At 28.4% G+C, this 57,671-nt stretch carries 50 protein-coding genes, 1 pseudogene and 2 riboswitches (2 of these 53 cut by a window edge); of the genes and pseudogenes, 43 read left to right on the top strand and 8 right to left on the bottom strand.

Features of this window, described 5'->3' with window-relative positions:
* The 7 genes from ABFX13_RS08875 to fabZ form a co-directional block, all read left to right on the top strand.
* On the top strand, positions 1–180 hold the 3' portion of the coding sequence (locus ABFX13_RS08875; RefSeq protein WP_346045079.1) for a YwmB family TATA-box binding protein. 567 nt of this gene lie to the left of the window's left edge; the window shows 180 of its 747 coding nt (coding positions 568–747); its start codon lies off the left edge, out of view; it ends in the stop codon at positions 178–180.
* A gap of 24 nt (positions 181–204) precedes the next feature.
* Positions 205–1,458, top strand: coding sequence for a UDP-N-acetylglucosamine 1-carboxyvinyltransferase (gene murA, locus ABFX13_RS08870; RefSeq protein WP_346045077.1), 1,254 nt, complete (start codon positions 205–207; stop codon positions 1,456–1,458).
* 74 nt (positions 1,459–1,532) lie between these two features.
* A complete protein-coding gene (gene spoIID, locus ABFX13_RS08865; RefSeq protein ID WP_346045075.1) occupies positions 1,533–2,555 on the top strand; it encodes a stage II sporulation protein D in 1,023 nt (340 codons plus the stop codon).
* Positions 2,556–2,697: 142 nt separating this feature from the next.
* Positions 2,698–3,378 carry a peptidoglycan DD-metalloendopeptidase family protein gene (locus tag ABFX13_RS08860; protein WP_346045073.1) on the top strand — a complete coding sequence of 227 codons (681 nt, stop codon included), beginning with the start codon at positions 2,698–2,700 and terminating at the stop codon, positions 3,376–3,378.
* Between the two features lie 97 nt (positions 3,379–3,475).
* Positions 3,476–3,742, top strand: a complete 267-nt coding sequence (gene spoIIID, locus ABFX13_RS08855; RefSeq protein WP_021122079.1) for a sporulation transcriptional regulator SpoIIID — start codon at positions 3,476–3,478, stop codon at positions 3,740–3,742.
* 104 nt (positions 3,743–3,846) lie between these two features.
* Positions 3,847–4,887 carry a rod shape-determining protein gene (mreB, locus tag ABFX13_RS08850; protein ID WP_346045070.1) on the top strand — a complete coding sequence of 347 codons (1,041 nt, stop codon included), beginning with the start codon at positions 3,847–3,849 and terminating at the stop codon, positions 4,885–4,887.
* A 7-nt stretch (positions 4,888–4,894) separates the two neighbouring features.
* On the top strand, positions 4,895–5,323 hold the full coding sequence (gene fabZ, locus ABFX13_RS08845) for a 3-hydroxyacyl-ACP dehydratase FabZ (protein WP_346045068.1): 429 nt from the start codon (positions 4,895–4,897) through the stop codon (positions 5,321–5,323).
* A 51-nt stretch (positions 5,324–5,374) separates the two neighbouring features.
* Here the strand turns inward: fabZ and yyaC are convergent, their stop codons facing one another.
* Positions 5,375–5,884 carry a spore protease YyaC gene (gene yyaC, locus ABFX13_RS08840; RefSeq protein WP_346045066.1) on the bottom strand — a complete coding sequence of 170 codons (510 nt, stop codon included), beginning with the start codon at positions 5,882–5,884 and terminating at the stop codon, positions 5,375–5,377.
* Positions 5,885–6,023: 139 nt separating this feature from the next.
* A riboswitch (SAM riboswitch) is annotated at positions 6,024–6,129 on the top strand.
* A gap of 135 nt (positions 6,130–6,264) precedes the next feature.
* On the opposite strand from yyaC, the gene metK reads away from it, so the two are divergent.
* The 10 genes and pseudogenes from metK (at position 6,265) to ABFX13_RS08790 (ending at position 19,942) form a co-directional block, all read left to right on the top strand.
* Entirely contained in the window at positions 6,265–7,458 is a 1,194-nt protein-coding gene (gene metK / locus ABFX13_RS08835) for a methionine adenosyltransferase (RefSeq protein WP_187006559.1), read from the top strand.
* Between the two features lie 132 nt (positions 7,459–7,590).
* Positions 7,591–9,819, top strand: a complete 2,229-nt coding sequence (recD2, locus tag ABFX13_RS08830) for an SF1B family DNA helicase RecD2 (RefSeq protein WP_346045063.1) — start codon at positions 7,591–7,593, stop codon at positions 9,817–9,819.
* A pseudogene (locus ABFX13_RS08825) lies at positions 9,815–9,976 on the top strand (double zinc ribbon domain-containing protein); the annotation flags it as partial. The gene recD2 and the pseudogene ABFX13_RS08825, both read left to right, overlap by 5 nt.
* Before the next feature lie 168 nt (positions 9,977–10,144).
* The gene (locus ABFX13_RS08820) at positions 10,145–10,564 is read left to right on the top strand and encodes a ComF family protein (protein ID WP_346045061.1); all 420 of its coding nucleotides are present in this window, start codon (positions 10,145–10,147) and stop codon (positions 10,562–10,564) included.
* Positions 10,565–11,182: 618 nt separating this feature from the next.
* Positions 11,183–11,734 (top strand): ribosome hibernation-promoting factor, HPF/YfiA family, encoded by a 552-nt coding sequence (gene hpf, locus ABFX13_RS08815; RefSeq protein ID WP_346045059.1) that lies wholly within the window; start codon positions 11,183–11,185, stop codon positions 11,732–11,734.
* A gap of 123 nt (positions 11,735–11,857) precedes the next feature.
* Positions 11,858–14,530, top strand: a complete 2,673-nt coding sequence (gene secA, locus ABFX13_RS08810) for a preprotein translocase subunit SecA (protein WP_346045056.1) — start codon at positions 11,858–11,860, stop codon at positions 14,528–14,530.
* A 13-nt stretch (positions 14,531–14,543) separates the two neighbouring features.
* A protein-coding gene (gene prfB, locus ABFX13_RS08805) for a peptide chain release factor 2 (RefSeq protein ID WP_346045054.1) occupies positions 14,544–15,651 on the top strand; the annotation gives its coding sequence in 2 pieces (ribosomal slippage) (positions 14,544–14,618 and positions 14,620–15,651; 1,107 coding nt in all).
* Positions 15,652–15,710: 59 nt separating this feature from the next.
* Positions 15,711–17,861 carry a Tex family protein gene (locus ABFX13_RS08800; protein ID WP_346045052.1) on the top strand — a complete coding sequence of 717 codons (2,151 nt, stop codon included), beginning with the start codon at positions 15,711–15,713 and terminating at the stop codon, positions 17,859–17,861.
* A gap of 9 nt (positions 17,862–17,870) precedes the next feature.
* Complete coding sequence (locus ABFX13_RS08795; RefSeq protein ID WP_346045049.1) at positions 17,871–19,028, top strand: amidohydrolase; 1,158 nt, start codon at positions 17,871–17,873, stop codon at positions 19,026–19,028.
* 71 nt (positions 19,029–19,099) lie between these two features.
* Positions 19,100–19,218: riboswitch (FMN riboswitch) on the top strand.
* A 118-nt stretch (positions 19,219–19,336) separates the two neighbouring features.
* Complete coding sequence (locus tag ABFX13_RS08790; RefSeq protein ID WP_346045047.1) at positions 19,337–19,942, top strand: ECF transporter S component; 606 nt, start codon at positions 19,337–19,339, stop codon at positions 19,940–19,942.
* A 95-nt stretch (positions 19,943–20,037) separates the two neighbouring features.
* Here the strand turns inward: ABFX13_RS08790 and ABFX13_RS08785 are convergent, their stop codons facing one another.
* A complete protein-coding gene (locus tag ABFX13_RS08785) occupies positions 20,038–20,883 on the bottom strand; it encodes a GNAT family N-acetyltransferase (protein ID WP_346045045.1) in 846 nt (281 codons plus the stop codon).
* 168 nt (positions 20,884–21,051) lie between these two features.
* On the opposite strand from ABFX13_RS08785, the gene tsaE reads away from it, so the two are divergent.
* The 10 genes from tsaE (at position 21,052) to ABFX13_RS08735 (ending at position 33,841) form a co-directional block, all read left to right on the top strand.
* Positions 21,052–21,504 carry a tRNA (adenosine(37)-N6)-threonylcarbamoyltransferase complex ATPase subunit type 1 TsaE gene (tsaE, locus tag ABFX13_RS08780; protein ID WP_346045042.1) on the top strand — a complete coding sequence of 151 codons (453 nt, stop codon included), beginning with the start codon at positions 21,052–21,054 and terminating at the stop codon, positions 21,502–21,504.
* On the top strand, positions 21,504–22,220 hold the full coding sequence (tsaB, locus tag ABFX13_RS08775; RefSeq protein WP_346045040.1) for a tRNA (adenosine(37)-N6)-threonylcarbamoyltransferase complex dimerization subunit type 1 TsaB: 717 nt from the start codon (positions 21,504–21,506) through the stop codon (positions 22,218–22,220). Before tsaE ends, tsaB begins: the two co-directional genes overlap by 1 nt.
* On the top strand, positions 22,210–22,668 hold the full coding sequence (rimI, locus tag ABFX13_RS08770; RefSeq protein WP_346045038.1) for a ribosomal protein S18-alanine N-acetyltransferase: 459 nt from the start codon (positions 22,210–22,212) through the stop codon (positions 22,666–22,668). Before tsaB ends, rimI begins: the two co-directional genes overlap by 11 nt.
* A 2-nt stretch (positions 22,669–22,670) precedes the next feature.
* Complete coding sequence (gene tsaD, locus ABFX13_RS08765; RefSeq protein ID WP_346045035.1) at positions 22,671–23,684, top strand: tRNA (adenosine(37)-N6)-threonylcarbamoyltransferase complex transferase subunit TsaD; 1,014 nt, start codon at positions 22,671–22,673, stop codon at positions 23,682–23,684.
* A 251-nt stretch (positions 23,685–23,935) separates the two neighbouring features.
* Positions 23,936–25,837: a 1,4-alpha-glucan branching protein GlgB gene (glgB, locus tag ABFX13_RS08760; protein WP_346045033.1), complete on the top strand. Its 1,902-nt coding sequence runs from the start codon at positions 23,936–23,938 to the stop codon at positions 25,835–25,837.
* Positions 25,838–25,875: 38 nt separating this feature from the next.
* Positions 25,876–27,003 (top strand): glucose-1-phosphate adenylyltransferase, encoded by a 1,128-nt coding sequence (locus ABFX13_RS08755; RefSeq protein ID WP_346045107.1) that lies wholly within the window; start codon positions 25,876–25,878, stop codon positions 27,001–27,003.
* Positions 27,004–27,017: 14 nt separating this feature from the next.
* Positions 27,018–28,145 (top strand): glucose-1-phosphate adenylyltransferase subunit GlgD, encoded by a 1,128-nt coding sequence (gene glgD, locus ABFX13_RS08750; RefSeq protein ID WP_346045031.1) that lies wholly within the window; start codon positions 27,018–27,020, stop codon positions 28,143–28,145.
* Positions 28,146–28,158: 13 nt separating this feature from the next.
* On the top strand, positions 28,159–29,616 hold the full coding sequence (glgA, locus tag ABFX13_RS08745) for a glycogen synthase GlgA (RefSeq protein WP_346045029.1): 1,458 nt from the start codon (positions 28,159–28,161) through the stop codon (positions 29,614–29,616).
* Positions 29,617–29,618: 2 nt separating this feature from the next.
* Complete coding sequence (locus ABFX13_RS08740) at positions 29,619–32,039, top strand: glycogen/starch/alpha-glucan phosphorylase (RefSeq protein ID WP_346045027.1); 2,421 nt, start codon at positions 29,619–29,621, stop codon at positions 32,037–32,039.
* 35 nt (positions 32,040–32,074) lie between these two features.
* Positions 32,075–33,841: a glycoside hydrolase family 13 protein gene (locus tag ABFX13_RS08735; protein ID WP_346045025.1), complete on the top strand. Its 1,767-nt coding sequence runs from the start codon at positions 32,075–32,077 to the stop codon at positions 33,839–33,841.
* A 27-nt stretch (positions 33,842–33,868) separates the two neighbouring features.
* Here ABFX13_RS08735 and ABFX13_RS08730 read toward each other — a convergent pair whose 3' ends face one another.
* Entirely contained in the window at positions 33,869–35,245 is a 1,377-nt protein-coding gene (locus tag ABFX13_RS08730; RefSeq protein WP_346045022.1) for an MATE family efflux transporter, read from the bottom strand.
* A gap of 108 nt (positions 35,246–35,353) precedes the next feature.
* Positions 35,354–37,267: an ABC-F family ATP-binding cassette domain-containing protein gene (locus ABFX13_RS08725; RefSeq protein WP_346045020.1), complete on the bottom strand. Its 1,914-nt coding sequence runs from the start codon at positions 37,265–37,267 to the stop codon at positions 35,354–35,356.
* A 133-nt stretch (positions 37,268–37,400) separates the two neighbouring features.
* Here ABFX13_RS08725 and ABFX13_RS08720 point away from each other — a divergent pair, with 133 nt between their 5' ends.
* Positions 37,401–38,030, top strand: a complete 630-nt coding sequence (locus ABFX13_RS08720) for a redox-sensing transcriptional repressor Rex (protein WP_147547409.1) — start codon at positions 37,401–37,403, stop codon at positions 38,028–38,030.
* Positions 38,031–38,076: 46 nt separating this feature from the next.
* On the opposite strand, the gene ABFX13_RS08715 is transcribed toward ABFX13_RS08720, so the two are convergent.
* Positions 38,077–38,247 carry a DUF362 domain-containing protein gene (locus ABFX13_RS08715; protein ID WP_346045017.1) on the bottom strand — a complete coding sequence of 57 codons (171 nt, stop codon included), beginning with the start codon at positions 38,245–38,247 and terminating at the stop codon, positions 38,077–38,079.
* A gap of 177 nt (positions 38,248–38,424) precedes the next feature.
* Here ABFX13_RS08715 and ABFX13_RS08710 point away from each other — a divergent pair, with 177 nt between their 5' ends.
* The 12 genes from ABFX13_RS08710 (at position 38,425) to pyrE (ending at position 51,822) form a co-directional block, all read left to right on the top strand.
* Positions 38,425–39,507 (top strand): CapA family protein, encoded by a 1,083-nt coding sequence (locus tag ABFX13_RS08710; protein WP_346045015.1) that lies wholly within the window; start codon positions 38,425–38,427, stop codon positions 39,505–39,507.
* Positions 39,508–39,670: 163 nt separating this feature from the next.
* Positions 39,671–41,572 carry an anaerobic carbon-monoxide dehydrogenase catalytic subunit gene (gene cooS, locus ABFX13_RS08705; protein ID WP_346045013.1) on the top strand — a complete coding sequence of 634 codons (1,902 nt, stop codon included), beginning with the start codon at positions 39,671–39,673 and terminating at the stop codon, positions 41,570–41,572.
* The gene (locus tag ABFX13_RS08700) at positions 41,565–42,035 is read left to right on the top strand and encodes a 4Fe-4S dicluster domain-containing protein (RefSeq protein WP_346045010.1); all 471 of its coding nucleotides are present in this window, start codon (positions 41,565–41,567) and stop codon (positions 42,033–42,035) included. Before cooS ends, ABFX13_RS08700 begins: the two co-directional genes overlap by 8 nt.
* Entirely contained in the window at positions 42,010–43,242 is a 1,233-nt protein-coding gene (locus tag ABFX13_RS08695) for an NAD(P)/FAD-dependent oxidoreductase (RefSeq protein ID WP_346045008.1), read from the top strand. The genes ABFX13_RS08700 and ABFX13_RS08695 overlap by 26 nt, the downstream gene beginning before the upstream one ends.
* A gap of 60 nt (positions 43,243–43,302) precedes the next feature.
* Positions 43,303–44,112 carry an ATP-binding protein gene (locus ABFX13_RS08690; RefSeq protein ID WP_346045006.1) on the top strand — a complete coding sequence of 270 codons (810 nt, stop codon included), beginning with the start codon at positions 43,303–43,305 and terminating at the stop codon, positions 44,110–44,112.
* A 131-nt stretch (positions 44,113–44,243) separates the two neighbouring features.
* Positions 44,244–45,530 (top strand): Glu/Leu/Phe/Val family dehydrogenase, encoded by a 1,287-nt coding sequence (locus ABFX13_RS08685; protein WP_346045004.1) that lies wholly within the window; start codon positions 44,244–44,246, stop codon positions 45,528–45,530.
* A gap of 462 nt (positions 45,531–45,992) precedes the next feature.
* On the top strand, positions 45,993–47,252 hold the full coding sequence (locus tag ABFX13_RS08680; RefSeq protein ID WP_346045002.1) for a C40 family peptidase: 1,260 nt from the start codon (positions 45,993–45,995) through the stop codon (positions 47,250–47,252).
* Positions 47,253–47,491: 239 nt separating this feature from the next.
* Complete coding sequence (gene pyrB, locus ABFX13_RS08675; RefSeq protein ID WP_346045000.1) at positions 47,492–48,418, top strand: aspartate carbamoyltransferase; 927 nt, start codon at positions 47,492–47,494, stop codon at positions 48,416–48,418.
* Positions 48,411–49,574 carry a dihydroorotase gene (locus ABFX13_RS08670; protein ID WP_346044998.1) on the top strand — a complete coding sequence of 388 codons (1,164 nt, stop codon included), beginning with the start codon at positions 48,411–48,413 and terminating at the stop codon, positions 49,572–49,574. The genes pyrB and ABFX13_RS08670 overlap by 8 nt, the downstream gene beginning before the upstream one ends.
* On the top strand, positions 49,574–50,266 hold the full coding sequence (locus ABFX13_RS08665; protein ID WP_346044996.1) for a dihydroorotate dehydrogenase electron transfer subunit: 693 nt from the start codon (positions 49,574–49,576) through the stop codon (positions 50,264–50,266). The genes ABFX13_RS08670 and ABFX13_RS08665 overlap by 1 nt, the downstream gene beginning before the upstream one ends.
* Positions 50,259–51,161 carry a dihydroorotate dehydrogenase gene (locus tag ABFX13_RS08660; RefSeq protein WP_346044994.1) on the top strand — a complete coding sequence of 301 codons (903 nt, stop codon included), beginning with the start codon at positions 50,259–50,261 and terminating at the stop codon, positions 51,159–51,161. The genes ABFX13_RS08665 and ABFX13_RS08660 overlap by 8 nt, the downstream gene beginning before the upstream one ends.
* 76 nt (positions 51,162–51,237) lie before the next feature.
* A complete protein-coding gene (gene pyrE / locus ABFX13_RS08655) occupies positions 51,238–51,822 on the top strand; it encodes an orotate phosphoribosyltransferase (protein WP_187006578.1) in 585 nt (194 codons plus the stop codon).
* 43 nt (positions 51,823–51,865) lie between these two features.
* Here the strand turns inward: pyrE and ABFX13_RS08650 are convergent, their stop codons facing one another.
* Complete coding sequence (locus ABFX13_RS08650) at positions 51,866–52,750, bottom strand: LysR substrate-binding domain-containing protein (RefSeq protein ID WP_346044991.1); 885 nt, start codon at positions 52,748–52,750, stop codon at positions 51,866–51,868.
* Positions 52,751–52,885: 135 nt separating this feature from the next.
* Here ABFX13_RS08650 and ABFX13_RS08645 point away from each other — a divergent pair, with 135 nt between their 5' ends.
* Positions 52,886–53,890: a YeiH family protein gene (locus ABFX13_RS08645; RefSeq protein ID WP_346044988.1), complete on the top strand. Its 1,005-nt coding sequence runs from the start codon at positions 52,886–52,888 to the stop codon at positions 53,888–53,890.
* Positions 53,891–53,919: 29 nt separating this feature from the next.
* Here ABFX13_RS08645 and ABFX13_RS08640 read toward each other — a convergent pair whose 3' ends face one another.
* Together ABFX13_RS08640 and ABFX13_RS08635 are read right to left on the bottom strand one after the other, a co-directional pair.
* A complete protein-coding gene (locus ABFX13_RS08640; protein ID WP_346044986.1) occupies positions 53,920–54,573 on the bottom strand; it encodes a deoxynucleoside kinase in 654 nt (217 codons plus the stop codon).
* Entirely contained in the window at positions 54,566–55,228 is a 663-nt protein-coding gene (locus ABFX13_RS08635) for a deoxynucleoside kinase (RefSeq protein ID WP_346044984.1), read from the bottom strand. Before ABFX13_RS08635 ends, ABFX13_RS08640 begins: the two co-directional genes overlap by 8 nt.
* 167 nt (positions 55,229–55,395) lie before the next feature.
* Here ABFX13_RS08635 and ABFX13_RS08630 point away from each other — a divergent pair, with 167 nt between their 5' ends.
* Entirely contained in the window at positions 55,396–56,271 is an 876-nt protein-coding gene (locus tag ABFX13_RS08630; RefSeq protein WP_346044982.1) for a DNA-3-methyladenine glycosylase family protein, read from the top strand.
* Between the two features lie 14 nt (positions 56,272–56,285).
* A protein-coding gene (cls, locus tag ABFX13_RS08625; protein WP_346044980.1) for a cardiolipin synthase crosses the window boundary here: on the top strand, positions 56,286–57,671 show its 5' portion. 105 nt of this gene lie beyond the right edge of the window; only the first 1,386 of its 1,491 coding nucleotides appear in the window; the start codon lies at positions 56,286–56,288; its stop codon lies off the right edge, out of view.

The following is a 57,671-nucleotide window of genomic DNA, read 5'->3' as shown; positions in this document are numbered from 1 at the left end:
ATAGATAGGGTAGAAGAGGAAAATTTTATGTCAGTTACAGCTTTTAGTAAAGCTATAAAAACTGATTACTTAGATTATTTGGGAAATAAGGTAAATTTAAATATAGGAATTAGGTATAGTGAAAATGAAGAAAAAACAATGATTTATATCGCTACGCCTATAATAAAATTAGATTATTAATAAGATTATGAGGAGAAAAGTAAAATGGCAAAAATTTTAGTGAAAAAGAGTAATCCACTTGTAGGAAATGTTAAAATAGACGGGGCGAAAAATGCAGTACTACCAATAATAGCAGCAACTTTATTAGCAGATGGAAAATCTGTATTAAAAGGGGTTCCTAACTTAAAAGATGTTCATGTAATATCTGATTTATTAAGACATTTAGGGGCAAAAGTTGAATATAAGGATTGTACACTAACGGTAGATGCAAGTGAAATAAAAACTTGTGAAGCTCCATATGAACTTGTAAGAAAAATGAGAGCATCATTCCTAGTGATGGGACCACTATTAGCAAGATTTAATCATACTAAAATATCTATGCCAGGGGGATGTGCAATAGGTACGAGACCAATTGATTTACATTTAAAAGGATTTAAAGCATTAGGGGCAAATGTAATAATAGATCATGGGTTTGTAGAAGCAAATACTGAAAAATTAGTAGGAAGTAAGTTATACTTAGATTTTCCATCAGTAGGAGCTACAGAAAATATAATAATGGCAGCTGCATTAGCAGAAGGTACTACTATAATAGAAAATGCAGCAGAAGAGCCAGAAATAGTTGACTTAGCTAATTTCTTAAATGAAATGGGAGCTAATGTTAAAGGTGCAGGAACTAACACAATCAGAATAAAAGGAGTTAAGTCATTAAAAGGAGCAGAACATACTGTTATACCAGATAGAATAGAAGCTGCAACATATATGGTAGCAGCAGCTATGACAAAAGGAGATATAACTATAGAAAATGTAATGATGGAACACTTAAAGCCTGTTGTAGCTAAATTAAAGGAAGCTGGTTGTGAAGTAATAGATATGGAAAATGCAGTTAGAGTAAAAGGTCCTGAGGTATTAAAACCAATAGATATAAAAACTTTACCTCATCCAGGATTCCCAACAGATGTTCAAGCGCAATTTATGGCTATGGCTACAATTGCCAACGGTACAGGTGTAGTTATAGAAACTGTATTTGAAAATAGATTTATGCATGTAGCAGAATTTAATAGAATGGGAGCTAACATAAAGATAGAAGGCAGAAGTGCTATAGTTACAGGAGTAGATAAATTATATGGATCTAAAGTAAAAGCTACAGATTTAAGAGCAGGAGCAGCTTTAATATTATGTGGACTTATAGCAGAAGGTGAAACTGAAGTAGGAGATATATATCACATACAAAGAGGATATGTGGATATAGATAAGAAAATCCAAGCATTAGGTGGAAACATAGAAATAATTGAAGATTAATATTTAGTAATAATTACATAGGGTTGTTCATAAAATTTATTGATTAGAAGTATTTATCTAAGGAGGAAAATTTTATGAAGAACCCTTTATTAGTTTTAGCTAGTACAGTGCTAGTTACAGTAGCGATACCAGTTTTTATATCTGTATTTACTTATGATTCAGATTTAAAACAAAATGATAACTCTATAAATCAATTTAACATTAAATCTAAAGGAACTAAAAAAATAATAAATTATGAAACTGTAAATAAAGAATCGCCTAATATAAAAGTTTATAACCATAAAAAAGGACAAGTTGAAAATATAGATATAGAAGATTATCTATGTAGTGTACTTGCAGGAGAGATGTCACCTGAATTTAATATAGAAGCATTAAAATCACAAGCTGTAGCAGCAAGAACATTTACGATATATAATAAAAATACTAATAAGCACAAAAATGCAGATGTATGTACAGATTATAAACATTGTCAGGAATATAAAAGTAAAGAAGAATTATTAAATAAAAATGGACAAGAATGGATGGATAAATATTATAAAAAAATACAGCAAGCTGTTAAAGAAACAAAAGGACATATAATTGTTTATAATGATCAACCAATACTACCACTTTATTTTTCTACATCTTCTGGGAATACGGAAAATAGTGAAGAAGTGTTTAGTACTAAGTATCCGTACTTAAGATCTGTAAATAGTCCGTATGATAAAAGCGCACCTAAATATGCATCTAATATTAAGATAAACAACTCAGATTTTGTAAATATTATAAAAAAGAGTTATCCTAATATAAATATATCAGAAAGTAATTTATCTAAGAAAATTCGAATTAAAAATAGAAGCAAAGGTGGGTCGGTAAATCAAATTAAAGTTGGAAATAAAAATTTAACAGGTCGTGATATAAGGAATTTATTCGATTTAAATTCTGCTAATTTTGATTTGAAGTTTAATAAAGATTATGTAGACATTGTAGTAAAAGGATATGGTCATGGTGTAGGAATGAGTCAATGGGGAGCACAAGGAATGGCTAGTGAAGGGTATGCTTATTATGAGATTTTAAATCATTATTACTCAGGAACACAAATTAAAGATATATACTAAAACTCTAAACCAATCTAATTTTAGATTGGTTTAGAGTTTTTTTATTGTATAGCATATAAACATATAAAAACTGTATAAAAATAACAAAATAGGTACAAAATACAAATGTATGAAGATATATGAATATATTTGGAGGTGTGTCATGAAAAAGAAAAAACTATTAGAAAAAGATGGTTTTTATTTAGCTTTATTTGTATGTGTTTGTTTAGTAGCTATTGGAGGTGTTTGGTTTACAAAAAATAGTGTAGATAATTTAGCAACTAAAAGTGGTTTTTTAAATAATAAAGATAAAGTTGCAAAAGGTGATGAAGATGAAGAAATACATTTAATAGAAGAAGAGAAAAAAGTTGTACCTACTACTACTAACTCAAAAGAGAATTTAGAAAAAGCAAAGGAAAAAGAAGTTAGCAAACAAAGTGAAAGTAAACTTAATTATCTAGGTGAGAAAGTTATAAGAGAATATTCAGAAAAGGAACCAAGCTACTCAAGTACATTAGATGTTTGGGAAATACATAAAGGATTAGATGTACAAGCAAAGAAAGGAAGTAAAGTAAAAGCTTTAGTAAGTGGAAAAGTTACAGATATCTTTGAAGACCAGCAACATGGAGTATCAGTAAAAATAGAAGCAAAAGATAAAGTATCTGTTGTATATTCTAATTTAGATGAAAAAGTATATGTAAAAAAAGGACAAGAAATTAAAGATGGAGATGTTATAGGGAAAGTAGGAAATACTACAAGTGTTGAGAGTTTAGATGCTCCACATATTCATTTGACTGCAACAAAACATGGTAAATCTATAGATCCTATGACATTGATTAAATAAAAAATATAACAAGCTCAATCTAATTTGATTGGGCTTGTTATATTTTTTATTTAATTTACATATATATCACTAAGGCCAGATTTAAGGGGGGGAAGTTTTGAGATCTCACATAGAAGAAAGAGCTATAGTTGTTGCAAAGTATATATTAGAAAAGAAAACAACAGTTAGACAAACAGCTAAAACATTTGGTGTAAGTAAAAGTACTATACACAAAGATGTAACAGAACGATTGGAGGAAATTAACCCATCTCTTGCCAAAGAGGTTAAAATGGTTTTAGAAAAAAATAAATCAGAAAGACATATCAGAGGTGGAATGGCAACGAAACAAAAATATGAAATTAAATGTGACAAAAATGTAGGTTAATATACCTACATTTTTTCTTGACTTAAAAGTAGTTTTTGTATATTTTGTATGTAGAGTATTTAAATTAACGAATAGTTTATAGAAATAAAAAGGAGTTGAAATAGATGGCTAAAGGAGCTGACATTGGCATAGACTTAGGGACGGCGAATGTTTTTGTATATGTCAACGGTAAGGGGATAGTTTTAGAAGAACCTTCTGTTGTTGCTATAGAAAAAAGATCAAAGAATGTTTTGGCTGTAGGATCTGAGGCTAGAAGAATGATAGGAAGAACACCTGGAAATATAGTAGCTATAAGACCTTTAAAAGATGGAGTAATATCTGATTATAATATAGCTGAAAAAATGTTAAGTTATTATGTGAACAAAGTTGTAGAAAAAAAGGGATTTTCTAGATTTTTTATGCCGAGAATAATGGTATGTGTTCCAAGTGGAGTAACAGAAGTAGAAAAAAGGGCTGTAGAAGAAGCGACTAGACAAGCTGGAGCTAGAGATGTATATATAATTGAAGAAACCATAGCAGCAGCCATAGGCGCTGGAATAGACATATCTAGAGCTGATGGAAATATGATTATCGATATAGGCGGAGGAACAGTAGATATGGCTGTAATATCTTTAGGTGGAGCTGTAGTGAGTGAATCTATAAAAATGGGTGGAGACAGATTTGATGAATATATAGTTTCGTATATTAGAAAACATCATAACTTACTTATAGGAGATAGAACTGCTGAGCAAATAAAAATAAATATTGGGACAGCTTATCCTAGAGAAGAAGACGTAACTATGGATGTTAGAGGTAGAAACTTAATAACTGGGCTTCCACAAAAAATATCTATAAATTCATCTGAAATATTAGAAGCTTTAGAAGATGGTGTCAATCAAATTGTTTCTACGGTTTGTGCTGTACTTGAAAAAACACCACCAGAGTTAGCTGCAGATATAAGTGATTCAGGAATTATAATGACGGGTGGAGGATCTTTAATATATGGTTTAGATAAAAAGATAGAAGAAAAAACTGGAATAAAGGTAAAAATAGCAGAGGATCCTTTGACATGTGTAGCTAAAGGAACAGGACAAGCACTTTCAACATTAGATTTATTAGAGATAGGTGGAACAGTACCATTTAAAAGAAAAATAAATAAAGGATGATTTTAATATGTTAAATATAGATCAAATAAAAGAATTAATACCTCATAGATATCCATTTTTACTTGTAGATAAAATCTTAGAATTAGAAGTTGGGAAAAAAGCTATAGGTATAAAAAATGTAAGTGCAAATGAACCATTTTTCCAAGGTCATTTTCCAGAATATCCTATAATGCCAGGTGTTTTAATAGTAGAAGCTATGGCACAAGTTGGAGCGATTGCTATGATGTCAGTAGAAGAAAATAAAGGTAAATTAGGTGTGTTTGCGGGAATAGATAAAGTTAGATTTAAAAAAGAAGTTAGACCTGGAGATACTTTAAAAATGGAAGTAGAAATGATTTCAATAAAAAGAAGTATAGGAAAAGCAAAAGCTAGTGCATATGTAGATGAAGAATTAGTATGTAGTGGGGAATTAATGTTTGCATTAGTTCAAAAATAAAGAAGCTATATAAGATATAGCTTCTTTATTTTTATATAATAAGGGGATAAGTTAAGTTGAAAGTATTAAAGATAATGCTATTATTTCAGACATTTCTAAAATAAAGCTTAGTCGTATGTTGTTAAAAGAAAATTTGTTATTTTCATCAACTTTATCGACGATACCGACTATAGAATAATTGCCGATTTCTGGTAGTTTTTTTCCCACTCCTTTTCCAGGAAGAATAGGGCCTTTTCTTATTTGTAGATTTCCTATATTATTTTTTGAACCTAAACAAGCGTCTATAGCTAAAAAATTACCCTTGGGATGTTTTTTCTTTATAGACTGTAGAGATTCATATATATTTAAGGCATGAATAGGTTTATCTAAAGTACCATAAACAGGATATTTATAATTGCTGTTTTTTAACATCGTTCCAACTAAAGGGCCTAAAGAATCGCCTATAGCTCTGTCGGTGCCTATACAAACTATAACCGTATTCTCATCAATTATATCTTTTAATGTATCGCTAAGAACTTGAACAACACTATCTTTTTTGTAGTTTACTTTAGCCAAATACATGGGAACATCCCCCCTTACAATAAATATATGAAAATTATAAAAAAAAATAACAAGTAAAATTTTAAGAAATATATTGATAAGAAGTTTTAATAGTAGTATAATCATACGTATAAAATAAAAGTTAATAAATTTCTTAATTACCTTATTAAGAGAGGTGGAGGGACAGGCCCTGTGAAACCCAGCAACCATTCCGAATGGAAAAGGTGCTAATTCCTACAAGATATTTATATCTTGAAAGATGAGGTTAGTTAGTTATTGATGAATATAATTAACCTCTTCTTAAAAAGAAGAGGTTTTTTTAATATCAAAAAAAACTATACAAACATAAAACTAAGGTAATGGAGATAAGTTAAAATATAAATGTATAGGAGGGTAATTAAATGGCAAAACATTTATTTACATCAGAATCAGTTACAGAAGGGCATCCAGATAAAATATGTGACCAAATATCAGATGCAATACTAGATGCGTTATTAGAAAAAGATCCACTAGCAAGAGTTGCTTGTGAAACTACAGTTACTACAGGATTAGTATTAGTTGCGGGAGAAATAAGTACTAATACATATGTTGATATACCAAAATTAGTTAGAAATACAATTAAAGAAATAGGATATACTAGAGCTAAATATGGATTTGATGGAGAGACTTGTTCTGTTATAACAGCTATAGATGAACAATCAGGAGATATAGCTATGGGAGTAGATGAAGCTTTAGAAAATAGAAGCGGAGAAATAACAGAAGATGAAATAGAAAAAATAGGAGCTGGAGACCAAGGTATAATGTTTGGTTTTGCTTGTAATGAAACTGAAGAATTAATGCCACTTCCAATATCTCTTGCTCATAAATTATCAAGAAGATTAACAGAAGTTAGAAAAAGTGGAGAATTAGAATACCTAAGACCAGATGGGAAAACTCAAGTAACTATTGAGTACGATGGAAATAAGGCTGTTAGAGTTCATACAGTTTTAATATCTACTCAACATTGTGAAACAGTAAGCAATGAAACTATAAGAAGAGACTTAATAGAAAAAGTTATAAAAGAAGTTATTCCTAGTGAATTACTAGATGATGAAACTAAGATATACATAAATCCAACAGGAAGATTCGTTATAGGAGGACCTCAAGGAGATACAGGTCTTACAGGAAGAAAAATAATAATAGATACTTATGGTGGATATTCTAGACATGGTGGAGGAGCTTTCTCAGGAAAAGACCCTACAAAAGTTGATAGATCAGCTGCATATGCAGCAAGATATGTTGCTAAAAATATAGTAGCAGCAGGACTTGCTGATAAATGTGAAATAGAATTAGCTTATGCTATAGGTGTTGCTAGACCTTTATCTGTATTTATAGACACTTTTGGAACAGGAAAAGTTAGTGAAGAAAAACTTGTTGAGTTAGTAAACAAGCATTTCGACTTAAGACCAGGAGCAATAATAAGAGATTTAGAATTAAGAAAACCAATGTATAAAAAAGTTGCAGCATATGGACACTTTGGTAGAACTGACTTAGATTTACCATGGGAAAGAACAGATAAAGCTGAAACTTTAAGAAGTGAAGCATTAGGTAAATAAAAATTTACTTTTTAATTGAAAAGATAAGAAGACTGTAATTTTACAGTCTTCTATTTTTTTTATAACTATTTACTTGTATAATAATAATAAATTATGTAAACGATAAAGTTAGTATTTTATAGGAGATTATTTATGGAAAAAATAGAAGGAATGATAAGCGATATTGTATTTAAAAATGAAGATAATGGTTATGTTATTGCACATTTGTCAAATGAAAATAATGATGTTGTAATAGTTGGATGTATGCCGACTCTAACAGTTGGAGAGAGCATAGAGGTTGAGGGCAAATGGGTAAATCATAAAACTTATGGGACTCAGTTTGAAGTTAGTAGTTTTATGCCTGTTACTCCATCTTCCATAGAAGGTATATATGTTTATTTATCTTCTGGAATGATAAAAGGGATAGGAGAAAAAATGGCTAAAAGGATAATTGATAAATTTGGGGTTGATACATTAGATATAATTCAAAATTCTCCTCAAAGATTATCTGAAGTTGAAGGTATAGGTACTAAAAAGATAGAGCAAATAGCCAAAAGTTATGAAGATGATAGAGAGCTAAGAAATATAATAATTAAATTATCTCCTTATGGAATAACTCCTAATTTTTGTTTGAAAATATATAAAAAGTATAAAAACAAGGCAATAGATGTTATAAGTAAAAATCCATATAAACTAGCAGAGGATGTTAGAGGTATTGGATTTAAAGTAGCTGACAAAATAGCAGCAAATTTAGGAATAGATAAATACTCAAAAGATAGAATAATGCAAGGAGTTTTATATACACTTAATCAATCTTTAGCTAGTGGTCATACTTATTTACCTAAAGATATATTAGTAGAAGAAACCAGTAAGCTTTTGGGAATAGATAAAGAATATATCTTAGATTCTATTTTGAATCTAGCATATGATCAAAAAATTCATATTGAAAGAAATCTTGGGAACACAGAACATATATATTTAATTCCTTATTATTTATCTGAAAATGGAGTATGTAAGCAAATTATAAAATTATCTCAGTCAGAGTTTAAAGATTTAAATATAGATATAGAAGAAGAAATAGAAAAAGTTGAAGAAGAAACGAATATAAAACTTGCTAAAAATCAAATTTTAGCTGTTAAAGAAGCTATAAATAGTGGATTAGTAGTAATAACTGGCGGGCCTGGAACAGGAAAAACTACTACTATAAATACAATAATAAAAGTATTTGAAAATAATAATCAAGAAGTGCTTTTAGCAGCTCCTACAGGTAGAGCTGCAAAAAGAATGAGTGAAACATCTAATAAAGAAGCTAAAACTATTCATAGATTATTAGAAATGGGATATGCTACGGATTCCGAAGAACTAGTATTTTTAAAAGATGAAGAAGATCCAATTAAAGCAGATGTGGTTATAGTAGATGAAGTATCTATGGTTGATGTTATTCTTATGTATAGTTTATTAAAAGCTATAAAACCAGGAACTAGATTAATATTAGTTGGAGATAGTGATCAGTTACCATCTGTAGGAGCAGGAAATGTTTTAAAGGATATAATAGATTCTGAAGTTATCAATGTTGTTAGATTAAATGAGATTTTTAGACAGGCACAAGAAAGTATGATAGTAGTTAATGCTCATAGAATTAATCAAGGGCTTCCACTACATTTAAATGTTAAAGGTAAGGACTTTTTCTTTATAAAAAAAGATACAAATGAAGAGATATTAAAAGAGATTGTGGGAATAGTAAGTGAAAGGCTTCCTAAATTTTATAAATTAGATAAATTAAAGGATATACAAGTGTTAGCACCTATGAGAAAGGGAGATTTAGGAGTATCAAATTTAAATATTGAGCTTCAAAAATATTTAAATAAAGAAGATAAGTATAAAGTAGAAGAAACTCTACAAAAGAGAATTTTTAGAGTTGGCGATAAAGTAATGCAAATAAAGAATAATTATACTAAAAAGTGGGAAACGGAAGATAAGAGTGAAAGTGGAGAAGGTATATATAATGGTGATATAGGTTATATTTATCATATAGATAAAGAGAATAAAATAATATATGTATTATTTGATCAAACAAAGATAGTGTCATATGAGTATTCAGAATTAGATGAGTTAGACCACAGTTTTTGTACTACTATTCATAAAAGCCAAGGAAGTGAATTTCCAGCTATAGTTATACCTGTAGCTTGGGCTCCTCCAATGTTATTAAATAGGAATTTGCTATACACAGCTGTAACTAGAGCTAAGAAATTAGTTGTATTAGTTGGAAATGTAAAGTATCTAGAGTATATGATTAAAAACAATAGGACTAATGATAGATACTCAAACTTAAGTAAAAAGCTAAATAGATTAAAAAAAGAAGGGCTGTTGGTAAAACATTAAATTAATAATACAAAAGCTAATAGATATTATATATCCGAGTAATATAAAATGTATTATATGTAATAAGCCAATAAGTAAAGATAATACTTATTCATTATGTAGAGATTGTTTTAAAGAACTTAATTTTATAAATGATGGATGTATAAAATGTGGAAAATCAATAATAAATCAATCGATAGAAGAGATTAGTCCAAAGGAATTACTTGATGGGTGTTTATCTTGTATAAATAAAACTTATTACTTTGATAAAGCCATAGGGTGTATTGAATATAATGAGTTTAGTAAAAAGATAGTATTTAAATTTAAATACAATGATAAAACCTTTATGGCAAAATATATAGCAAATATAATTAAAGATAAATTAGATAGTGAAAACATAAAATATGATTATATATTATATGTTCCACTACATAAAAAAAGAGAACGAAAAAGAGGTTTTAATCAATCCAAGTTAATAGCTAAGTATTTAGGGTGTCTGACAAATATAGAAGTATTAAATTGTATAAAAAGAAATAAAAATACATCTAGGTTATTTAATTTAAAAAATGAAGAAAGAATTAAAGAATTAAAAAATGCATTTACTGTGAATGATACAATAGGAGTTTGCAAGAATAAAAATATATTGTTAGTAGATGATATTTTTACGACAGGAAGTACTGTAAATGAAATATCTAAAATACTAAAAGGTAAAGAGGTAAATAATGTATATGTATGTACTTTATTAACAAAAATAAATTCTTATTGACATATACTTCTTAAGATATTAAAATAAATTAGTAATATATTAGGTCTGTGGTTGAAAGTTCATGCCAGTTGCAGGCGAAAGGACCCACGTAAGTTAATTCTAAAAATGGGATTAATGATCATGGTGCAGCTTAGAAGTAAGACCTGCCGACATTAAAGTCGAGAGAGTCAGTAGTGCGGCGAACCCAAGCGAAATCTCCAGCAGGCGAGTGTGGGGGCAAAGACCAGGTCAGCTAAAATATTACAAAAGTACCTTTATAGGTGCTTTTTTTTATCTAAAAACAAATTTCGTTAAATTTATTCGACAATATGACAGTAATAAACAAATTAATAACAAATAAACGTTAGTTCTGTGGATATAATTTTTAAAAAAAGTGTGTAAAATCAAATAATCTACTACTTATTAACAATCTTATTCACATTATCCACAGGATGTTTAATAAAATCAATCCACATATAGTTGATAATATAAAACAATTCGACAAAAAATAAATTTAATTAAATTGAATATTATAATTATAAGAAGCTAACAATAAAAATAAAGGAAATTGAATTTAATCATAGAAATATATACGTAAGTATAGTTTTATACTGGTATATTCTGAAGGGAGATGTTCTTATGAGAATAACAATATCTGGGAAACAAATGGAATTAACAGATGCTATAAAAGATGCAGTAGAAGAAAAATTAGAAAGATTAGATTACTACCTTCACCCAGAAACAGAAGTAAAAGTTACTGTAAGTGCTAAAAAAGCAAGACAAAAAGTAGAGGTAACTATAATACCTATAAGCGGACCTATAATAAGAGCAGAAGATACAGAAGAAAGTTTATATGCAGCTATGGATATTGTATATGATAAGCTTAATACACAATTAAGAAAATATAAAAAAAGAGTCCAAGATAGACATCAGTCAAATGAAAGTATAAGATTTAATCATATAGAGGATTTAAATGAGGAAGATATACAAGATGAAAATGAAAACTCTATAGATATTTCAATAGATAGACGTAAGAGATTTAGTATCAAACCAATGAGTCCGGAAGAAGCTGTGTTACAAATGGATTTATTAGGACATGATTTCTACATGTTTACAAATGCACAAACTGATGATATATCAATAGTATATAAGAGAAAAAATGGTGGATATGGAATAATAGAACAAGCATAGAATTAAATTTGATTATTAAAGCTATCGATAAAAATGAGTATCGGTAGCTTTTTAAATATAAAATATAATAGTTTTATGGTAAAATGTATATTATACATATTATGAACGAGGAGAGAATAGTATATGGGTTTATTAGATAACTTATTTAATATAGCAGATAAAAAAGAAATGAAGAAATTCAATAAAACAGTAGATGAAATAGATGCATTAGAACCTAAGTTTCAAGCCATGTCAGATAGTGAACTAAAGAATATGACAAATGTATTTAAGGAAAGACTTAAAAATGGAGAAACAGTAGATGACATATTAACTGAAGCATTTGCAGTTGCTAGAGAAGCTTCAAAAAGGGTTCTTGGAATGAGACAATATAGAGTTCAGCTTATAGGTGGAATAGTATTACACCAAGGAAGAATAGCTGAAATGAAGACTGGAGAAGGTAAAACTTTAGTTGCAACAGCTCCAGTTTATTTAAATGCATTAACTGGTAAAGGTGTACACGTAGTTACAGTAAATGATTACTTAGCAAAACGTGATAAAGAGCAGATGGGTAAAATTTATGAATTCTTAGGAATGACAGTAGGTGTTATAGTTCATGGACAAAACCCACAAGAAAGAAAGGCTCAATATGAGTGTGATATAACTTATGGTACAAATAATGAATATGGATTTGATTACCTAAAGGATAATATGGTAATACACAAAGAGCAAAAAGTACAAAGAGAATTAAATTATGCAATAGTGGATGAGGTCGACTCTATATTAGTAGATGAGGCTAGAACTCCCCTTATAATATCAGGTCCTGGAGATAAGTCGACTCATTTATATTCAGATGCAAATACATTTATACACACTTTAAAAGAAGATAATTATGAAATAGATGAAAAGCAAAAATCTGTATCTTTAACAGAAAGTGGTATACAAAAAGCAGAGGTTTATTTTGGGGTTGATAACATAACAGATATAGCTCATATAGAATTATTCCATCATATAAATCAAGCATTAAAAGCTCATAAAATAATGAAATTAGATGTAGATTATGTTGTTAGAGATGGAGAAATAGTTATAGTCGATGAATTTACAGGAAGACTTATGTTTGGTAGAAGATACTCAGAAGGATTACACCAAGCTATAGAAGCAAAAGAAGGATTAAGAATTCAAAGAGAATCTAAAACTTTAGCTACCATAACATTCCAAAACTATTTTAGAATGTATAATAAGCTATCAGGGATGACAGGTACAGCTAAAACAGAAGAAGAAGAGTTTAAAGCTATATATAAAATGGATGTTGTTCAAATACCAACTAACAAACCGATATTAAGAGAAGATTTATCTGATTCAGTTTATAAAAGTGAGTTAGGTAAGTTTAATGCAGTTGTAGAAGATATAATAGAAAGACATAAAAATAAGCAACCAGTTCTTGTTGGTACAGTATCGATTGAAAAATCAGAAGTATTATCTATGCTTTTAAAAAGAAAAGGTGTAAAACATGAAGTATTAAATGCTAAAAATCACCATAAAGAGGCAGAGATAGTAGCACAAGCTGGTAGATTAGGAGCTGTAACTATAGCAACTAATATGGCAGGGCGTGGTACTGACATTGTTTTAGGAGGTAACCCAGTATTTTTAACTAAAAAAGAAATGAAAAAAATGGGATACTCTGAGGAATTAATAAATACAGTTGACGCAGATATAGAAAGTTTAGGAATAGAATTAACAGAAGATATAGTAAAAGCTAAAGCTGATTATGATAAAATACTTAAAAAATATAAAGAGCAAACAGAACAAGAGCAAAATAAAGTTAGAGAAGCTGGTGGATTAGCTATAATAGGTACAGAAAGACATGAATCAAGAAGAATTGATAATCAGTTACGTGGTCGTGCAGGCCGTCAAGGAGATCCAGGTAGTTCAAGATTCTATATAAGTTTAGAAGATGAGCTTATGAGATTGTTCGGAAGTGAAAGAATTTCTGGAATGGTTGAAAAAATAGGATTAGATGATGAAACACCAATAGAAGCTAAAATGTTAACTAAATCTATTGAAAATGCTCAAAAGAAAGTTGAAGGTAGAAACTTTGGTATAAGAAAGCATGTACTTCAATATGATGATGTTATGAATAAACAAAGAGAAATCATATATGAGCAAAGAGGTCGTGTGTTAGAAGGTGAAAACTTACAAGAACAAATTCAAGCAATGATTCTATCGATAATAGAAGAATCATATGATATATACGTTACAGATCAAGGTTTAGATCTTCATGCATATAAAGAACATCTATATCATATGTTTATGCCTAAAGGAAGTTTAGAAGTTGAAAATTTTGAGAATATGAAAAAAGATGATCTTATAAATGCTGTATATGAAATAGCTAAAAAGATTTATAAAGAAAAAGAAGATATGGTTTCTCCTGAAAAAATGAGAGAAATAGAAAGGGTAATACTTCTTCAAGCAGTTGATTCTTATTGGATAGATCATATAGATGCTATGGATCAATTACGTCAAGGTATAGGGCTTAGAGCAATAGGTCAACAAGACCCTGTTGTAGCATACAAATTAGAAGGATTTGATATGTTTGACAATATGACAAAAGCTATAAAGGAAGATACTGTGAGATATTTATTTAACTTTACAGTGGAAGCACCTATAGAAAGAAAACAAGTAGTAGATGTGGATAAGATATCTTCAAACACTGATGAAGGACAAGGAAATAAGCCTGTAAAAAAAGGTGAAGAAATAGGAAGAAATGATGAGTGTCCTTGTGGAAGTGGAAAAAAATATAAAAAATGTTGTGGAAGATAATCTGGAGGTAAAAATGCTTAATATACAAGAGTATAGACATAAAATAGAAGATATGTCTAAAAATATACAAGAATTGAGGGCTTCTCTTTGACATAGAGGGCTTAAGTGAAAAAATAATTGAAAATGAAAAAATAATGAGTGAACAAGATTTCTGGAATGATAATGATAAAGCACAAAAGACGTTACAAGAAAATAAAAATCTAAAGAGTACTGTAGATGAATTTAATTATCTACAGTCTGCTCTAGATGATATAGAAGTTCTTATAGAATTAGCTTTAGAAGAAAATGATTCATCTTTAGAAAAAGAAGTTAATACTTCTATAAGTTCACTTGAAGAAGAAATAGACAAAGTAAAAATTAAAACATTATTAAGTGGAGAATACGACAAAAATAATGCTATATTATCTATAAATGCAGGTACTGGAGGGTTAGATGCTCAAGATTGGGCAAATATGCTTTTAAGAATGTATGATAGATGGGCAAGTTCTAAAGGATTTAAAGTTAAAACATTAGACTTAATTTATGACCCAGAAGCTGGAATAAAAAGTGCCACTATACAAATAGAAGGTCTAAATGCTTATGGATACTTAAAAAGTGAAAAAGGTGTACATAGAATTGTAAGAATATCTCCTTTTGATCCATCAGGAAAAAGACATACATCTTTTGCATCAGTAGATGTAATACCAGAATTAGACGATAGTATAACTATAGATATAAATCCTTCAGATTTAAAAATAGATACGTATAGAGCATCTGGAGCTGGAGGTCAACATATAAATACTACTGACTCAGCAGTAAGAATAACACATATACCAACAGGGGTAGTTGTTCAGTGCCAAAACCAAAGATCCCAACATAGTAATAAAGATACTGCTATGAGAATGTTAATGGCAAAACTTATAGAGCTTAAAGAGTTAGAACAAAAAGAAACAATAGAAGATTTACAAGGTAAATATTCGCAAATAACTTGGGGAAGTCAGATAAGATCTTATGTATTCCAACCATACAAGCTAGTTAAAGACCATAGAACTAATGCTGAAATTGGAAATGTTGATAGTGTTATGGATGGAAATATAGATTTATTTATAAATGAATATTTAAAAATGGCTAAATTAAAATAATTCATAAAACTTAAGGCTTAAGAAGTTAATTCTTAAGCCTTATTTTAGGAGGAATTAAATTGGATATAAATAAAATATTAAAATCAGAGTTTAATTTAAGAGATTCACAAATAGAAAATACTATAAAGCTTATAGATGAAGGTAATACTATACCATTTATAGCTAGATATAGAAAAGAAATGACGGGAGAAATGAGTGATGTAACTCTTAGAGCATTTTATGATAAATTAGTTTATCTAAGAAATTTACAAAGCAGGAAAGATGACGTAAAAAGGATTATAGAAGAACAAGGGAAGTTAACTGAAGAAATAGTTAAAAATATAGAAAAAGCTAAGACACTTCAAGAAGTGGAAGATATTTATGCACCTTTTAAACAAAAGAAAAGAACAAGAGCGATTATAGCAAAAGAAAAAGGATTAGAACCATTAGCAATGTCTATGTTAAATGAAAATATAGATTTAGAAATAGAAGCTAAAAAATATATAAACTTAGAAAAAGAAGTTAATTCAGAACTAGATGCATTAAAAGGAGCTAAAGATATAATTGCTGAAATAGTATCAGAAGATGCAAAGTTAAGAAAATATATAAGAGATTTATCTTTAAGAGAAGGAATTATTATTACTAAAAATACAAAAGATGAAAAATCTGTTTATGATATGTATTATGATTATAGTGAATCTGTAAAGACAATAGCTCCACATAGAGTACTTGCAATAAACAGGGGTGAAAAAGAAGAATTCTTAAAAGTTAAATTAGAGATAAATAACGATAAAGTAATAAATCATATAATAGATAATTATATTAATAAAAATAATAAAACTAATGAAGATGAGATAAAGCTAGCTATAGAAGATGCATATAAAAGACTTATATTCCCTTCTATAGAAAGAGAAGTAAGAAATCATTTGACAGATATAGCTCACGAAAGAGCTATAAGTGTATTTGGTCAAAATGTAAAAAGTTTACTACTTCAGCCACCAGTAAAAGATAAAGTTGTAATGGGGTTTGACCCAGCATATAGAACTGGATGTAAAATTGCAGTAGTTGATAAAAATGGTAAGCTTTTAGATTATACAACAGTATATCCTACTAAACCTCAAAATGACGTTGAAGGAGCAAAGAAAACTTTAAAACAACTTATAGAAAAGCATGATATAGATATAATTTCTATAGGTAATGGAACTGCATCAAGAGAATCGGAACAATTTGTATCTGAAATGTTGAAAGAAATAAAGAAAGAAGTTCAATATACAATAGTAAGTGAAGCAGGAGCATCAGTTTATTCAGCATCAGAACTTGCTAATGAAGAACATCCAGATATAAATGTATCTATAAGAGGTGCAATTTCAATAGCAAGAAGGTTACAAGATCCACTAGCTGAATTAGTGAAAATAGATCCAAAGAGTATAGGTGTTGGTCAATATCAGCATGATCTTAATAAAAAGAGATTAGAAGAAGTTTTAGATGGAGTTGTTGAAGACTCAGTAAACTCTGTTGGAGTTGATTTAAACACAGCATCATATTCATTACTTGAGCATATAGCAGGTATAAGTAAAACTATAGCTAAAAACATAATAGCTTATAGAGAAGAAAATGGGAATTTTACATCAAGGGCCCAGATTAAAAAAGTAAAAAGATTAGGACCTCAAGCATTTACACAATGTGCTGGGTTTATGAGAATAACAGATTCTAAAAATCCTTTAGATAATACATCTGTGCATCCTGAAAGTTATGATGTATGTAAAAAGCTTTTAGAAAGAATAGGATATTCATTAGATGATATAAAAGATAGAAGTATAAGTGATATAGATTCAAAAATTGAAGCTATATGTATAGACAAATTAAGTGAAGAATTAGAAGTAGGAGTAGTAACCTTAAAAGATATTATATCTGAAATTAAAAAAACAGGAAGAGATCCTAGAGAAGAAGGTATGAAACCAGTTCTTAGAACTGATGTATTAAAAATTGAAGATATAAAAGAAGGTATGATTTTAAAAGGAACTGTTAGAAATGTAGTAGACTTTGGAGCATTTGTTGATATAGGAATAAAAAATGATGGACTAGTTCATAAATCTCAAATGAGCAATAAATTTGTAAAAGATCCTATGACAATAGTTACAGTTGGGGATGTAATAGATGTAAAAGTTATAGGAGTAGATTTAAAAACACAAAGAGTTTCTTTAACTATGAGAGATGTTAAGGAAATATAGGAGGAGTAAATGCTTTTTATAAAAAATGGAGTTATAAATACTGTCACTAATGGAATAATTCATGGTGATATACTTATAGAAAATGGTAAGATAATAGAAATAGGAAAGAATATATCACATCCACAAGGTGTACAAGTAATAGATGCTAATGGAAATCAAGTATATCCAGGATTTATAGATGCACACACACATCTAGGATTGTGGGAAGATGGAATGGGATTTGAAGGAGCTGATGGAAATGAAGAAACAGATCCTATAACGCCACATTTAAATCCTATAGATGGAATAAATCCAATGGATAGAAGTTTTGAAGAAGCTCGAAATGGAGGAATAACTTCAGTTTGTACAACACCAGGAAGTGCTAATGTTATGGGTGGACAGTGTATAGCCATAAAAACTGTCGGTAGAAGAATTGATAAAATGGTTATAAAAAATCCAGTAGCTTCAAAGATAGCTTTTGGAGAAAATCCAAAAAGTTGCTATGGACAAGAAGAAAAAGCACCGCAAACTAGAATGGCAATAGCTGCAATGTTAAGAGAGACATTAAAAGAAGCTGAACAGTACTTAGATGCAATTCTTATGCATGAAGAAGATGATGAAAATGAAAAGCCAGATTACGATATAAAAATGGAAAGTTTACTACCTGTACTTAGAAGAGAAATTCCATTTAAAGTTCATGCACATAGAGCTGATGATATGTTCACTGCTATAAGAATAGCTAAAGAGTTCAATCTTAAATTAACTTTAGACCACTGTACAGAAGGACATTTAATAGTAGAAGATTTATTAGAAGAAGGATATCCTGTTGTAGTTGGGCCTTCTCTTTCAGAGAGATCTAAAATAGAACTTAGAAATTTAACTTTTGATACAGCTGGAATTTTATCTAATGCAGGTATGAATGTATCTTTAACAACAGACCATCCTGTTGTACCGCTGCATTATTTACCTATATGCGCAGGAATAGCAGTTAAACATGGTATGATGTATGAAAAAGCTATAGAAGCTATAACTATAAATGCAGCTAAGTTATTAGGTATAGAAGATAGAGTAGGGTCTTTAGAAATAGGAAAAGATGCAGACATAGTTATATGGGATAATGATCCATTAGAAATCCAAAGTAACGTATTATATACTATAATTGATGGAAAAGTTGTTTATAGTAAATAATTAAAGATTAAATTATTGACATAAATATGTAAAGTTTATAATATATAATTATAAGGAAAATTAAATAGCACGAAAATCTTCGGGGCAGGGTGAGATTCCCTACCGGCGGTATAGCCCGCGAGCTACATTTGTAGCATGACTTGGTGAAATTCCAAGGCCGACAGTAAAGTCTGGATGAGAGAGGATTAGTATAAATGTATAAAATTTAAAAATAAATGAATTTTATTTTTGATATACTCAAAAACTAAGCTCGAAGAGATTCTTCGGGCTTTTATTTTTCCTAATATATAAATTAGGAGGTTTTATATATGCAACAAATAATTAAAAAACAAAGATTGATGTCAACGAACACAATGACGAAGGTAGCGATACTATCAGCTATATCTTATATACTGATGTTTATATCACTGCCAATACCAGGGATATTCCCAGATTTTCTTAAAATAGACATATCAGATGTTCCTGCTATATTTGGAGGTATGTCTTTAGGTCCAGTTGCAGGACTTATAATAGTATTTATAAAAAATTTATTTCAAGCTATGACGGCTTCTACTACTGCTTGGATAGGGGAAATAGCTAACTTTTTAATTGGTGGATCATATGTAGTAATAGTATCTTTAATTTATAGACATAAGAAAGATATTAAAGGTTTATTAATAGGATTTATATTAGGAACTATAGCTATGATTATAGTGGGATGCTTAACTAATTATTACATGTTACTGCCTTTTTATGCGAAAGTAATGCCAATGGAGGCTATAATAAGTATGGGAAATATAATAAACCCAAGGATTACAGATTTAGGAAGTTTTGTTATTTGGATGATAGCCCCTTTTAACTTAGTGAAAGCAGTATTAATATCATTAATAACATTACCACTATACAAAAATATGGAATTTATACTTAAAAAATAGACTATATTAAAATAATAAGTTAGTATGCTAGATATCAAAGCAAATTATTATCTAGCATATTAATTTATTTTAATATAGTCTTTTTATTTTAAAGTCTATTCTTTATAAGTATAATAAACACAGTCTTTATCAAAATCAGACATAGATCTATAATGATTATTTTTAAGTTTATCTATTAGTTCATTACATGGATTGGTTACATAAATTTCAGCTTCTCTAGCTTTTGATTTTAATAAGTAATAGTTAGTAGCATCGTTTATACCTTCAAATGTATTATCTATACAAATTATAGAAGGGTATGTTTTCATAGTAACTATACATTTATGTCCATTAACTATTACTAAAGAATCATTCTTTACTAAATCATTATATACAGCTTCGCATATATTTAAATAAGTAAAACCAGAAGCTAATTTATTATTAAAATTTTTGAAGTAATCAAGATTTTTGAAATCTTCATATGAAATATTCCAACTTTCTATATTAAAGTCATCAATTTTAATGTCTAAATTTTTAATACTCTCATAACTTTTAAAACATACAAGACAACCTTGAATAAATTTAAAGTTTTTAGCTTTGAACATCTTTATACTAGCTTTAGTATCTTTTTGAGTACATATTCCTATATTAGTTATTTTACCATTTCTTAAATCTTCTCGAGCTATATTAAATAAAGTGTCAATAATAGCATGAGCAAGTTGTTGTCCTCTATATTCTATATGAACTCTAAGTCCTTCAATCCAACCTTGTCTATCTGGTAATACTGTATATTTTCCAAATGCTACAATCTTATTATCTTTTTCTAAACCTAAAAAACAGCCTTCTTTTGCATCTACCCATTTATGAAATATTTTAGGTATATAATCTTTTCCTTCCCAAATATTTTTTGATATATCTAATATATCATCGTAATCTTCATACGTAAGAACTTTATAATTCAAGTTAATTCCCCCCTTGCCATAGAATATATTACCATAAATTTGCAAATAAGTGTTATATAAAAAAACTTTGTCAATTTAAAACCTTTATAATAGTAATTGGTTATAATATAATAATATCTGTTACATTAAAAAAATAATAAAAAAGTCTTATTTATGGAGATGATATAGATGGTTAAAATATATTTAGAAAATGAAGAACAAACTAAAGAAATAGGTTATAAATTAGGTCAACTTTTAACACCTAAAAGTGTAGTTTGTTTAATTGGAGACTTAGGAGCTGGGAAAACAACTATGACCCAAAGTCTAGCAAAAGCTTTAGAAGTAGATGATTATATAACAAGCCCTACTTTTAATATAGTAAATGAATATGAAGGAAGAATGCCTTTATACCATTTTGATGTGTATAGAATTGGAAGTAGTGATGAAATGTATGATATAGGATTTGATGAGTATATAGATGGAGACGGAGTTTGTATAATAGAATGGGCAAACCTAATAGAGGATATACTTCCAAATGAATACTTATACATAGAAATGAACTATAAAGAAACAGGAAGAGAAATGATATTAACTCCAAAAGGAGAAAAGTACGAAGAAATAGTTAAGGAGTTGACTAAGTAATGAAAATATTAGGAATAGATACTTCTACACATTCAACTAGTGTATGTGTTATAGAAGATGAAAAATTAATTTGTGAATACACAGTAAATACTAAAAAAACACATTCTCAAAAACTTATGGTAATGATTGAATCAATGATAAAAGAAAGTGATTTAAATATAAAAGACATAGATGCAATAGCAATATGTATAGGACCAGGTTCATTTACTGGACTTAGAATTTCTATGGCTACAGCAAAAGCAATAGCTCAAGTTAGAAACTTACCAATAATAGCTGTCAATTCTCTAGAATCTCTAGCATTTAATATGAATTTATGTGATAAAACGATATGCCCTATTTTAGATGCTCAAAGAAATCAAGTTTATACAGGAAAGTATAAGTTTGAAAATGGAGAATTTAAAACAGTAGAAGATATAAAAGTTATTGAAATAGAAGCATTGATAGAAGAATTATCTAATAAAGATGAAGAGTTTATTTTAGTTGGTGAAGCTACAATTTTATACAAAGAAAAGCTTGAATCAGTTGAAAATATTTATGTAGCGTCAGCGTCTAATAATGTTAGTAAAGCTAGTAGCCTATGTGCAATAGGTGCTATTAAATATAATAAAGATATAGATGTATATAATTGCTATACTGTAAATCCAATGTATATAAGAAAATCTCAAGCAGAAGTTCAATATGAAGAAAAAATGAAGAGGTTAGAGAATGACAAATAGCAATTTAATAATAAGAGACATGAATATAGATGATGTAGAAGGCGTTTTTCAAGTAGAAAAAAATTGCTTTGAACATTACTGGTCTAAGTCTGAATTTGAAAAAGAAATGAAAAATGATGTTGCTAGATATTTAGTAGCACAAATAGATGAAAAGATTGTTGGCTATGTAGGAATTTGGTTTATAGCAGGTGAAGGACATATAACAAACGTTGCAGTACATAGTGATTATAGAGGACAAAAGATAGGCGATAAACTTATAAAGCATCTTGTTGAAAAGTGTAAAGAAAATCACATATTTGCTATGACTTTAGAGGTAAGAGTTTCTAATTTAGTAGCCCAAAATTTATATAAAAAATATGGATTTAAATTAGCTGGAATAAGAAAAGAATATTACAGTGACAATAAAGAAGATGCAATGATAATGTGGAGTCAATTAAAAGAGGTGTAGTGATGAAAGATATAATAACATTAGCTATAGAATCTAGCTGTGATGAAACAGCTTGTGCGGTTCTTAAAAATGGAAGAGAAGTTTTAAGTAATATAATATCAACTCAAATTGAATTACATAAAAAATTTGGTGGAGTTGTACCAGAGGTTGCATCTAGAAAACATATAGAAAATATACCTATGGTTGTGCAACAAGCTCTTGATGAAGCAAAAGTAACATTTGATGATATTGACCATATAGCAGTAACTTATGGACCTGGATTAGTAGGGGCAGTTTTAGTGGGATTATCTTATGCTAAAGCATTAGCATATACTTTAGATATACCATTAGTAGGTGTAAATCATATAGAAGGTCATGTAAGTGCTAATTATATACAAGATAAAGATTTAAAACCTCCATTTATAACATTAATAGTTTCAGGTGGACATACTCACTTAGTAGAAGTTAAAGATTATGGTAAATATGAAATCTTAGGAAAAACTAAGGATGATGCATCAGGAGAGGCATTTGATAAAATAGCAAGAGCTATGGGCTTAGGATATCCAGGTGGACCAATAATTGATAGATTAGCTAAAAGTGGTAACAAAAAAGCAATAGATTTTCCTAGAGCATGTATGGATGAAGGATATGACTTTAGCTTTAGTGGTTTAAAGTCAGCAGTTTTAAATTATTTAAATGCTAAAAAAATGAAAAAAGAAGAAATAGTAGTAGAAGATGTAGCAGCATCTTTCCAAGAGGCTGTAGTAGAGGTTTTATCTAAGAAAGCTATAAAGGCAGCAAAAGAAAAAGGATATGATACTATTGCTTTAGCTGGAGGAGTTGCATCAAATTCAGCTCTTAGAGAAAAACTAACAATTATGGGTGAAAAACAAAATATAAAAGTTAAGTATCCATCTCCTATTTTATGTACAGATAATGCAGCTATGATTGGATGTGCAGGATATTATAGTTTTATTAATGGAAGAAGAGATGATATGAGCTTAAATGCGGTTCCAAATTTAAAAATTGGGCAATAAAAATGAGTTAGAAGATTTAAATCTTCTAACTTTTTTTATGTTTGAATTATATTTTATAGACAGAAAAATCAAGATTCTGTAGTTTAGTGTAAGGATGTATCTTTGATTAAAGAAATAACTAAATTTAAGTCTAAATTTTTAGATGAATACTTCAAATATTAAAGTATGAATTAATATATAATTAAAAATATATGTTTAAAAAGTTCGATAAGATATTACTAAAGATATAGATTATTATGGGGGATTTTATATTGAGAAAATATGAAGATGTTATAAATAGCTACAATATAAATTTATTTAAAGAGGGAAAAAGTTTTAGAAGTTATAGTTTCATGGGAGCGCATAAAGTAGAAAAGAAAGGTATAACAGGAATTACGTTTTCAGTTTGGGCACCTAATGCTAAAAAAGTTAGCTTAGTAGGTGAATTTAATAATTGGGATGAGAGCTTAAACGTTATGAACGATATTGAAGATAGTGGAATATGGAATATATTTATACCAAATATGGAATATGGAGAAAACTATAAATTTTACATAGAAAGTAAAAGTGGAAAAAGTAAGTTAAAATCTGATCCATATGCATTTTTTTCGGAAAAAAGGCCAAACACAGCATCTATTGTATATGATTTAAAAAGCTATAAATGGAATGATGATATTTGGATAGAGAAAAAAGAAAAGTACTCATATATTGATAAGCCGATGAATATATATGAAGTTCACTTAGGTTCGTGGAAAAGAAAGTGGGATGGAGAATTTTTTACTTATGAAGAATTAGATGAGTTAATAGATTATGTAGAAGATATGGGATATACCCATATAGAATTACTTCCGATTACAGAACATCCATTAGATATGTCTTGGGGATATCAAACTATAGGGTACTATAGTGCTACTAGTAGGTATGGAGATTCAGAGCAACTGATGAGATTTATTGATAAATGTCATCAAAAAAATATAGGAGTTATATTTGATTTTGCATATAGCCATTTTTGTAAAGATGATCATGGATTATATAAGTTTGATGGAACAAATCAATTTGAATATGAAGATGAAACAAAGGCGGAAAACTTAGGTTGGGGTACTGCACATTTTGATTTAGGAAAACCAGAGGTACAAAGTTTTTTAATATCAAATGCAATTTTTTGGATGGAAAAATTTCATATTGATGGGATTAGGATGGATGCTGTATCGAGTATGCTTTATTTAGATTATGATATAGGGCATTGGAAACCTAATAAATATGGAGGAAGAGAAAATATAGAAGCAATAGAATTTTTAAGAATGTTTAATGAAATTATACATAAGGAAATTAAAAATCCTATTGTAATAGCTGAAGAATCTACGTCATGGCCAATGGTTACAGGACCAGCTTATAAAGGTGGATTGGCTTTTGATAATAAATGGAATATGGGATGGATGAATGATACTTTAAAATATATGGAAATGGATCCAATTTACCGTAAATATCATCATGAACTTATAACTTTTTCATTTATGTATGCATTTTCTGAAAACTTCATAATACCATTATCACATGATGAAGTAGTTCATGGTAAAAAATCTCTACTAAATAAAATGCCAGGAGATGAATGGCAGAAATTTGCTAATTTAAGATTGTTGTATGCATACATGATGATTCATCCAGGTAAGAAACTTTTATTTATGGGTAGTGAGTTCGCACAAGATTTGGAATGGAGATTTGAGTATGGATTAGAGTGGACCTTATTAGCCAATGAACAAAATTTTAAGATGAAAAATTATGTAAAAGATTTAAATCATCTTTATAAAGAAGAAAAATCTATGTATGAGATAGATAATCACCATTCAGGTTTTGATTTTATAGATCCACATAATATAAATCAAAGTGTAATTGTAATAATGAGAAAAGGAAAGAAAAAGGATGATTTTATAATTACAGTTTTAAATTTTACACCAGTAGTATATAACGAATATCGTATAGGGGTTCCATATAGAGGATCATATACAGAGGTTTTTAATAGTGATGATAAAAAGTATTATGGATCTGGGCAGACTATGAAAGATAAAATTTTAGAATCAGAAGATATAAATTGGCACAATAAGCAATACTCTATAAATATAAAAGTTCCACCATTAGGAGCGATTTTCATAAAGGGCATAAATTTAAATGATTAAAATATTATTTTTAGATTATGGGGGAGTAGTAATAAATGATGAAAAAAGAAATGATAGCGATGATTTTAGCAGGGGGTCAAGGTTCGAGATTAGGGGTATTTACAAAAAATATAGCAAAACCAGCAGTATCGTTTGGAGGAAAGTATAGAATAATAGATTTTGTTTTAAGCAACTGTTCCAATTCAGGAATAGATACTGTTGGCGTTTTGACTCAATATAGGCCTCTATTATTAAATTCTCATATAGGTATAGGAAGTAATTGGGATTTGAACAGAAGAAATGGAGGACTATCAATATTACAACCATATATGAATGAAAAAGAAGGTAATTGGTATAAAGGAACTGCAGATGCTATTTATCAAAATATGAACTATATAGATAGTTATGACCCTGAATATGTACTTATATTATCAGGAGATCATATATATAAGATGGACTATAGTGATATGTTAGAGTTTCATAAATCTAAAAATGCAGATGTAACAATTGCTGTTATGGAAGTTGATTGGAGTGAGGCAAATAGATTTGGAATAATGAATACTGATGAAAATAGTTCTATATATGAATTTGAAGAAAAACCTAAGAAACCAAAAAGTAACTTAGCATCTATGGGAATATATATATTTAATTGGAAAAATATAAAAAGATATTTCGAATCTGAAGAGATGTATTTAGATTTTGGTAAAAATTTAATTCCGAAGATGTTAGAAGATAATTTAAATATGATTGCTTATAAGTTTGATGGATATTGGAGAGATGTAGGAACCATAGAAAGCTTATGGCAAGCTAATATGGACTTAATAAATACAGAAAATGGATTTAATTTAAATGATCCTAATTGGAAAATATATACGGATACAATGGCTATGCCACCACAATATATAGGGGAAGATGCAAATATAAAAAATTCAATTTTAGTAGATGGATGCAGGGTTTTTGGAAGTGTTGAAAATACAGTTTTATCTCATGGTGTAACTGTGGGAGAAGGAAGTATAATAAAAGATTCGGTTATAATGTCAAATGCCAAAATAGGTAAAAACGTAATTATAGAAAAAGCTATGATAGGAGAAGGGGCTATAATAGAAGACAATTGCTATATCCACAAAGATGATGGGAGTATAAGTGTAGTGTCTGAATTTGAGGTAATAGCTATGGAATTAGTATAGGGGGATTATATTTTATGAATAAAGAATGTATGGGGATAATCAATTTAAATAAAAAAGGTGATAATTTAAGAGAGTTAAGTGATTCAAGGATAGTGGCATCAATACCTATTGGTGGAAGGTATAGAATAATAGATTTTACATTATCTAATATGGTAAATGCGGGAATGAAAAATATAGGTATATTTTCAGACCAAAAATATAGGTCACTGACAGATCATTTAGGAAATGGAAGTCATTGGGACTTATCTTTAAAAAATGATGGATTATTTGTATTTAGTCCCGAAAATACAACAAAGCAGATGCATCATACTTTTAAAAAAGGTGATCTTCAAAATATATTTTCAAATATAGATTATATTGAGAAAAGTAAGCAAGAATATGTTTTAATTTCTCCAAGTTATATGATTTGTAATATTGATTATAAAAAAGTTCTTAACTACCATAAATTATCGGGCAATGATATAACTATAGTATTTAAAAATGAATCTAATATAGATGAAGAGTTTTTAGGAACAACAATTTTAAATATTGATAGAAATAAAAAAGTTTTAAGTATGGGAACTAATATTGGAAGACAATCCACAGGAAATATATCTATGGAAATGTATATAATGAAAACAAAATTATTTATAGAAATGATATATGGAGCAGTTTCAAAAGGTGGATATGCAAATTTAGAAGATTGTATAAATGAAAGTGTAGATATATTAAATGTAGGAGGATATGAGTATAAGGGTTACTTAAGATGTATAAATTCTATTAAAACTTATTTTCAAACTAACAAGGATTTACTTAATATAGATATAGCAAATGAATTGTTTTACTCAGATAGAAAAATTTATACTAAAGAAAAAAATACTCAACCAACTTTATATACAAAAACTTCAAATGTAAATAACTCATTTATAGCTACAGGATGTATTATTGAAGGAGATGTGAAAGATAGTATTATATTTAGGAAGGTTCATATAAAAGAAGGTTCGGTTATTAGAAATTCTATAATTATGCAAAATACTACAATAGAAGAAAATGCAAAACTAGATAATGTAATTCTTGATAAAAATGTAAATATATCAAGTGAAAAAGAATTAAAAGGAGATATAAAGTTTCCTTTGGTAGTAGAAAAAAACGTAAGTATATAAAGGGGGATAAATTTTGAAGGTTCTTTTTGTTACAGCTGAATGTTGGCCGTTTGCTAAAACAGGGGGGTTAGGAGATGTATCATATGCACTTCCAAAATCATTAAAAAAAGAAGGAATTGATATAAGGGTTATAATGCCCAAATATGTTAATATTCCTAAATATTTAAAAGATAAAATGAAAAAAGTTGCCGTGTTTAATGTAAATGTGGCATGGAGAAATCAATATTGTGGATTATTAGAATTAGAATTAGACGGAGTTAAGTTTTATTTTATAGATAATGAGTTTTACTTTAAAAGAGAGGGTGAGTATGCCTATTTATATGGATATGATGATGATGTAGAGAGATTTACATTTTTCAGTAATGCAGTTTTAGAATCTTTAAAAAGGATAGATTTTTATCCAGATATAATGAATTTAAATGATTGGCATACAGGAATGATACCTTTATTTTTAAAAGAGCATTACAAAGATGATGAAAGATATTCAAATATAAAAACTATGTATACTATACATAACTTACGATATCAAGGTGTATTTTCTAACAAACACATAGAAGATACACTAGCTATTCCTAGATTTCATTTAGATGAAGGGAATATAGAATATTATGGTGGAATCAATTTTATGAAGGCTGGCATAGTATATTCAGATAAAGTAAGTACTGTTAGCCCAACATATGCTAACGAGATACAAACAAAATACTATGGAGAAGGACTAGATGGATTGATAAAAGAGAATGGATATAAATTAAAAGGAATTGTTAATGGAATAGATTATGAAATTAATAATCCGGAAGTCGATAAAAATATAGTTTGTAATTTTAATATTGAATCAATAGATAATAAAATTAAAAATAAATTAGAATTGCAAAAACTACTAGGATTAGAAATTAATGAAAATATACCAATGATAGGGATTGTGTCTAGATTAGTGTCTCAAAAAGGATTAGACTTAATTTCATATATGATGCCTGAAATAGTTGAAGAAGATTTACAACTAGTTGTACTTGGTACTGGAGAAGAACAATATCAATCTATGTTAAATTACTATTCAGGGAAGTATCCTAATAAGGTGGCAACTATATTAACTTTTGATGCAGCATTAGCTCAACAAATTTATGCATCATCAGATATGTTTTTAATGCCGTCATTATTTGAACCTTGTGGAATAGGACAAATGATAGCTATGAGATATGGATCAATTCCTTTAGTTAGAGAAACTGGAGGACTTAAGGATACTGTTATTCCATATAATAAATACACTGGAAAAGGTAATGGATTTAGTTTTGCCAACTACAATGCACACGAGATGTATTATTGTATTAAATCGGCGATAGATATTTACAAAGAAGATAAAACCACGTGGAATAATATAGTAAGAAGTGCAATGAATACTGACAATAGTTGGAAAAAGTCGGCTAAGGAATATTTAAGGGCTTATCAAGAAATAGTTGAACAAAGGAGTTGGTAATATTGACCCTTATAAATAAAAAAGAGTTCAAATTAGAATTTAGAAATCAAATGGATTTTTTATATAAACAAACTATAGAAGAAGCTAATAGTGAGCAACTACTAAATACGCTAGTGACAGTATTAAAGTGTAAAATAGATAATATATGGAAAGAAAGTAGATTAGATAAAGAAAAAGAAGTTTATTATTTTTGTATAGAGTTTTTATTAGGACGCCAATTAGAGTCTAATCTTTTAAATTTAGGTGTTTTAGAAGATATAAAGTTAATTTTAAAAGAAATGGACATAAACTTAGAAGACTTAGTTAATGCAGAAGTGGATCCTGCGTTAGGAAATGGTGGATTAGGAAGACTAGCTGCATGTTTTTTAGATTCAATGGCATCATTAAGTATTAGTGGCCATGGTTATGGAATAAGATACGAATACGGGCTATTTGAACAAAAACTTGTGAATGGACATCAAGTAGAAGTCCCAGATAATTGGTTAAAAGAAGAATCATATATATGGGAGACCGTAAGGCCTAACAAGGCAAGTATTGTAAAATTTGGAGGTCAAGTTGATTTAGTTGAAAAAAACGGTAAATTAAAGGCTATTCATAAAAATTATATTCCAGTTATGGCCGTTCCATATGATATTCCTATAATTGGATATAAAAATGAATATATAAATACTCTTAGATTGTTTAAATCAGATGTACCTCGAAAAGATTTTGAGCCTATATTAAAAGAATCTAAAAATAGCTATGGAAGTTATCATGATGCACTACAGTATAGATATTATGCTGATGAAATTTCTCAAGTTTTATATCCTAATGATTCTAATGATGCAGGTAAAATTTTAAGGTTAAAGCAAGAATATTTCTTAGTAAGTGCAGGAATACAAGATATATTTAGAAAGTATAAAAAGAATAATCGGGATATAGGTAAAATATATGAGAAAATTTCGATTCATATAAATGACACACATCCATCTCTATGTGTACCTGAGCTAATGAGGCTACTAATGGATGAAGAAGAACTTGGATGGGATGAAGCTTGGGAGATAACTAAAAGAGTTATATCTTATACAAACCACACTATAATGGCAGAGGCTATGGAAAGATGGAATATCCAGATGATTAAAGAGTTACTGCCTAGAATTTATATGATAATTGAAGAAATAAATAAAAGATATATTCGAAAATTAAATAATAAATATGGCAATGATTTTGATAAGATAGGAACAATGGCAGTGATTTCTGCAGACAATGTAAATATGGCTAACTTAAGCATTATAGGAAGCCATAGTGTAAATGGAGTAGCAAAACTTCATACAGAGATCTTAAAAAAAGAAGTGCTTAAAAACTTTTATGAAGATGAACCTTTTAAATTTAACAACAAGACTAATGGAATAGCTCATAGAAGATGGTTAATGTTATCTAATCCTAGATTATCTAAACTTATAAATGAATTGATAGGGGAAAGTTGGCAAAAAGATACACTAGAACTTAAAAGTTTAGAAAAATATCAAGATGATAGTAGGGTTTTACAAGAATTAGAATTAATCAAACAAGAAAATAAAAGAAACTTATCTAAAATCATAACTCAAAAAAATGAAATAAATATAAATGAAAACTCAATTTTTGATGTGCAAATAAAAAGATTACACGCATACAAAAGACAACTCATGAATGCACTTCACATACTTCATATGTATCATGAATTATTAGATAATCCAAATTTAAATATGGAACCAAGAACTTTTATATTTGGAGCTAAAGCTGCACCTGGATATTATTTTGCAAAATGCGTTATAAAACTAATAAATGAATTAGCTCAAAAAATAAATAATGATGTAAGAGTAAAAGATAAGTTGAGAGTAGTTTTTTTAGAAAACTATGGAGTTTCTTTGGCAGAGAAAATAATACCTGCTACAAATGTAAGTGAGCAAATATCTACAACTACAAAAGAAGCATCTGGAACAAGCAATATGAAGTTTATGATGAATGGAGCTATAACAATAGCAACGCTAGATGGAGCAAATATAGAAATTCATGACCAAATAGGTGATGAAAATATGGTTTTATTTGGGTTAAAGGCAAATCAAGTTTTAGAGTATAGTAAATTTGGAGGTTATTCTTCTGCTGATTTATATTCAAATAATTTTTATATAAAAAGAGTGGTAGATGACTTAGTTAATGGATTTATACCAAATATATTAGAAGAGGGCAGAGAGATATACAACTCTCTAATAACATACAATGATGAATTTTTTGTACTAAGAGATTTTGAAAATTATATAGAAGCTCAGAAAAAAATTAATGACTTGTATATGGATAAAAATCATTGGAATAAGATGGCGTTGATAAATATTGCGAATTCAGGGATTTTTTCAAGTGATAGAACTATAAAAGAATATGCAAATGAAATATGGTACAAAAGATAAATATTTTTATAAGTGATAAAAATAAGGGGGAGTAAATGAGTATAATATACGATTCTTGGATGGAAAGTCACAAAAAGCCATTTGGGGCATTGGAGATAGGAGAAGTCATAAATATAAATGTAGAAGTAATTTCTGATGTTAAAGAAATATACCTTATCTTAGAAACAAATGAAGAGACAAAAAAAGAAATTAAAATGGAAAATAAATTAAATGGTATTTTTACTATAGATAAATATAAATTTGAAAAAGAAAATATTTATTTTTATTATTTTAAATCCATAGAAGGAGAAAATTTACAGGTAAAATACTATGGAAAAAGTTATGACTGTGGAGAATGTGTAGAATTTTATGATATAAATGATATAAATAAATATCAAATTACGGTTAGCAAAAAAATAGAAACTCCAACGTGGTTTAAGGAAGGCATACTATATCATATATTTGTTGACAGGTTTAATAAAACTGGAAAAATAAATAATCCTAAAAAAAATAGTTTTATATATGCAAACTGGGAAGATACACCTATGTATATAAAAAACAAAAAAAATGAAGTCATAAGATGGGATTTTCATGGTGGAAATTTAAAAGGTATAATCAGTAAATTAAACTATCTAAAAAGTTTAGGAATAAGTGTAATATATTTAAGCCCTATATTTAAATCTCAAAGTAATCATAAATATGATACGGGAGATTATAAAACTATTGACCCTATGTTTGGTGATGAAGAAATATTTAAAGAATTAATATATAAGGCGGGTAAAAAAGGGATAAACATTATTTTAGATGGAGTATTTAGTCATACTGGAGATGATAGCATTTATTTTAATAAATATGGAAATTATGATTCTTTAGGTGCATATCAATCAGAAAATTCTAAATACTACTCATGGTATAACTTTAAGGACTATCCAAATGAATACGATTGTTGGTGGGGAGTTAAATCACTACCTAATGTAAATGAAACTGAAAAATCCTATATGGATTATATTATAAGGGATAAAGATAGTGTAATAAAGAAGTGGATGAACTATGGAGTCAAAGGATGGAGACTTGATGTAGCAGATGAACTTCCATCTACATTTATAGAAGCTTTAAAAAAAGAAACCCTAAATATAGATGATGATTCTGTTATTATAGGAGAGGTATGGGAAGATGCATCTAATAAAATTAGCTATGATGAAAGGCGTAAATACTTTTTAGGAAATCAATTAGATGGAGTAACTGGATATGTATTTAAAAATATAGTAGTAGAATTTTTAAAAGGAAATATAAACTCACAGGATGTATATAAAAGTTTTATGACAATAAAGGAAAATTATCCTAGAGAGGCATTTAAATCGAATTTGAATTTATTAGGAACACATGATACAAGAAGAATTCTTACAGAGTTAAATGAAGATAAAAATCTTCTTAAATTAGCAGTCTTTATTCAGATGACCTTTGAAGGGGTACCATATATTTATTATGGGGATGAAGCGGGCTTAATAGGAGAAAAAGATCCTGACAATCGAAGAACATATCCTTGGGAAAATGAAGATAAGGATATATTAAACTTTTATAAAAATATAATTAAGGAAAGAAAAAATAATAAATTATTATCAAATGGAGAAACTAAATTTTTAAAATTATCAAATCAAAATATATTTGGGTATATTAGATATATTAAAACTAATAAAGTCTTAATATTAATAAATAGATCAGATATTAGAGAAAAAATTGAAATAGAAAGTAATGAATTAATAGATAAAAAATTAATAACTATTTTAGAACCTAAATCTTATAATTTAATAAAAATAGATTAAAAGCGATGCCATAAAAGGCATCGCTTTTTAATTAATTTCTTTAACTATGTTAGCAACCCACTTTTTAGATAATGCTCTAGGGACACCAAATATGAATTTTACTATTTCTTCAGAATAAGTAAGAAGAACAAGTACGTAAATCGGAGCTCCTTTAATAGCGAATATAAAAGTAAGAGGAAGTGAAACTAACCACATACATCCTAATTCCAAGAATAAAGAGTATTTAGTATCTCCGCCACTTCTTAATATACCTATAATTAAAAGTGTATTAAAAGACTTAAGTCCCATCAATAACCCCATAATAACAAATATCTTAATGATATCAGGTGCTAGATTATCAGAAACGCTAAACATCTTAAGTAACATAGGTATATTAATTATAAGAAGTATACCGAATATAGTTCCTACAATGAATACAATTTTAGAAAACTTTTTAGCGTATTCAATAGCAACTTCTTTATTATCTGCTCCAAGTTCATTTCCTAGCATAATAGATGCTCCGATAGCTACACAAACAGCAGTCATTATAAAGAAATTACCTGTGCTTGTTGCTATTTGACTTGCAGCAATAGCAGAAGTACCTGCCTTAGAATATGCTACAGAATATAATACAGTACCTATAGCCCAACCAGAATCATTTAATAAGATTGGTGTACTTTTAGCAAAGAATGCATTTATAAATGATTTGTCTATAGATTTTAAATTGCTTAAATTAAATCTTAAAACATAATTCTTTTTAACTACATAAACATAGATAATTAAAAGTGAAAATTCAATTAGTCTAGCTATAACAGTTGCTAAGGCTGCTCCTTTAACTCCTAATGCAGGGAGACCTAAATTACCAAAGATTAATCCATAATTTAAGATTATATTACTTATAAGAGCTATTGCACTACAAATCATTCCTAACTTAGGATTTCTTACACTTCTAGATCCCATGCTAAAAACAGTACTAACTGCAATTAAAGGATAACAAAATGCTATGATACTAAAGTAATCAATACAAAGTTTTATTACATCAGTATCATAAGAGAAGAAGTGTATTATTAGTTTAGGAAAGAAAAGTGAAGGTATAAAAAATATTAGCCCAAGTATTATGCCAAGTAAAACATTTAATCCTGTAACTTTTTTTATGTTATTAATATCATTCTTTCCATAAAATTGAGATATAAATAAACCTGCTCCACCTGTTAAGCCAGATAAGGTCATATTAAATAAGAAGAAAAACTGATTAGCAACTCCTATAGAAGCAACTGAAGTTTCTCCTAAACTACTAATCATAACTGTATCTATAACATTTACTGAAGTTGAGATAAGGTTTTGTATGATTATAGGTATACAAAGTGAAATTAATAGTTTGTAAAATCTCTTATTTTCATCGTTTAAATTTAAAATATTATTCAAATAAGCACCCCCTAAATTTTAATGTCTATACTATGGTAATATAAATAATATATATATAGCAACTAATTTATTATAGAAAAATCAGAATTATCTAATAAAAAGAACAGCTTACATTAGCTGTTCCCATTCTTCATAAAGATTATTTAATTTTTCTTCAAGATTAGATTTGTTTTGGCTAACTTCCTTAGATTTTTCAGGATTAGAATAAACTTCTTCTTGACACATAAGTAAATCTAGTTCCTCAATCTTGCCTTCAATTTCTTCAATTTCTTTTTCTATATTTTGTCTTTTAATTCTAGCTTTCTTTTCTATTTCTCTTTGTTCTCTTTCTTTTCTTTTTTCATCTTTTAATTGAGTTTTTGTTTTTTCCTCAACAACTTCTACAGTATTCATTTCTAAAGTTTGTTTTTTCTTTTCCATATAATAGTCGTAGTTTCCTAGATATTCTGTTATACCTTCAGAGTCTAGAACTAAAATTTTATCAACCACAGTATTTAAAAAATATCTATCATGAGATATTGTAAATAAAGTACCTGTATAATTTAAAAGTGCTTCTTCTAACACTTCTTTAGAATCTATATCAAGGTGATTTGTAGGTTCGTCTAGTAACAAGAAGTTAGCATTAGATAATATAAGTTTTAATATGGCAACTCTTGCTCTTTCTCCACCACTTAAAGTAGAGATTTTCTTAAATACTTCTTCATCTTCAAATAAGAAAGAACCTAACATATTTCTAAGAGTTGTTTGATTTAACTCTGGATGATCATCCCAGATTTCATCTATTATGGTATTATCTAAATTAAGAGTTTTTTGTTCTTGGTGGAAGTAATCAACATGTACATTTGTACCAAGTTTAGTACTACCCGACAGAGGTGCTATTTCATTCATAATAATTTTGAATAAAGTAGATTTACCAATACCATTAGCTCCAATTAGTGCAACTTTTTCACCTCTATATATATTAAAGTTTATATCTTTGAAAAGAATTCTTTCTCCATAACCCATAGAAATATCTTTAACTTCTAAAACATCATTACCACTAGAAACAGAAGGACTAAATTTTATACTTGCTCTTTTTCTATGAACATCAGGTCTATCTAAAACTTCAACCTTATCAAGCATTTTTTCTTTACTTCTAGCTCTTTTTAAATGTTTTTCTCTACCGTAAGCTTTTAATCTTTCTATTGATTCTTCTTGTTTTTTAATTTCTTTTTGTTGATCTTCATATTTTTTAACTTCTAATTCTTTCTCAACTTTAGATAACTCTATAAATTTAGAGTAGTTTCCATTATATGTTCTAAGTTTTTTATTATGAATTTCAAATACTCTATTAACAACTTGATCTAAGAAATATCTATCGTGTGAAATGATAATAACTGTTCCTTTGTATTGTTTTAAGAAAACTTCAAGCCATTCTATGGCATCTGAATCTAGGTGGTTAGTAGGTTCGTCTAATAATAAAAGTGAAGGGTTTTTAAGCAATAACTTTGAAAGTAAGACTCTAGTTTTTTCTCCACCTGACAATATGTTTATTGGAGTTTGCATATCGTCATCAGAAAATCCTAGACCTTTCAAAATTCCTTTAACCTCAGATTTATATCCATAACCATTTAATTCTGAAAAAAGTTCTAGCTTATGTGAATACTCGTTCATAAGCTTATCTAATTCTTTTGAATTGGGATTTGAACTTTCTTCAGAAATTCTTAGTTCTAAATTTCTTATATAGTTTTCCATTTCCATTAAATCTGAAAAAACTTCTAAAACTTCTTCGTATATGCTTTTTTCAGATTGAAAATTAGTATTTTGTTCAAGATAGCCTATTTCTACACCTTTTCCAAGATATATATCTCCACTATCATATCCGTATATTCCTGAAAGAATCTTGAATAAAGTTGTTTTACCTGTTCCATTAACGCCTATAATACCAACTTTATCTCCTTCATTTACTGTAAAGCTAATATTTTCTAGTATAGTATCTATTCCAAAACTTTTATTTAAGTTATTACATGACAAAACAATCATAAAATTATACCTCCTTAAACTATCTAAAATTATAATGTTTTGGTATAATATAATCAAGGATATATGTACTATGTTAAAAAAATAGCATAGATTAGACGAAAATAGGGATTATGACTATACAGGAGGTGATGACATGAGTAATAGAAATATTTCTATGGCTGTAATAAGAAGATTACCTAAATATCATAGATATCTTGGAGATTTATTAGATAGAGATATACAAAGAATATCATCTAAAGAGTTAAGTGATATAATAGGATTTACAGCATCTCAAATTAGACAAGATTTAAACAACTTCGGTGGTTTTGGACAGCAAGGATACGGATATAATGTTGAAGAATTATACAATGAGATAGGTAAAATACTAGGTTTATCTAGAACATATAATTCTATTATAATAGGTGCTGGTAACTTAGGACAAGCAATAGCAAACTATTCTGGATTTACAAAAGCAGGATTTAAAATAAAAGCTTTATTTGATGCAAATCCAAGAATGATAGGATTAAAGATTAGAGATTTTGAAATACTTGACTCTGAAAGTATCGAAGAATTCGTAGAAGAAAATAATATTGATATAGCAATTTTATGTATACCTAAAAATGGAGCACAAGATGTTGTAGACAGACTTGTGAAAGTTGGTATAAAAGGTATTTGGAATTTTGCTCCATTAGATTTAGAAGTTCCAAATGATGTTATCGTTGAAAATGTAAATTTAACTGAAAGTTTATTTACTCTATCATATCTTATGAACGAAAATAAATAGTATAAAAAAACTACCTACAATGTAGGTAGTTTTTTTATACTATTTATTATTCAGGTTGTGGAGCATCTACAGGACAAACTCCGTTACAAGCACCACACTCAACACAAGCGTCTGCATCTATAACGTATTTGTCATCTCCAGCAGATATACATCCAACTGGGCACTCAGCTTCGCAAGCACCACAGCTTATACAAGCATCATTAATTTTGTAAGCCATTTTTAATCTCCTCCTAATATATATAAATAATATGTTCAATAGTATTATAGCAAAAACAAATCGATATAACAATAAAGACATTGTATACAGCAGGGAATTATATTTATAATAAGTACAAATTTAGTCTATATAATGCTATATTAAATATGTACTTACTATTAAGGGGGGGTAGTATTTTTGTGTAGAAAAATTAATAAAAAGAAGTTAATACTTTTAATATCTATTTTGATTATTTTACTATCATCTATCTCTATTAAATTATTTTTTAATCAAAAATCAAATCACAAAATCACCGAAGAAAATAATAAGAAAAATGAAGTTATAGAGAATAAAGTTAAAAAAGAAAGTGTAACTATAAGTTTTGCAGGGGATGTAACTATGGGTAATTATAAAGGTGCATCATATTATGGTTCATTTGATCATGAATTTGAAAATCAAGGACAAGAATATAGTTACTTTTTAAAAAATGTATCAGATATTTTTTCAAAAGATGATTTAACTGTATTAAACTTAGAAGGACCACTTACAACATCAGATAATGCCAAGATTAAAAAATTTGCCTTCAAAGGAAATCCATCCTATGTTAATATACTTAAAAGTGGAGATGTAGAAGCTGTTAGTATAGCAAATAATCACTCAGAAGACTACAATGAAGAAGGCATGAGACAAACTAAATTTATTTTAGATGAAAATAATATAAAATATTTTGGCTTAGGTGAAAAAAGTATAATCAATGTAAAAGGAATAAAAGTTGGATTATTAGGATATAATGGATGGCCAGAAAATTATAATAAAGAGTTTTTAGATTCTATGAAAAATGATATAAAAAATATGAAAAAAGATGCAGATATAGTTTTACCATATTTTCATTGGGGAACTGAAAGAAAATATTACCCAGATAAAGAACAAATAGATTTTGCACACTTTGCAATAGATAATGGTGCAGATGCAGTTTTAGGAAGTCATCCTCATGTTATGCAGGGTATAGAAAAATATAAAGGAAAGTATATTGCTTATAGTTTAAGTAATTTTTGTTTTGGAGGAAATAAAAATCCAAAGGATAAGGACACCTTTATATATCAACAAACATTTAATTTTGAAGATAATAAGTTAGTAAGTATTGAAAATCCTAATATAATTCCATGTTCTATATCATCTACAAATATTAAAAATAATTATCAACCTACTCCAGTAAAAGGAGAAGAGGCAGATAGAATACTAAATAAATTAAAGGAAATCAGTAATAATCTAAATAGTTAAGTTTTAAATGAGTTATTTTGAAATAAAGATTTTATAAAATTTTTATGTTTTAAAATAACTTTTTTTATTTTCTGAAAATTTTTAAAAATAGTGTTTAAGGAATAACAATATATGGTATATAATAAATTGAATTAATAAAACTTTATTTTTAGGGGGATAAAATATGTCTTGTATTAGTTGTAAAATGTGTGAAAGCGCAGATAAAAAGTTAGAAAGTTTTGTTGCTTCTAAGGATGTGGAAACTGCATTTCATAGAACTGAAGATCAAAAAGTTAAATGTGGTTTTGGACTTCAAGGAGTATGTTGTAGATTATGTGCAAATGGTCCATGTAGAATAACACCTAAGTCACCAAGGGGAATATGTGGAGCTGATGCAGATACAATAGTTGCTAGAAACTTTTTAAGAGCAGTTGCTTCGGGAGCTGCATGTTATTTACACGTTGTTGAAAATACGGCTAGAAATCTTAAGAAGTTAGGGGAAAGTAAAGGAGTAATTAAGGGAGAGAAAACAATAGATGAATTAGCACAAATTTTTGAAATTGAAGCTAATGATAGACATGAGAAGTGTATAAAAGTAGCTCAAAAGGTTTTAGATGATTTATATAAAGCTAGAGATGAAAAAATGGAATTAGTAGAGAAAATAGCTTATACGCCAAGAGTTAAAAAATGGAAAGAAATAGGCATAATGCCAGGAGGAGCTAAGTCAGAGGTATTTGATGCTATAGTTAAATCATCTACAAATTTAAATAGTGACCCAGTTGATATGTTAATAAATTGTTTAAATTTAGGAATTTCTACTGGACTTTATGGATTAACACTAACAAATCTTTTAAATGATGTGATTCTAGGGGAACCAGTTATAAGAACTGCTCCAGTAGGATTTAGAGTTATAGATAAAGATTATATAAATATAATGATAACAGGACATCAACACTCAACATTTGCTCACTTCCAAGATAGATTAAAAGACGAAGAAATAGTCAATTTAGCAAAGAAAGCTGGAGCAAAAGGATTTAGATTAGTTGGATGTACTTGTGTAGGTCAAGATTTACAATTAAGAGGAGAACATTATCAAGAGGTTTTTGAAGGTCATGCTGGAAATAACTTTACGAGTGAAGCTGTTCTTTCAACAGGTGCAATAGATATGATAGCGTCAGAATTTAATTGCACGATACCGGGAATAGAACCAATAGCAGATAAATATAAAGTTAAAATGATATGTTTAGATGATGTAGCTAAAAAGGTTAATGCTGAATATGTTCCTTTTGATAGAGAAAATATAGAATTAATTACAGATAGATTAATAAATGAAGCGCTACAAAGCTACAAGTCAAGAAGAGGTGAAGTTGAAATAGATATACCAAGTGACCATGGACACGATGTTTCACTAACAGGTGTAAGTGAAAAAAATTTAAAAGCTTTCTTAGGAGATTCATGGAAACCATTAATAAATTTAATTGCAGAAGGAAAAATAAAAGGAATTGCTGCTGTTGTTGGATGTTCAAATATGACTGCAAAAGGGCATGATGTATTTACTGTAGAATTAACTAAAGAACTTATAAAAAGAGATATAATAGTTTTATCTGCAGGATGTTCAACAGGAGGACTTGAGAACGTTGGATTAATGTCACCTGGAGCAGAAGATTTAGCAGGTGAAAACTTAAGAGAAGTATGTAAATCTTTAGGGATACCACCAGTTCTAAATTTTGGACCATGTTTAGCTATAGGAAGACTTGAGATAGTTGCGACTCAAATTGCTAATGAGTTAGGAATAGACATTCCTCAATTACCACTAGTTCTTTCGGCACCACAATGGTTAGAAGAACAAGCTTTAGCTGATGGGGCATTTGGTTTAGCTTTAGGATTACCACTTCATTTAGCATTACCTCCATTTATAACAGGTGGAAAATTAGTAACAGAAATTTTAACTGAAAAGTTAAAAGATATAACAGGTGGTCAAGTAATAGTAGATTCAGATGTTATATCTTCAGCAGATACTTTAGAAAAAATAGTTATAGATAGAAGGGAAAAACTTGGTCTAAAGGAAGTGGAATGTTATGCATAGGATTCTAATTAATAAAGAATTATGTATAGGATGTAAAAGTTGTGTTTTAGCTTGTATGTTAAGACATGATTTAAAAAAAGATATATATTCTTTAGACTTAGAAGACTTAAATAACGATAGTAGAAATCATATAGAAATAGACAAATATAATAAGCCTGTTCCTATTGTTTGTAGGCATTGTGATACTCCTGAATGTGTATTAACTTGCATGAGTGGAGCTATGAAAAAAGATAAAGATAGTGGAATTGTCAGTTACGATAAAGAGAAATGTGGAGTTTGTTATATGTGTGTTATGGCATGTCCATATGGTCTTTTGAAACCTGATGATAAAACTAAACAAACTATATTAAAATGTGATATGTGTGAAAGTATAGGATATCCCAAGTGTGTAGCTAATTGTCCTACTGGAGCAATAATGCTACAGGAGGAGGTTAGTAATGAAGTATGTAATTCTGGGTGCTAGTGCAGCAGGTATAAATGCTATTAAAGTGTTAAGAGAATTAGATGAAAATGCTCAAATAACATTAATATCAAAAGATGAAAACATCTATTCAAGATGTATGCTACATCATGTAATATCTGAGCATAGAACTTTACAAAATTTAAACTTTGTAGAAAATGATTTTGATAAAAAGCATAATGTTAATTGGATTAAGGGTTGTAGTATATCTAGCATAGATATAGAAAATAAATTTGTATCTATTTTGGAAAATGATGAAAAGATACCTTACGACAAATTACTAATAGCGACAGGGGCTTCATCTGCAATGCCGCCTATAAAAAATTTAAGAGAAGCTAATTTTGTTTATGGACTTAGAAATATTGAAGATGCATATAAAATAAGAGAAAAATCTAAAACTTGTAAAAAGGTAGCTATATTAGGTGCTGGACTTGTTGGAATAGATGCATTAGTTGGGCTTTTAGAAAATTATAAAATAAAGATTGATGTAATATATAGAGAACCATTTATATTAAATAGACAACTAGATGATTATTCGGCATCTGTATATGAAGATGGATTTAAAAATCAAGGCGTAAAATTTTATCCAAATGCATCTGTAAAAGAAATTTGTATCGATGAAAATAAAAATGTTACGGGCGTTTTATTAGAAGATGAAACTCATATACCATGTGATATGGTAATTGTAGCTACAGGAGTTGTTCCAAATGCAAGTTTCATAGATAGTAGCATTATAAATTATGATAGAGGAATAAAAATAAATAATAGGTGTGAAACAAATGTCAAAGATATTTTCGCAGCAGGCGATGTAGTAGGAAAAAATGCTATATGGCCTTTAGCTGTAAAACAGGGTATAGTAGCTGGATATAACATGGTTGGTAATGAAAAAGAAATAGATGATGAGTTTATTTTTAGAAATACTATGAACTTTTTAGGTATACCTACAGTTTCGTTAGGGAGAGTAGATATAATTGATGAGAACTCTATAGTCAAAGTTAGAAAAGATAAAGAAGGGTATAAAAAGTTTATAATAAAAGATAATATACTTACGGGTGCTATAATACAAGGAGATATATCTTATGTAGGTGTATTTACTTATTTAATAAAAAATAAGGTAGTAGTTAATGATTTAGAAAATAAAATATTTAGTATAGGATATTCAGACTTCTTTTCTATTAAAGGAAATGGAGAGTTTTGCTATAATATATGATATTAAAGGCTATAGATTTAATCTATAGCCTTTAAATATATAAGGATATAGGAGAAATCTATGAAGGTTTATGCACTAGTAGGAGAAAGTGGCTCAGGAAAAAGTTATAAAGCTTTAGAACTAGCATATGATTATAATATAAATTACATAATAGATGACGGTATATTAATACACAATAACAAAATAATTGCAGGATTATCAGCAAAACAAGCGAGTACTAAAACTCAAGCTGTTAAAATAGCTATATTTAATAATGAAGAACATAGAAATAATGTAAAAGAAAAGTTGTTAAAAGAAGAGATTGATAAAATTTTAGTTATAGGAACATCTGATAAAATGGTAAATAAAATTATAAGTAGATTGGGGTTAGAAAAGATAAATAAAACTATTTATATAGAGGATATATCTACAAAAGAAGAAATAAATGCTGCAAAAGAATCAAGAAAAGCAGGGAATCATATAATTCCAGTTTCTACTTTAGAAGTAAAACCTATTGCTAATGGTTTAAGTATAAATCCTGTAAAAAAGTTATTTAAAAGAGAAAATAAAGAAACTATTATTGTAGAAAAGACAATGATAAGACCTACCTTTAGTTATATTGGAAAATTTTATATAAGTAAAAACACTATTAATCAAATAATATTTTATGAGTTATCAAAATTTAAAGATATACACAAAATAAATAATGTAAAATTTGAAAATGAAAATGGAAAATTAAATGTTTTTATTGCATTAGAATTTAATGAATTTGAAGGTGTTATGAATGTTTTTGAGCTTCAAAAACATATAATAAAGTATTTATATGAAATTACTTTAATAAATATAAATAAAATAGATATAAATATAAATAAAATAAAATATGTTAAATAAAAAACTAATAAAAATTATATACAAAATTAAAAAAAACTATGCTATAATCAAAATGTATCATAAGGAAAATGTTTTCAGTTAAAACAAACAAGGGGATATAAAATTATAAATATTTTAAGGGGGCTTTTAAAATGGCTGAAAAAACTTTAAATGTTCTAGAGATAGCAAGATCTCAAGTTAAAACTGCTTGTGATAAGTTAGGGGCTGATCCAGCAGTATATGAAATATTAAAAAATCCAATGAGAGTATTAGAAGTATCATTCCCAGTAAAAATGGATGATGGAACTGTAAGAACATTTACAGGATATAGATCACAACATAATAATGCATGTGGACCATTTAAAGGTGGATTAAGATTCCATCCAGCAGTTTGTATGGATGAAGTAAAAGCATTATCTACTTGGATGACTTTCAAATGTTCAGTAGTAGGTATACCATATGGTGGAGGAAAAGGCGGTATGGCTATAGACCCTACAGAGTTTTCTCAAGGAGAATTAGAAAGAATATCTAGAGGATTTGCTAAAGCTATAGCTCCAATAATAGGGGAAAAAGAAGATATACCAGCTCCAGATGTTAATACAAATGGACAAATAATGGCTTGGATGGTTGATGAATATGCTAATGTTACAGGTGAATTCCAACCAGGGGTATTTACTGGAAAGCCAGTTGATTTTTACGGATCTTTAGCTAGAACTGAAGCTACTGGATACGGAGTTGCTACAATGGCTATGGAAGCTGCTAAGAAAAAAGGAATAGATGTATCAAATGTTACTGTAGGTCTTCAAGGATTTGGAAATGTTGGAAGTTTTGCTGGTATGTACATAGACGAAGCCGGCGCAAAAGTTATATATGTAGAAGATCATACAGGAACTATATATAATAAAGATGGAATAGATATGAAAGCTTTAATGGCTTATAATAAAGAACATAGATGTATAAAAGGATTCCCAGGAGCTGAAGCTGTAGATACAAGTGTAATAACTACAGAAGTTGATATATTAATGCCTTGTGCTTTAGAAAATCAAATAACTTCAGCTAATGCAGGAGATATAAAAGCTAAAATAGTATGTGAAGGTGCTAATGGACCAACAACTCCAGAAGCAGATCATATATTATTTGAAAAAGGTATTACATTAGTACCTGATATATTAGCTAATAGTGGTGGAGTTACAGTTTCTTATTTTGAATGGGTACAAAACCTAATGAGATATAACTGGACTTTTGATGAAGTTCAAGAAAAACAAAGAGCTTTAATGATAAAAGCATTTGAAGAAATATGGGCATTAGCAGAAGAACGTAATGTAGAAATGAGAACTGCTGCGTATATGATGTCTATAAAGAGAATAGCTGATGCTATGAAATTAAGAGGATGGTATACAGAAGCTCCTGCTAAAGAAGTAGCTACATCTTTAGTTTAATTTGTAATATAGAATATAAAATTTTAAGATTTTAAATAAAAAGTGTGTATTCTTTTAATTGACATAAAGAGAATACACACTTTATTTTGCTATATAACAAAAAAGAACACAAAAAAAGTACATAGAAAACAAATCAATGTACTAATATATGTTAAAATATCCAAAATTATTTACTTTTTGGAAAATATAGTATATAATAATGATAAAATGTATATTAAGGTTATTTTTGGATAAAATAAATAAGTTTTAAATTTTCAATATTATATACAAGGTATAAGTTAACTATTGTTTAATATAAGAATACTATATAATTTGGACCAATTATTTACAAAAAAGTTACAAATTATGAAATATAAATAAATAAAAAATATCTTGTGTATTAGTATTTTATCCTACATAGGTTTCATCTATGAAAATAACACGTAAGAAAACTTATGGTGAATTTTTGGAGGGAAAAACGTTATGAAGAGAAAAATATTAGTACCAGTGTTTGCGTCATTTATGGCATTATCGATGAATGGGATAGCTCATGCAGATGATACAAAAGCTGAAAAAGCAACAGATAAGAAAAAAGTTAATGAAAAGAATATAATAGACTTAGAAAACTACAAAGATGTAGATTACAAAGTTGCTGTTGTAAAAGATGGAGTAGGAGTAAAAGTAAGACAACAAGGTTCTGTTCAAACTATAGCATATGCAGGGGATGAATTTAAAATAGTTGGAGAGCAAGATGGATGGTATAAAATCCAATTAGATGATAATACTGAAGGATGGATAGCATCTAGATTTGTTGATGTTAAAGGTGCTGATGCATATGTAACAGCAGATAAAGTAAACTTAAGAAAAGATGCTCATGTAGAATCTGATATTCAAGATGAATTAGGATTATCTACAAAGGTTGAAGTATTAGGAACTCAAGATAATTGGGTAAAAGTTAAAAATGGAGATAAAGAAGGATATATAAGAGATTTATATGTATCTGACAAGGCTCCTGTAGTAGAAGAAGAAACTCAAGATGAGTCTCAAAATCAAAATGATGGACAAGCTGTAGATAATACACAAGCAACTGAAAATACTACAACTAATAATGATAATAACGATAGTACTGACAATAATAGTACTACTGAAAATAATACAACTAATAATGATAACAATGACAAAGAAGATAACAATAGTAATGTAAATAACAATACTAATGTTAATAAAGATCAATCTTCAAATGATAATCAAGTTTCAAATTCTGTACAAAAACCAGCAGAGAGACCAGCAGAAAAGCCTGTACAAAAACCAGTGCAAAAGCCGGTTCAAAAGCCAGTTGAAAAACCAGAAGAAAAGCCAGTTAATAATTCAAATGCTGCAAGTGCTGTAGTAAATTTAGCTTACTCTAAATTAGGTTCTCCATATGTATGGGGAGCAGAAGGTCCAAATAGATTTGACTGTTCAGGACTTACATCATATGTATTTAGAAATGCAGCAGGAATATCTTTACCAAGAACTTCATCAGCTCAATATGGAGCAGGAAGATCTGTTAGCAAAGCTAACTTACAACCAGGAGACTTAGTATTCTTCGCTACTGGTGGTGGTGGAGTAAGCCACGTTGGTATATATGTTGGTGGAGGTAACATGATACATGCACCACAAGAAGGTGATGTTGTTAAAGTAAGTAACATAAACTCATCTTACTGGCAAAAAACTTACGTTGGAGCTAAGAGAGTATTATAATAATAGAAATTTAGAGGATATAACTTAAAACTTATAGTTAATTGGAAAATATACATGTACATGTATATTTTCCTTGGCTATTTGGATTATGTATGTCCTTTTTTTATACACATAAACAGTATATAAAAGTTGAAAGTTATATTGACATCGTTTACCAAAGGTGATAAGCTACTATAAAAGAAAAAATTAAAAAACTTTTAAATTTAGTCCAGAGAGGCTAAAAAAGGAGGACATATAAGATGAAATTAAAAGGAAGAAATTTAATCCAACCAGAAGACTTTTCGATAAATGAAATAGATGAAATTCTATCATTATCTCAAAATATAATTGACAATCCGTCAAAATACTCACGCGTTTGTGAAGGAAATTTACTAGCGACTTTATTTTATGAACCATCAACAAGAACAAGATTTAGTTTTGAAGCTGCAATGAATAGATTAGGTGGAAGAGTTATAGGATTTTCAGAACCAAACTCATCATCCACAGCCAAAGGAGAAACTTTAGAAGATACCATGGAAACAGTATCTTGTTATGCTGATGCAATAGTTATGAGACATCCAAGAGCCGGTTCAGCTTTGGAAGCTTCAAGATTCGCTAGAGTACCATTTATAAATGCAGGAGACGGAGGAAATCAACATCCAACTCAAACACTTACAGATATTCTTACAATAAAATCACTTAAAGGAAAATTAGAAAATCACACTATTGGATTATGTGGAGATTTAAAAAATGGAAGAACAGTACATTCGTTAGTAAAAGCTATGTCAAGATATAAAGATACTAAGTTTGTATTTATAGCACCTGAAGAATTAAAGATGCCAGATTATATAAAAGAAGCTATAAAAGGTCATGATTATATTGAAACTAATAATCTAGATGAAGTTATAGGAGACTTAGATGTACTTTATATGACTAGAGTTCAACAAGAAAGATTTGAAAATAAAGATGAATATGAAAGATTAAAAGATTATTATATATTAACTACTGAAAAAATGAAAAAAGCAAAACTTGATATGTTAGTTATGCACCCACTACCAAGAGTAAATGAGATAGATACAGAAGTTGATGAAGATAAAAGAGCTGTTTACTTTGACCAAGCTAGATTCGGTATGTACGTAAGAATGGCTTTAATAATGAAACTTTTGGGGGTAGATGCAAATGAATAAGATTTTAATAAAGAATGTACGAATAGTTGATGCGAATAAAGACTTTAAAAGCGATTTACTTATAAAAGAGGGTAAGATTTCTAAAATTGATAAAAATATAGATTCAATAGATGCAAAAATTATAAATGGAGAAAATTATATATTAATGCCTTCGTTTATAGATATGCATACACATTTAAGAGATCCAGGATTAACTCATAAAGAAGATTTAGAAACGGGACAAAAGGCCGCTTTAAAAGGTGGATTTACAGTATTATGTCCTATGGCAAATACTAAACCAGCTTGTGACAATAAAGAAACTATGGAATATATCTTAGATAAAGCTGAAAAATTAGATTTATGTGATATCAATCAAGTATGTGCAATAACTAAAAATCTAGAAGGTCAGGAAATGATAGACATAGAAAGTATGAGAAAATACACTCAATTATTTTCTGATGATGGATATACGCTTCATGACGAGGATATAATGAAAAAAGCTTTAAAGCTTTCAAAAGAACTAGATTTTAAAGTATTAACTCATTGTCAACCAGAAGAAATAATAGTAAAAAGAGATTTAAAACTTCTTGAGGAAGTTGAGGGTAATCTTCATATATGTCATATTAGTTTAAAGGAAACTTTAGAAGAAATAAAAAAATATAAAAATAATGGACATAAATTTACTTGTGAAGTAGGACCACACCATATATATGGATATGGATTAGACTACAAAGTAAATCCATCTTTTGCAAAAGAAGAAGACATGAAATATCTTATCCAAGGAATTAAAGATGGATATATAGATATGATTGGAACAGACCATGCACCTCATACTGAAGAAGATAAGAAAAATGGTTCACCTGGGATATCTAATATAGAGGTAGCTTTTGGCATGGTAAATAAGGTATTTAGTGAAAATGGAATTTCTTTAAATAAATTAAGTGAAATGATGAGCTTAAATCCTGCCAAGCTTTTAGGATTGAATCAAGGGTTAATTGAAGAAGGGTTAAGAGCAGATTTAGTTTTAATAAATCCGGATTGTAATGAAGTTATAGATACAGAAAAATTCATATCTAAAGGTAAAAACAATCCGTTTGATAAGCAAAAAATTGTCGGGAAAGTACTAATGACAATAAGGAATGGAAAAATTATGTACGACATAAAGGGGGATATGTAATGTATAAAATTTTAGAAAATAGATATATTGGGGAAGACATGTATTTTATGAAAGTAAAAGGGAGCTTCAAAGCTAAAATGGGTCAGTTTTATATGTTAAGAGCTTGGGATACATATCCTTTATTATCAAGACCGATAAGTGTACATGATGTAGATGAAGAAGGTATATCTTTTTTATACAAAGTAGTTGGAGAAGGTACTAAAATTTTAAAAAATTTAAAACCTGATGATACTATTAAGCTAGAAGGTCCATATGGGAATGGATATGAAAAAGTAGAAGGAAAAGTTGCTTTAGTAGGTGGTGGAATCGGAGTAGCACCACTATACTTAGTAGCTAAAAATATTAAAAATTGTGATGCGTATTTAGGATTTAGAAATGAAGCTATATTAGAAGAAGAATTTAAAGAAGTTTGTAATGAAGTAAATATAGCATTAGGGGATACATTTGTTACAGATATATTAGATGTTGAAAAATATGATTATATATTAACTTGTGGACCAACACCTATGATGGAAAAACTAGTGAAAATGACAGAAGGAACTAATACTAAAATAATGGTTTCGCTAGAAAATCATATGGCATGTGGTGTAGGAGCTTGCTTAGTATGCACATGTAAAACAAAGTTTGGAAACAAAAAGACATGTAAAGATGGTCCAGTGTTCTGGGGAGAGGACGTGATATTTAATGGCTAATTTAAGTGTTAAATTTGGGAATATAGAGTTTAAAAATCCTTTAATTATGGCATCAGGGACTTTTGGGTTCGGAAAAGAATATGCAGAAATTTATGATATAGAAAAACTTGGAGGAATAAGTAGTAAAGGTCTTACTCTTGAAAAAAGAGATGGAAATAAAGGTATGAGAGTTTTTGAAACTCCATCAGGAATGATGAATAGTGTAGGACTTGAGAATCCAGGAGTTAAAGGCTTTATAGAAAATGAACTTCAATTTTTTAAAAAGCTTGATACAGTAAAAATTGCAAATTTAGGTGGCGGAACACTAGATGACTATATAAAAGGAGTAGAACTGTTAAATAATCAACCAATAGATATGATAGAACTAAATATATCTTGTCCAAATGTAAAAGCAGGTGGAATGGCATTTGGAATAAAAAATGAGGTTGCAAGAGAAGTTGTAAGATCAGTAAGAGCAAAAACTACACTTCCTTTAATAGTTAAGTTATCTCCAAATGCAGAGGATATAGTTGGAATGGCTAAGGTTTGCGAAGAAGAAGGTGCAGATGGGATATCTTTAGTAAATACATTTAAGGCTATGGCTATTGATATAAATAAGAAAAAGCCAGTATTTGAAAATACATTTGCTGGCTTATCAGGTCCTGCAATAAAGCCAATAGCCCTTAGAATGGTACATGAAGTTTGTAAAGCTATAAATATTCCTGTTATGGGTATGGGAGGAATTACAACTTGGCAAGATGCAATAGAGTTTATAATGGCTGGAGCGACATGTATTCAAGTTGGAACAGCAAACTTTATAAATCCTAGAATAGGACTTGATATTATAGAAGGAATAAAGAAATACATGGAAGAAGAAGGAATAAATTCTTTGGATGAAATTAGAGGAATTATTTAATAAAAATTTATATAAAAGACTTTTTATGGAATAAAGTAAAAATATCAAATTTAAGGTTAAAAGGGAGAATAAAATTATGAGTAATGTAAATGTTGTTGAAATATTAAAAGAATGTGATGCTTTATTAGAAGGACATTTTTTACTATCTTCAGGAAAGCATAGTAATAGATATGTACAATGTGCAAAGGTATTAAGATTTCCAAATCAAGCAGAAAAAGTCTTAAGTACAGTAGTTGATCAAATAAAAGATTTAGATATAGATTTAGTTGTTGGACCTGCTATGGGAGGTGTTATAGTTTCATATGAATTAGGAAGACAATTAGGTAAAGAATCTGTGTTTACAGAAAGAAAAGATGGACAAATGCAACTAAGAAGAGGATTTGAGGTTAAGCCAGGAGCTAAAATAATAATAGCTGAAGATGTTGTTACTACTGGAAAATCTACTATAGAAACTAAAAAAGCACTAGAGGCTTTAGGTGGAGAAGTTATAGGTGTTGCTTGTATAGCAGATAGAACTAACCATGATATAGGAATGCCTATATATAGTGCTATAAAATTAGATATACAAGTTTATGAATCTGATAATTGTCCATTATGTAAAGAAGGAAAAGAGGAATTAGTTAAGCCAGGAAGTAGAGAATTTAAAGAATTAGGAATGTAAAAATAAAGTCATAGATATTTTTAAAATATCTATGACTTTATTTTTATTTATTTAAACATGTATATTTTTCAAGTTCATTTATAAATAAAGTTGTTGTATTTGAAGGCTTTATTCCTTTTGGAGTAATAAAAGAGAAAGATCGATTATATGTGTCATCTAAATTTACAGTACATAAAGCATCTCCTTCTGAATCTGTAACTAGTTTAGATAAAATAGATATACCTAAATTATTTTTTATGGCTTCTTTAACAGTGTGATTACTTCCTAACACCATTATTTGTTTTGGGGTTATTTTGTTATTACTTAAAAATATGTTTAAATATTCTCTAGTTCCAGAACCTTCTTCTCTAAAAATCCATTTTTTATTTCTTATAGAATCCAATGTAAAATTTTTTGAATCAATTTCAGCTTTAGGTGAGAATGTTAGGACCATTCTATCTTCAAAGAAGAAAATTTGATTAAAGTCAAAAGAAGAAAGACTTCCTTCTACTAATCCAATATCTAAATTTGAACTTTTAACTTTTTCACAAATTTTATGAGTGTTTTCAACTACCATTTCAATTTCTACATCAGGATATTTTGTTGAAAATAAAGTTAAAAAATCTGGAAGAAAATATTCTGCAATTGTAAGGCTAGTACCTATTTTTATATGGCCTTTTATAGAATTAGATATACTGCCCAATTCATCCTTAATTGATTCTATTGATGTTATTATCTCTCTAGCTCTTTTGTATAAAAGATAACCATTATCAGTTATAGATATATTTTTTTGTTTAATAGATCTGTTTATAAGTATTGTGTTAAAGTAATTTTCTAAATGTTTTATATGTGTACTTACTGTTGGTTGAGATAAATTTATACTTTCTCCAGCTTTAGTAAAGTTTTGGTGTTCTACAACTGCTATAAACGTTTTAAATTCTTCTATCAACCTTAAAACCTCCTTGTTTTAAATAATCATTAAAAAAAGTAATGATTATTATGATATATATCTATTTTACCAATAATAATAAGTTTGGTATACTACTTCATATAAAAAGACAACAAGTTTTAGGAGAGGTTATATATGGATAAAATAAAAAAAATATTACCAGGATTAGTGGTATCTATAATAATAGGATTTATTAGTATATTTTTAGCTAAATTTGTACCGAGTTTAGGAGCAGCAACTATTTCTATATTTCTTGGAATGATATTAGGAAATCTATTCTTAAACAAAAAAGTATTTCATGATGGATATAAATTTTCAGAAACAGAATTATTATCATATTCAATAGTTCTTTTAGGAGCCACGTTAAGTATATCTACAATAATGGAGCTAGGATTAGGTGGAATAATATTTATAGTTATACAAATGGCAGTGACTATAGTTGGAGCTATATATATAGGTAAAAAGTTAGGATTTAGTGAAAACTTTAGATATTTAATGGCAAGTGGAAATGCAGTTTGTGGATCATCTGCAATTGGAGCAACTGCACCAGTTATAAATGCTGATGATAAGGAAAAAGGAATAGCAATTACAATAGTTAATGTAACAGGTGTTGTTTTAATGTTATTACTACCATTATTAGCAGGAGTGTTATACAAACATGAATTAATGAAGACTTCAGCTATAATAGGTGGAACTCTACAATCAGTAGGTCAAGTTGTAGCTAGTGGAGCGATGGTTAATGAAGCTACAAAAGATTTAGCTACTATATTTAAAATAGTGAGAGTTATATTACTAGTTGTTGTAGTATTTATATTTGGACATTTAAAAAATAAAACTAATGCAGAAATTATAAAAGAAGAAGAAGTTGAAATATCTAATAAAAAAATTGAAATTCCTTGGTATGTAATAGGATTTTTTATAACATGTGCATTATTTTCTATGAATTTAATACCAATGGAATTATCTCACGCAGCTAAAGAATTAAGTAGTAAATTAGAAATAATAGCATTAGCAGCAATTGGACTTAGAGTAAACTTTAAAGATCTTATAAAACAAGGTAAAGAAGTTTCATTATATGGATTGTTTGTAGGTATATTACAGATAGTAACAGCAATAGTACTAATAGCTATATTATTATAAAAAATGACCCCTTAAGGGGTCATTTTTATTTATATATTTAATATTTTTTGTATCTCATGACATAAAGAGTCTAAATCTTTAGGATTATTAATTAAATCAATTTTATCAATATTTACATAAAGTACAGGAGATTGATTATACTCACTTATCCACTTTTCGTATCGATTATGCAGATTAACCCAATACTCTAAATCAACTGATTTTTCCATATCCCTACCTCTTAAATTTATTCTATCAATAATAGTATCTATAGAACCATCTAAATATATCATTAAATCTGGTCTTCTAAGGTAAGGAACCATATCATTAAATAAATCTCTATATGTGATATAATCTCTTTTAGACATTTTTTTATTATCATATAAATTTCTAGCAAAAATTTCAACATCTTCGTATATACTTCTATCTTGAATGTTATTTAAGCCATTACTATCTATTTCTTTTTGTTGCTTAAACCTTTGAGCTAAGAAATATAATTGTAAATGAAATCCCCAAGTACTTTGGTCTTTATAGAAATCTTCTAGATATGGATTATTATCAACTTGCTCAAAATGAGTTTCAAATCCTAGTTTTTCTCCTACTAATTTCGTTAAAGTAGATTTTCCTGCTCCAACATTACCCGCAACGGTAATAAATAAATCCCTATTTAGTGGTTTGTTACACTGATTTACCAATTTAAACATTAAATTGTCCCCCCAAGTTATTGATTGCACTTTCAACTTTGTCTATTATAAATTTTCTATCATTTTCATTATTTAAAAAGTCTAAATTAGAGTTGTCTATTTCTAATATAATAGGTTCTTTACCTACAAAGTTATGCTTTATAGATAATGGATTGAAATAGTATTTGTATTCATTTCTCAATTCATGTATATAATTTCTATCCATTTGTCTTTCAAAACTTCTATCTCTCATAGCTATTCTCTTCATTAAAACATCTGTATTTGAATTAAGATATATTACTATATCTGGTTGAGGCAAATCATTGATAAAAATATTATACATTTGTTTATATTTATAAAACTGCATATTATCAAGTGTTATACCTGCAAAAATTAAATTTTTAATTATGTGATAATCACTAATTACTCCATTGCCTTTTTCTAAAAAATTTTTTTCCGTATCTTCAAGCTGTTTTATTCTATTAAAAAGAAAAAATGCTTCTGTTTGTAAAGCATACTCTTTTATATCTGTATAAAATTTTGATAGGAATGGGTTTTCTTCAACTATCTCTCTAAGCAAAGTATAATTAAAGTGATCACTTAGTATATTTGATAAAGTTGTTTTTCCAACTCCTATAGGTCCCTCGATAGCTATAAATACACCTCTATTATTCATATAATCACCTTCTAAAAATAATGTCTTATGTATTTTAGCAAAAAAAGTTTATCAATTCTACTCTAGACTTTTTAAATTAAATTTGTATTATAAAAAAATAGTTAATTTAATTTTATAAAAATATGGGTAGAATTAAAGGTATAAGCTTAATTGAAGGGAGTAAAAAAATGAAAGTATACGAAAAAAATGAACTAGTTGTATTAGAAGGAGTAACAGATTTTGATCCAAAACATATATTTGAATGTGGGCAGTGTTTTAGGTGGAAATCAGAAGATGATGGATCATACACTGGAGTAGCTAAAGGTAGAGTAATAAATGTATCAAGAGAAGGAGAAACAATTTATTTAAAGAATACTAATTTAAATGATTTTAATAGTATATGGAAAGAATATTTTGATTTAGATACTGATTACTCAGAAATAAAAAATAAGTTAAGGAGTATGGATAAGTACTTAGAGAAAGCAACTGAATTTGGATGGGGAATAAGAATTTTACGTCAAGATCCATGGGAAATGATAATATCTTTTATAATATCATCTAATAATAGAATCCCTATGATACAAAAAGCCATAGCTAATTTATCAAGAGAATATGGAACTTATATAGGAAAATATAATGGAGTAGATTATTATGACTTTCCTACACCAGAGCAATTAAATAAAGCTTCAATAGAAGAAATAAGATCGTGCTCTACAGGATTTAGAGATAAATACATAAAATCTACAACAGAAGAAGTTATAAATAATCATGATGATGTATATAAATATAAAAATTTAAGTACAGAAGATTGTATAAAAGAACTTACTAAATTTAATGGAATAGGACCTAAGGTTGGTGACTGTATAGCATTATTTGGTATGCAAAAGTATGATACATTCCCTGTTGATGTATGGGTGAAAAGAGTAATGCAAGAATTTTATGTAGACGACGATATGAGTTTGCCTAAAATTAGAAAGTATGCTATAGATAAATTTGGAGATTTATCAGGTTTTGCTCAACAATATTTATTCTATTATGCACGTGAATTAGGTATAGGAAGATAACTAAAGGAGGCGTTATGGTTGCTTTAGATATAATACTCTTAAGCTATGTAATAATATCATACGTAGCAGGTATTATAGTTTCTATTAATATAATACTTCAAAATAGAGATCCAGCTAAGACTATGGCTTGGCTATTAATATTTATATTATTACCAGGCATAGGTTTAGTTATATATGCAGCATTGGGAAGAAATATAAGAAAAAGAAAAATATTTAAGACACAAAAATTAGCTACAAATATAAAAGAAAATAATTTATTTAAAAACATGGAACCTATAGAGGAGTTAGTTGAATTAGAACAAAGAGCTATAAATGGTAATGATTTAATTAAAGATACATACTATGAAGGTATAAAAAAGAAGGTAATAAGTTTACTTTTAAACACAGGGAAATTTCCATTTACGACTAATAACAACGTTAAAGTATTTATAGATGGAAACGAAAAATTTGAAAGTTTACTAAAAGATATAGAACAAGCAAAAGAGCATATTCACTTAGAATATTTTATAATAAAAAATAGTGAGATAGGCATTAAATTAAAGGAATTATTAATAAAGAAAGCAAATGAAGGAGTAAGTATAAAAATTTTATATGATGATGTTGGATGTTGGAGGTTTTGGTTCGACAGGAGATTCTTTCAAGATATGAAAGATGAAGGTATAGAGATAGTACCATTTTTACCAGCCAAATTTCCTATAATAGGAGGTAAAATAAATTATAGAAATCATCGTAAAATTGCTATAATTGATGGTCATATAGGATATACAGGTGGCATAAATATAGGTGATGAATATATGGGTAAAAATGAAAAGTTTGGATACTGGAGGGATACTCATATAAGAATAGAAGGTAGCTCTGTTTATATGCTACAAATGGTATTTTTGATTGATTGGTATTATACAACTAAAAAGGAATCATTTGATGAACGATATTTTCCAAAATTAAATTATATGGGAAACTCTATGATACAAGTTGTTGCGACTGGGCCAGATAGTGATTGGGAAGCTATACATTATGCATATTTTTCAGCTATTTGTAATGCTAAGGAAAGGGTTTATATAGAGACTCCATATTTTATACCAGATGAAAGTTTGTTAAGAGCATTAAAAAGTGCAGCACTTAGTGGAGTTGATGTAAGAATTATATTTCCAAGTATTGCAGATCATAAAATTGTACATCAAGCATCATATTCATATTTTGATGATATTTTAAGATCTGGAGGAAAAGTTTATTTATATAAAAAAGGATTTATACACTCAAAAGTAGTAATTATAGATGATAAGATTTCATCAATAGGTTCTGCAAATATGGACTTAAGAAGTTTTATGCTTAATTTTGAAATGAATGCATTTATTTATGATAAAAAAATAATAAAAAAAATAACAGATGATTTCTTTAAA

The sequence above is a fragment of the Paraclostridium tenue genome (genome assembly GCF_039521565.1).
In the GTDB taxonomy this organism is placed as follows: domain Bacteria; phylum Bacillota; class Clostridia; order Peptostreptococcales; family Peptostreptococcaceae; genus Paraclostridium; species Paraclostridium tenue.
The sequence above is the reverse complement of the archived record's forward strand: the minus strand, read 5'-3'. Positions and strand labels throughout refer to the sequence as shown.

Coding starts and splice junctions, on each gene's coding strand:
- spoIID (WP_346045075.1), top strand. CDS start 1,533: ATGAAGAACCCTTTATTAGTTTTAGCTAGTACAGTGCTAGTTACAGTA.
- ABFX13_RS08665 (WP_346044996.1), top strand. CDS start 49,574: ATGTATAAAATTTTAGAAAATAGATATATTGGGGAAGACATGTATTTT.
- ABFX13_RS08720 (WP_147547409.1), top strand. CDS start 37,401: ATGAGTAATAGAAATATTTCTATGGCTGTAATAAGAAGATTACCTAAA.
- ABFX13_RS08685 (WP_346045004.1), top strand. CDS start 44,244: ATGGCTGAAAAAACTTTAAATGTTCTAGAGATAGCAAGATCTCAAGTT.
- ABFX13_RS08755 (WP_346045107.1), top strand. CDS start 25,876: ATGAAAAAAGAAATGATAGCGATGATTTTAGCAGGGGGTCAAGGTTCG.
- metK (WP_187006559.1), top strand. CDS start 6,265: ATGGCAAAACATTTATTTACATCAGAATCAGTTACAGAAGGGCATCCA.
- secA (WP_346045056.1), top strand. CDS start 11,858: ATGGGTTTATTAGATAACTTATTTAATATAGCAGATAAAAAAGAAATG.
- rimI (WP_346045038.1), top strand. CDS start 22,210: ATGACAAATAGCAATTTAATAATAAGAGACATGAATATAGATGATGTA.
- mreB (WP_346045070.1), top strand. CDS start 3,847: ATGGCTAAAGGAGCTGACATTGGCATAGACTTAGGGACGGCGAATGTT.
- ABFX13_RS08670 (WP_346044998.1), top strand. CDS start 48,411: ATGAATAAGATTTTAATAAAGAATGTACGAATAGTTGATGCGAATAAA.
- ABFX13_RS08725 (WP_346045020.1), bottom strand. CDS start 37,267: ATGATTGTTTTGTCATGTAATAACTTAAATAAAAGTTTTGGAATAGAT.
- ABFX13_RS08680 (WP_346045002.1), top strand. CDS start 45,993: ATGAAGAGAAAAATATTAGTACCAGTGTTTGCGTCATTTATGGCATTA.
- ABFX13_RS08860 (WP_346045073.1), top strand. CDS start 2,698: ATGAAAAAGAAAAAACTATTAGAAAAAGATGGTTTTTATTTAGCTTTA.
- ABFX13_RS08660 (WP_346044994.1), top strand. CDS start 50,259: ATGGCTAATTTAAGTGTTAAATTTGGGAATATAGAGTTTAAAAATCCT.
- pyrE (WP_187006578.1), top strand. CDS start 51,238: ATGAGTAATGTAAATGTTGTTGAAATATTAAAAGAATGTGATGCTTTA.
- recD2 (WP_346045063.1), top strand. CDS start 7,591: ATGGAAAAAATAGAAGGAATGATAAGCGATATTGTATTTAAAAATGAA.
- ABFX13_RS08695 (WP_346045008.1), top strand. CDS start 42,010: ATGAAGTATGTAATTCTGGGTGCTAGTGCAGCAGGTATAAATGCTATT.
- ABFX13_RS08635 (WP_346044984.1), bottom strand. CDS start 55,228: ATGAATAATAGAGGTGTATTTATAGCTATCGAGGGACCTATAGGAGTT.
- ABFX13_RS08630 (WP_346044982.1), top strand. CDS start 55,396: ATGAAAGTATACGAAAAAAATGAACTAGTTGTATTAGAAGGAGTAACA.
- ABFX13_RS08645 (WP_346044988.1), top strand. CDS start 52,886: ATGGATAAAATAAAAAAAATATTACCAGGATTAGTGGTATCTATAATA.
- ABFX13_RS08715 (WP_346045017.1), bottom strand. CDS start 38,247: ATGGCTTACAAAATTAATGATGCTTGTATAAGCTGTGGTGCTTGCGAA.
- tsaD (WP_346045035.1), top strand. CDS start 22,671: ATGAAAGATATAATAACATTAGCTATAGAATCTAGCTGTGATGAAACA.
- ABFX13_RS08820 (WP_346045061.1), top strand. CDS start 10,145: ATGGCAAAATATATAGCAAATATAATTAAAGATAAATTAGATAGTGAA.
- cooS (WP_346045013.1), top strand. CDS start 39,671: ATGTCTTGTATTAGTTGTAAAATGTGTGAAAGCGCAGATAAAAAGTTA.
- yyaC (WP_346045066.1), bottom strand. CDS start 5,884: ATGTATTTGGCTAAAGTAAACTACAAAAAAGATAGTGTTGTTCAAGTT.
- hpf (WP_346045059.1), top strand. CDS start 11,183: ATGAGAATAACAATATCTGGGAAACAAATGGAATTAACAGATGCTATA.
- ABFX13_RS08640 (WP_346044986.1), bottom strand. CDS start 54,573: ATGTTTAAATTGGTAAATCAGTGTAACAAACCACTAAATAGGGATTTA.
- ABFX13_RS08735 (WP_346045025.1), top strand. CDS start 32,075: ATGAGTATAATATACGATTCTTGGATGGAAAGTCACAAAAAGCCATTT.
- tsaB (WP_346045040.1), top strand. CDS start 21,504: ATGAAAATATTAGGAATAGATACTTCTACACATTCAACTAGTGTATGT.
- pyrB (WP_346045000.1), top strand. CDS start 47,492: ATGAAATTAAAAGGAAGAAATTTAATCCAACCAGAAGACTTTTCGATA.
- ABFX13_RS08700 (WP_346045010.1), top strand. CDS start 41,565: ATGCATAGGATTCTAATTAATAAAGAATTATGTATAGGATGTAAAAGT.
- ABFX13_RS08690 (WP_346045006.1), top strand. CDS start 43,303: ATGAAGGTTTATGCACTAGTAGGAGAAAGTGGCTCAGGAAAAAGTTAT.
- ABFX13_RS08795 (WP_346045049.1), top strand. CDS start 17,871: ATGCTTTTTATAAAAAATGGAGTTATAAATACTGTCACTAATGGAATA.
- glgD (WP_346045031.1), top strand. CDS start 27,018: ATGAATAAAGAATGTATGGGGATAATCAATTTAAATAAAAAAGGTGAT.
- ABFX13_RS08790 (WP_346045047.1), top strand. CDS start 19,337: ATGCAACAAATAATTAAAAAACAAAGATTGATGTCAACGAACACAATG.
- murA (WP_346045077.1), top strand. CDS start 205: ATGGCAAAAATTTTAGTGAAAAAGAGTAATCCACTTGTAGGAAATGTT.
- tsaE (WP_346045042.1), top strand. CDS start 21,052: ATGGTTAAAATATATTTAGAAAATGAAGAACAAACTAAAGAAATAGGT.
- fabZ (WP_346045068.1), top strand. CDS start 4,895: ATGTTAAATATAGATCAAATAAAAGAATTAATACCTCATAGATATCCA.